Here is a 54,764-nt window from a genome sequence, read left to right on the forward strand (position 1 = left end):
ACGAGCTCCTGCGGCGAGATTTCTCCTTTGCGAACCAAGCCGGCCAGGCCGGTAGCGTCATGTTCCCACAGGGCCCGTTCGACCGACATACTTGCTCCCCCAACTATCGGCAAGCTAGAGCATCGGATGCAAAAGTGGAAACCCGGTTTTGGGAAAATCCGATGCTCAAAAAGGTCGGCTCTTTCTCGTCAATGGAAGCCGACGGCGCTCCCGGTGCACAGGAACGCTTCCGCCGTTGCAATACATTGCAGTGGAATGATCTGGGGCAATTGCCTAATTTGGGCAATTGCTTAATTTGGCAGCCGATGACGCCGCAGGACATCAGCGACCTGATCGTCCGGACTTCGATGAAGGACCGGGCTGCGTTCGATCTGCTCTACCGGCAGACCAGCGCGAAACTTTTCGGCGTCTGCCTTCGTGTATTGAAGGACCGGGGAGAGGCAGAAGAGGCGCTGCAGGAGGTCTTCGTCAAGATATGGACGAAGGCCGACCGTTTCGCCGTCTCGGAGCTAAGCCCGATTTCCTGGCTGGTGGCCATTGCGCGCAATCACGCGATCGATCGGATAAGGGCGCGGCGAGAGCCTGTCGCCTATATCGACGCTGCGCTCGACGTCGCCGATCCGGCGCCGGGACCGGAGGCTGCGGCTGTTGCGGGCGGTGAATCCGGGCGCATCTATCGTTGTCTCGACGAATTGGAAAAGGACCGGGCGGCGGCCGTCCGGGGCGCTTATCTGGACGGCGAAAGCTATGCCGAACTGGCGGCGCGCCATGACGTGCCGCTGAACACGATGCGAACCTGGCTGCGGCGCAGCCTGTTGAAGCTCAGAGAGTGTCTTGAAAGATGACGCTGGCAGAGGATGACGGACCGGAATCTGGGGGCGACGACCTGTTTGCCGCCGAATACGTTCTTGGCGTCCTGGCCGCGGACGAACGCGAGATTGCGTCACGCCGCGTCGACGCGGACGCCGCTTTCGCGCACCTTGTCGATGCCTGGGAGGCGCGTCTTTCGCCGATGGCCGACGCCTATCCGGAGACAGAGCCGCCGATCAGGGTCAAGGAGGCATTGGATCGCCGGCTGTTCGTCGCAGAGCCTCGCGCCGGCCTCTGGTCAAGCCTTGCCTTCTGGCGCGGTCTTGCAGCCGCTTCCGTCGCGGCGTTGGCGATCTATATCGCCGAGCCTTACCTCAACCCGCCGGCCGAGCCGCCGCGGCTCATCGCCTCGCTGGCTGCCGATGGCAGCGACGTCAGATACCTCGCCGTCTATGATGCCGCCCGTCGCGAGGTCGGCCTGTCGCATGTCTCCGGCGAGCGCGCCGCCGGCAAGGATTTCGAGCTTTGGATGATCGAGGGCAAGAATGCGCCGGTCTCTATGGGCGTCATCCCGGCCGGCCAGACCGCGCGTATGACCATCTCCCCGGCCGTGCAGGAAAAACTTGCGCAAGGCGCCGTGCTTGCGGTCAGCCTTGAACCGACCGGCGGTTCGCCGACCGGCCAGCCGACCGGCCCTGTGGTCGCTGCGGGCGATCTGAAGAGCATCTGATCGCCCCTGTCTGCAAATCCCCTGTCTGCCGGTTTTCGAGAAGATTTTAAGACTATCGCCTGTGGGGACTTCATCGTGGAAGCATGCAGGCTGCAAGAGTCCTGCCATGAAAATCATGCTCGCCGTTATAAAAAATAAAATTTTCTCCTGAACGGGCGAAACTCGGGCATTTATCCCCCCGTATCTCCTTGCGTCCCAAAGAGGGAAAGAAATAAACTGAGGAGATAGAAATAATGCGTAAGTTCGCCACCATTTTGCTTGCCGGAACGGTCGCCGTCTCCGCGCTTGCCACCGCCGCCTATGCCGAAAATCCGATGGTCGGCGGCGCCGCCATGTATGCCACCAGGAACATCGTCGAGAACGCCGTCAATTCGAAGGATCACACGACGCTGGTCGCGGCCGTCAAGGCCGGCGGTCTCGTCGACACGCTGCAGAGTGCCGGTCCCTTCACCGTGTTCGCGCCGACCAACGAGGCCTTTGCCGCCCTTCCGGCCGGCACCGTCGATACATTGCTCAAGCCCGAAAACAAGGACAAGCTGGTCAAGATCCTGACCTGCCACGTCATCGGTGCCAAGGCGATGGCCGCCGACGTTGCCAAGATGGCCATGGACGATGGTGGCGCGCACAGGGTCAAGACGGTTGGCGGCTGCGAGGTGTCGCTCAAGGCCGAAAACGGCAAGGTCACCGCGACCGACGAGAACGGCAATGTCGCCAATGTGACCGTCGCCGATGTCGAGCAGTCGAACGGCGTCATCCACGTCATCGACAAGGTTCTCCTGCCGAAGATGTAACGAAGCGGGAGTCGCCAGCGAACATATGGCTGAGGCTCCATGCCCGACTGCGCGGATTTCCGCTTGCGTGACCCGCGCAATCGACAGGCGTACACTCCGCACCGTCCGCTCCAGGCAGGTGCGGAGTGCCCGTTGTCGGGAGCTGGCCGTCACAGGCTTTTGATTTCCATGTGACGGTCGAATTTGGCAAACGGACAGAAGGAGGAATGGTGATGATCCGGCGCGACTTTCTTTGGGGTGGTGCTGCTGTGGCATTGCTGGCAGGCACGGCAGCAGCGCTGCGCATCGGCAGGCCGCAGGACGCACACGCGACCGAAACCTTCGAAGTCACCAAGACCGAGGGCGAGTGGCGCGCCATCCTGTCCGACGCGGCTTTCAACGTGCTGCGCAGGGAAGGCACCGAATATCCCGGCACCAGCCCGCTGCTCAATGAACATCGCAAGGGCATCTTCGCCTGCGCCGGCTGCGACCTGCCGCTCTATTCCTCCGAAACCAAGTTCGATTCCGGCACCGGCTGGCCGAGCTTCTGGCAGGAGATTCCCAACGCCATCGGCATGACCGTGGACAGGTCGCTGGGCATGACCCGGACCGAGGTCCACTGCCGCCGTTGCGGCGGTCATCTCGGCCATGTCTTCGACGACGGCCCGCCGCCGACTGGCCTGCGTCATTGCATCAACGGCGTCGCCTTGACCTTCAAGCCGGCCACGGCCTGACCTAAAGCGCTCGCGTTTGACCGGCCTCACGCGACGCGCTTTAGGTTGTTGTCTTATGCATATCGCAAAACCGCTGCGCACTTTTGCGCGACATGCATGAGAGCGCCGCGTCCTTTGGGGGCGCAAAATTGCGCGGTCAGTGTCCGCCGCCTCCGCCCGCCGGCTCGGCCGGCTTGCGGATGACCATGGTGAAGATCGCCAGCGTGGCGAACAGCGCCGTCAACAGATAGAACACGTCCATGAAGGACAGCAGCGAAGCCTGCTGCTGGACCATGCCGGACAGTTTGGAGATCGCCGCCTTGGAGGCGTCGAGGCCGGCATTCTGCTGGAAGTCGAGCGTCATGTTCTGCAGCCTGGTCTGCGTCTCGGCGCTGCCCCATTGCACATGCTCGGCCAGCCTTGCGTAGTGGAAGGCGCTGCGATCGATCAGCACGGTGTTGATGACGGCAAGGCCGACGGCGCCACCGAGATTGCGGGTGAGGTTGAATAGACCGGATGCATTCTTAAGCCGGTCAGGCGGCAGCGTTCCAAGCGCGATGTTGTTGATCGGCACCATGCACAGCATCATCGAGGCGCCGCGCAGGATCTGCGGTAGCAAAAGCTCCCAGAAATCCCAGTCTGCGGTCAGATAGGTCATCCGCCAGGTGCCGGCAGCGAAGCCGAAGAAGCCGATCATCATCATCAGCCGCGGATCCATCTTGCGCGACAGGATGCCGGAAATCGGCGCTGTGACGAACATCGCCAGGCCGCTGACGAACAGCGCCTCGCCGATCATCAGGGAGTCGTAGCCGCGGATGCGCCCCAGATACACCGGATAGAGATAGGTCAGGCCGTAGAGGCCGATGCCGATGACGAAGGAGAACAGCGAGCCGAAAGCGAAGTTGACGTTGGCGAAGGCCTTCAGGTCGACGATCGGCTCCTCGGCAGTGAAGGCGCGCCAGAAGAACAGCACCGCGCCGGCCGTCATCAGGATGGCGCAGATGAACACGGCCTGGTCCTGAAGCCAGTCGTTGTTGGGACCTTCCTCGAGCACAAATTCCAGCGAGCCGAGGAAAGCCGCCATGCCGGCGAGGCCCCACCAGTCGAACTTGCGGAACAGGCTGAGATTGGGCTTGTCGAAGTCGATCAGCGACCATGCGGCTGCGGTCACCATGATGCCGGGCACCACATTGATCAGGAACAGCCAGTGCCAGGACATGGCATGGCTGATATAGCCGCCGACAGTCGGGCCGATGGTCGGCGCCAGCGTCGCCACCAGGCCGATCATCGGCGACACCATGGCACGGCGCGACGGCGGGAAGATGGTGAACGCGGCAGCGAACACGCTTGGGATCATGCCGCCGCCGATAAAACCCTGGACGGCGCGGTAGACGATCATCTGGTCGATGTTGGTGGCGGTCGCCGCCAGCGCGCTCGCGGCGGTGAAGCCGGCCGCGGAGACGGTGAACAGCACACGCGTCGACAGCATCCGGCTGAGAAAACCGGACAGCGGGATCATGATGACTTCGGCGATGAGATAGGCGGTCTGCACCCACGGAATTTCGTCGGAGCTGGCGCTCAAGCCGGCCTGAATCTCGGCCAGCGAGGCCGAAACGATCTGGATGTCGAGGATCGCCATGAACATGCCGAACACCATCGCCAGGAAGGCGATGATGCGGCGTGTGGGAATGGTATCAGGCGTAGCCGGCCTCGCCGGCGGCGATCCTGCTGTCGAGGTTGCGGTTGCCACGGCATTGCTCCCAAGCGGCCGCTCAGTTCGACGCCGAAGGTGCGGTGCGGCTGTCGACGGCGACGACGACGCTGAGGCCGGCGCGCAGCTTGCCTGTCTTCAGCACATCCGCCGGCACGTCGATGCGAACCGGGACGCGCTGCACGACCTTGGTGAAGTTGCCGGTGGCGTTTTCCGGCGGCAGCAGCGAGAACACCGCGCCGGATGCCGGCGCCAGCGACGAGACGGTGCCTTCGAAATCCTGGCCGTCGATCGCGTCGACCGAAATCCTGACCTTTTCACCAGGCACCAGCCGGGCAAGCTGGGTCTCCTTGAAATTGGCGACGATATAGAGCTTGTCCATCGGCACGATGACGGCGAGCTTCTGTCCGGGGCTGATCAGGTCGCCCTGCTCGACCGAGCGGTTGCCGACGACACCGTCATAGGGCGCGCGCAGCACGGTGAAGGACAGGTCGCGTGCGGCCTTGTCCCTGGCAAGCTGCAGCGACGCCAGCGTGCTTGCCGTCTCCGCGCGCTGCGCTTGGAGCACACCGATATTGGCCTCAGCCGCCGCGATCTGGGCGTCGGCACCGACAAGGGCGGCATTGGCCTGCTCGACCGCGGTCTGGGCATCGTCCAGTTGGGCCTGGGTGCCGACATGTGTCTTGAGCAATTGGGCGGCGCGCGCTTGGACACGCGCCGCATTGGCGGCGGCGGCCTGGTCGGCGGTCTTCTGCGCCTGCGCCTGCTCGAGCGAGGCGCGCGCCGCCTCGGTCTGGGCGTCGATACGATCGAGCGTCTTGCTCAAGGTGGCGATCTGCGCCTCGGCCTGGGCGACCGCTATTTTGTAGTCGCCATTGTCGACGACCAGCAGCGGGTCGCCGGCCTTGACCTGCTGGTTCTCGGTCACCTTGACCTGATCGACATAGCCGGAAATTTTCGGCGAAATGAACGCCATGTCGGCCTGCACATAGGCGTCGTCGGTGGAGATCATGAAACGCCCGTCGGTCCAGTAATCATAGCCATACCAGGCGCCTGCGCCCAGCAAGCCAAGCGCAATGATCGGCAACAGAAAGGAGCGTGCCGAGCGTTTCTTTTTGGCCGGCGCCTCGGCCGGAGGGCTTGTTGCGGGCTCGGTCGGTGGGTTCGGCGCTTCGATTGCCGGCGCAACCTTGGCGTTGGGGAAGGGACGGACTTCGGCGGTTGGGGTCGCGTTCGAGGACATGGCATCTCTCTTGGCATCGCTAGAAACCGGGCATCAGACTGAACCGTTCGGTTCGATGTTGACGTTGACTTAGCGCGGTGAGAGGCCCATATCAAGGATGATCGAACCGATCGGTTCGAATTTTTTTCGAGGTGTGACGTTATGACCGAGCCCGACAAGGACCAGTGCGATCCGCTGGATGGCCTGCGTCGCGGCCGCCCGGCGGCGGGACAGGACCCGGTCAAGCGCAGCCAGATCATCGAGGGCGCACGTCGTGTCTTCATCGACAAGGGCTTCGAAGCGGCGTCGATGAACGACATCACCCGTGAGGCCGGCGTTTCCAAGGGCACGATCTATGTCTACTTCGCCAACAAGGAAGAGCTGTTCGAGGCGCTGATCGAGGAAGAGCGCGGCACGATCTTCAAGAATATGTACGATCTGCTCGACCGCGCCGACGACCTTCGCGAGACGCTGGTGAAGTTCGGCAAGGTGCTGTCCCTCAAGATCACCTCGGCCAAGGTGGTCCAGGCGCAGCGCACCGTGATCGGCGCGTCCGACAGGATGCCCGAACTTGGTGCGCGTTTTTACGAACGCGGCCCGAAACGCGGCCACGACAAGGTCGTTGCTTTTCTCAACGCCGCCATCGAGCGCGGCCTGCTCGAGATCGACGATGTCGATCTTGCCGCCTATCAGTTCACCGAACTGTGCCTGGCGGGTCTTTTCCGTCAGTGCATATTCGCCTACCGCACCAAAGCCCCGAGCCAGGATGAAATCGACCACATCGTCAGGTCGGGCGTCGGCATGTTCCTGAAGGCTTACGGCACCGAAAGGCTTGTCACGGAAGAAAGCACCCAGACGATCGCCCTGGAGGCAAAGTCCTAGAGCATTTTGCAGCCAAGTGGAATCACTTGGCGTCGCAGAAATGCGGCTAAAAACAAATAGATAGAGCGGGATGCCAGTTCAATTTGAACGCATCCCGCTCTAGCCGCCATTGGCCGCTAGCACGATCGCCGCGCGCAATTCCTCGAGTCCCTCGTTCTTTTCCGACGACGTGGCGAGGACGAACGGAAACGCGGCCGGCCGCTTCTTGATCTTCTGCAGTGTCTCTTCGATCAATCGCGGCACGCCGGCCGCCTTGATCTTGTCGGTCTTGGTCAGCACGATCTGATAGGACACCGCCGCCTTGTCGAGCAGCGACAGCACTTCGTCGTCCTTGGCCTTGATGCCGTGGCGGGCGTCGATCAGCACGTAGACGCGCTTCAGCGTGACGCGGCCCTTGAGATAGTCGAAGACGAGTTTCGTCCAGTCGTCGACCTTTTCCTTGGGCGCGGTGGCGTAGCCGTAGCCCGGCATGTCGACCAGCGCCATCGGCGGCAGGTCGGCGCCTTCGCCGGAAAACCCGCCCGGAACGAAATAGTTGAGTTCCTGCGTCCGCCCTGGCGTATTGGACGTGCGCGCCAGTCCCTTCTGATTGACCAGCGCGTTGATCAGCGACGATTTGCCGACATTCGAGCGGCCGGCAAAGGCGATCTCCGGCGGTCCTTCCGGCGGCAGGAACTTCATCGCCGGCACGCCGCGGATAAAGATCCACGGCCGCGTGAACAGCTCGATGCCGATCACGGACTTGTTAAACGCGTTCAAACCGCTGCCTCCAGAACAGAAATATCGGCGCCACGAATGGCATTGAGGTTGCGGCTGATCTTTTCCACCGGCCAATCCCACCACGCCGCCGCCAAAAGCCGCCGGATGGTCCTGTCGTCGAAACGCATCTTCACCACCTTGGCCGCATTGCCGGCGACGATCGCATAGGGCGCCACGTCATGCGTCACCACCGACTTTGCCGCAACGATGGCGCCATCGCCGATCGCCACGCCGGGCAGGATCGCCGCTTCCATGCCGATCCATACATCATTGCCGATCACTGTGTCGCCGCGCAATTCCTTCGACCAGGTCGCCGGATCGAAACCCTCTTCCCAGCCATGACCGAAGATGTTGAACGGATAGGTCGAAAAGCCGGACATGGCATGATTGGCGCCGTTCATGATGAAGCGCGCGCCCTCGGCGATGGCGCAGAACTTGCCGATGATCAGCCGGTCGCCGAGGAATGGATAGTGATGCAGCACGCATCGCTCGGCGAATTTGTCCGGCCCGTCCGGATCGTCATAATAGGTGAAGTCGCCGATCTCGATGTTCGGCGCGGTGACCAGCCCCTTCAGGAAGCCGGCGCGGCTATGCATCGGGATCGGGTGCTTGATGTTGGGGTTGGGTCCGATCATGGTCTGGCTCCATCGACGAAACAACAGGTCAAAATAGTGCGATGCGCCCGGCAGCACCAACCGCGTGCGCAGCGGATCATCCTTACCTGTTCATCGACGCAGCGCTCCTGAAACGACAGCGGAGCTTATAGGTCGCGGCGGCGTCTACCGCCGCGCCGGGGCTTCCTGGATTCGGCAGAAAGGCAGCGCCGGCTATTCCGCCGGCGACGGTTTCTTCCGGAACAGCGCGACCAGATTGTCCCACAATTCGATCTTGGCGCCCTGCCGCTTCATGATCACGCCTTGCTGGATGATCGAAAGCAGATTGTTCCAGGCCCAGTAGATGACGAGGCCGGCCGGAAAACCCGCCATCATGAACGTGAAGACCACCGGCATCCAGGTGAAGATCATGGCCTGCGTCGGGTCCGGCGGCGTCGGGTTCATGCGCATCTGCAGGAACATGGTCAGGCCCATGATCAGCGGCCAAACGCCGATCATCAACATGTCCGGCAGAGCGATCGGAATGAGGCCGAACAGGTTGAAGATCGAGGTCGGATCGGGCGCCGCCAGATCCTGGATCCAGCCGAAGAACGGTGCGTGCCGCATCTCGATGGTGATGTAGAGCACCTTGTAGAGCGCAAAGAAGACCGGGATCTGCAGCGCCACCGGCCAGCAGCCGGCGAGCGGATTGATCTTCTCGGTCTTGTAGAGCTCCATCATCGCCTGTTGCTGCTTCATCTTGTCGTCCGCGTATTTCTCGCGGATCTCGAGCATCTTGGGCTGCACCTTCTTCATGTTCGCCATCGACGCGTAGGACTTGTTGGCGAGCGGATAGAAGGCGGCCTTGACGACGACGGTGGTGGCCAGGATGGCCAGGCCGAAATTGCCGAAGAATTTGTACATCGTGTCGATCAGATAGAACATCGGCTTGGTGATCCAGATGAACCATCCCCAGTCGATCAAACGGTCGAACAGCCTGATGTTGCGGTCTTCCGCATAGGCGTTGACCTTGGCCACTTCCTTGGCGCCGGCGAAGATTTCGCTCTCGACTGTCGCCGACTGACCGGCATCGACGGTGATCGGGTCGGTGAGGAAGTCGGCCTGGTAGCGCGGGCGGCCGTCCTCGAAATAGGCGTAACGCGGCTGGAACTGCTGCTTCTCGGTCGGCACCAGCGTCACCGCCCAGTATTTGTCGGTGATGCCCAGCCAGCCATCGGTCGACTTGCTCGGCGTGAACTGCTTGTCCTCCTCGATCGACGAATATGTGTGTTCCTGCAGGCCTTCCGTGCCGGTGACGCCGATCAGCCCCTCATGCAGCACATAGATGCTGGCAACGGCAGGCTTGTCGAAGCGGGTGACACGGCCGTAATTCGACAGGGTAACGGCGGCCGACCCCGAATTCTGCACCGTGTCCGACACCGTGAACATGTAGTCGCCGTCGACGGAGAAGGTGCGCTTGAAGGTCAGGCCCTTGTCGTTGGTGAAGCTCAGTGTGACCGGGGTCGCCGGCGTCAGCGTCGCATTGCCGTCGACGGTCCACACGGTTTCCGGGCCCGGCACCGTGCCGGTCTTGTCGCTGCCGATAAAGCCGATCTCGGCATAGTAGCCCGTAGGCAGCGCTGCCGGGTTGAGCAGTTCGATCTCGGGCGAGTTCTTGTCGACCGTCAGCCTGTAGTGCTTGAGCTTGAGGTCGTCGAGACGGGCGCCGGCGAGATTGATCGAGCCCTCCAGGCTCGGCGTGTCGATCCTGACGCGCTTCGTCGACGCCAGCGCCTGCTCGCGGCTGGCCAGCGTCGTGCCGTCAGTTCCAGGTGCATTGGGTGCATTGGGAATGGCGCCTTGCTGCGGCACCGGCGTGTCGCTGCCGCCCGGACTGGCGGCTTCGGCCGCCTTCTTCTGCTCCGCTAGCCGCTGCTCTTCGATACGGGCCGCCTCGCGTTGCGCCTCGCTGTGCGGCAGCACGTAAAAATACTGCCAAAGCGACAGGATCAGCACCGACAGCGCGATGGTGATGAAGAAGTTCCGGTTGTTTTCCATCGAAAGCCTTGGCCTATCGTGTTCCGCGCAGTCGGCGTGAGAGTTCGGCCTTCAACTGGCCGAACGGAATGGCAAGCACATCTTCGCGCCCGACGATGACATAGTCATTGCCTGGCTTCATGTCACCCGCGGCATGCGTGCGCACGGCTTCTCTCAGCCGCCGGCGGATGCGGTTGCGGACGACTGCGTTGCCGACCTTCTTGGTGACCGTGTAGCCGACGCGAGGCGCCTCTGCGTCGCTGCGGTCGAGAACCTCGACGAGAAAAAGCCGCCCGCGGCGCTTTTCGCCACGCCGGACGGCCAGGAATTCCGCGCGCTTCAGAAGCCGCTTGGGATGTGCTCCCACTGGCTTGCCGGTTGCGGGCAACGATCTCGTCTTCCGTTCAGGCGCTGAGCCGCTTGCGGCCGCGGTTGCGGCGGGCTGCGACGACGCCACGACCACCCTTGGTGGCCATGCGGGCACGAAAACCGTGCCGGCGTTTGCGGACGAGTTTGGACGGTTGGTAGGTACGCTTCATTTGTTTTAATACCGCGGGGTGCGGCCCTTCTTGATTCTGTCACTCTGTAACAGGAGCTTTGCCCGGCCGGCTTTGGCGCGATCGAAACCGCGCCGGGACGAATGGCCCGAGCGTGAGCGGGCTTATAGAAAGAAGGGTTTTGGAAGTCAATCCGGGGCCGACACCGGCCCCGACATTCCGGCGTCTCGGGCCAACGGCTGGCGTGTGGCCGAGGTCTGGGCGGTCTTATCCCTCATTGGGACGAAGGATGAAATTGGCAAAAAAGCCGCAATAGCCTAATCTTGGCCGATCAAGTGATCGTGAAGAAAAAGCAGCATGAGTGAAATCCCATCCGCGGACGAAAGCACCGATCGGGCGACCGCAGCCGCCCGCAGGGTGCCGTTGTCGCGTGGATTGTCGACAAAGCTCCTGCTGCTCACCATCGTCTTCGTGCTCCTGGCCGAGGTCCTCATCTTTCTGCCCTGGATCGCCAGCTACCGGCTGAGCTGGCTGAAAGAGAGGCTGAGCACCGCCGCGGCCGTCTCGATCGTGCTGGTGCAGGGAGAGCCCGCCTCCCTGTCGCGCGCTGCCCAGAACGATGTGCTGATGGCGATCGGCGCCAAGGCGATCGCCGTGCGCGACGGCGGTGTCTCGCGGCTTCTGGTGGTGGCTGAGATGCCGCCGCACGTCGACGAGCATATCGACATTGCCAATGTCGGCCTGATCGAGGGCATGACCGGCGCCCTGGACACGCTGTTGTTCGGCGGCGAGCGGATGCTGCGCGTTTTCGGGCCGGTCGGCGACAGCGACAAGGAATTCGAGCTGATCATGCCCGACTACAGCCTGCGCAATGCCATGCTCATCTATTCGCGCAACGTCGCCTTCGTCTCGCTGCTGATCTCGCTGTTCACCGCCATGCTGGTCTATGCCGCCATAGACCTGATCATGATCGGCCCGATCCGGACGATGACGCGCTCGATGCTGGCCTTCTCCGAGGCTCCCGACGACCCCGGGCGGATCATCCGCCCTGCTGCCCGCGCCGACGAAATCGGCGTTGCGGAGCGCGAGCTCTCGCAGATGCAGGAGCGGCTGCAAAAGATGCTCTCCGAGCAGAAGCATCTCGCCGACCTTGGCCTCGCGGTATCGAAGATCAACCATGACATGCGCAATATCTTGGCGTCGGCGCAGCTGATGTCGGACCGTCTGCGCCAGGTCAAGGACCCGACCGTGCAGGCCTTCGCGCCAAAACTGCTGCGCGCGCTCGATCGTGCCGTATCCTATTCGGAAGGTGTGCTTGCCTATGGCCGCACCCAGGAGCCGCCGCCCTCGCGCCGCAGGCTCAGGCTGCGCCAGCTGGTCGATGACGTCCACGGCCTGCTCGACACCGAAGGCGGCATAGAATTCGTCAATGCCGTCGAACTGGCTTTCGAGGTCGATGCCGATTCCGATCAGCTTTTTCGCGTGCTCACCAATCTTTGCCGCAACGCCGTCCAGGCGATGGCGGCGGACGCGGAAAGCGCGGTGGTGCGTCGGTTGGAGGTGTCGGCCGAGCGCGTCGGCAGCGTCAGCCGCATCACCGTCACCGACACCGGCCCCGGCCTGCCGCCGAAGGCGCGCGAGAACCTGTTCGCGGCGTTCCGCGGCTCGGCCCGCAGCGGTGGCACCGGCCTTGGCCTGGCCATCGCCCATGAACTGATCCGCGCTCATGGCGGCACGGTGGAGCTCGTCGAAAGCAGAGGCGGCCGCACCACATTCGCGGTCACCATTCCCGACCAGCCGGTCCGGCTCGACCAGGCCCGCAACGGCCTGCGCCGTCCCGCCTGATCCTCGCCCGCCCGGTCCCCGTCAAGGCACAACAGCAAAACTTTTGCCGGATCGGCTTGCTTTTCGGAAATTCAGTCGCTAGGGAACACGTCACATCGCGGCCGGTCGTCAAGGATCGGATCGCGGGCCATTCAAACCATGGCCTGTTGCGCGCCCGTAGCTCAGCTGGATAGAGCACCAGACTACGAATCTGGGGGTCAGGAGTTCGAATCTCTTCGGGCGCGCCAAGTTTTCAACCTATTGAGTTGAAATATTCTTCCGAAGCGTGCACCCGAACAAAAGAGAGAACTGTCTGGGGGCCTGTTTGGCACTATAGGCGACGTCTGTTTCCTAGGTGTGGTCCGCCTTTGAGACTCAGTGCCCGATCCCGCCGCAGACGAACTTGAGGCAGTACACCTTCCGTTCGGATAGACTCCTGACCCGACCGTCCATACAATCCAGTCTGGCCTCCAGGAACAGAGGCATCACATGGTAGGAAAAAGCGTCCAACGCCGGCTTGCAGCGATTCTGAGCGCCGATGTGGTCGGCTACAGCCGACTGATGGAGCTTGATGAAGCAGGAACCCTTGAGCGCTTGCGAAACAATCGCAGCACGCTTGTCCTGCCCGAGATCCAGAAACACGGGGGGCGGGTCGTCAAGCTGATGGGCGACGGTTTGCTCGTAGAGTTCGCGAGCGTCGTTGCGGCTGTGAGTTGCGCCCTGAGTATCCAGCGGGCAACCGCCGAGTGCCAGTCCGATCTGGAGGAATCCCAGCGGATACGCTTCCGGATCGGGGTCAATCTGGGCGATCTGATCGTCGACGGGGACGACCTTTACGGCGAGGGTGTCAACGTGGCTGCCCGGCTCCAGACGTTGGCCAGCCCTGGAAGCGTCGTCGTTTCCCAGACTGTCCGCGACCACATAGCGGGAAGGCTCGCCGTGACGTTCGGGGACTTCGGAGAGCACGTCGTCAAGGACGGCGAACGCCCCATCCGGGTTTTCGGGGTGAGCCTTGTCGAGGCGAGTGGAGCACAAAATCCCAGAGCGGAGCGTTCGAGCGCCAGACCGGTGCGGCCTGCGATTTGCGTCCTGCCTTTCATCAACATGAGCGGCGATGCCGAGCAGGAGTATTTCAGCGATGGCATTACGGAGGACATCATCATCGACCTGTCCAAGGTTTCCACGCTCTCCGTCACCGCCCGAAATACCGCTTTCACTTTCAAGGGCAAAGCCGTCGATGTGGGGCAACTTGCGAGGCAGTTGGAGGTTACTCACGTTGTCGAGGGCAGCGTCCGCAAGGCCGGTGGGCGGGTGCGCATTGCCGCGCAGCTGATTGATGGAGCCAGAGGCGATCATATCTGGGCAGAGCGATACGACCGCGATCTGAACGACATCTTCGCGTTGCAGGATCAGATTGCGCAGGCCATTGTTGCCGCATTGAAGGTCAAGCTGTTGCCGGCTGAGAGGCGGGCGATCGAACACCGCGCGACCAATGATCCCCGCGCCTACCAGTTCTATCTGCTGGGCCGGCATTACCTGCAGCATGGGCCGCGGCAGGTGGAAATAGCTCTCCGATTCTGTCGGCGTGCCGTGGAACTCGACCCCAACTACGCCCAGGCCTGGGCCATGCTCGCGCTTTACCAAGCGGATCGGTATCTCGCTGGAATGTCGCAGGACTCGGGCATGTCAGCCGCTGAGAGGGCCCTTTCGCTGGATCCGACATTGGCCGAGGCCCACGCCGCCAAGGGGCGTATCCTGGGCGAGCTCGGCCGCTACGAGGAGGCTATCGCGGAGCATGAGGAGTCGCTGCGGCTCGATCCGGACTCCTATGACGTCCGCTACTGTTTCGGCCGCACTCACATACGATTCGGTGATCATGAAGCGGCGATTTGGCATTTCGAGCGAGCTGCTGAGCTTCTCGATACGGACTATGTTTCCCCCGGCTTTGTAGCCCAGAGCTGCCGGGCGCTCGGCCGGCATAACGAAAGCCTCACTGCGGCGCGGCAGTCGGTGGAACGCGCCGAAATGGAGATCGCGGTACGCCCCGACAACGCTCATGCGGTGGGGAGCGGCGCTCTCGCATTGGCTTACCTGGGGGAGGTCGAGCGTGCCAGGGAGTGGATTTTCCGCGCGCTCATCGTCGTCGATCCCGACGACACGCTGGAACAGTACAATGTAGCCTGCGCCATGGCTCAAGTCGGGCAGTTGGATGAGGCTTTCGATCTATTGGAATCCTGCATCGGCAGGATACCCGCCCAATTCGTCAATTGGGTCAAGAATGACAACGACCTCGACCCCCTGCACCGCCATCCGCGGTATCAGTCCCTGATCGCAACTGCTGAGGAGAGGTTGAGGGCCGCCGAGGCCGCGCGCAGTTGAGCGTCGACTCGACCGAGAACCGCAGGGCGCTGAGTATTCTTACGTCGCAACAAGCAGATCTGTCGCGCCAGCCTAGCCGTCGTCTTGACAGCCACCGGCGGTCGTGCAATGTTTATTAGATTATTCTTATATATACTGGCCCTCATTGCAGGAGGATTGGATGGCCAAGAAGAGCCGCCGGAGCGGCAGGGTAAATATAACAGTAAAAGTGACGATCGTCCCGGAGGACGAGGCAACCGACGAAGAAAAGAATGATCCCTCCGTTGCTAGGATAGAAATTGGAGGGGAAGATTTTATTATAGTTGCCGGTCGTGCGGACGTTAAGCCGGCTCCCAAGAAGAAATGAGCGAACGGGCGTGCCGAAACGCTCAGCGAACGAGCTGAGATCGCTGCGTTGGCATCTGGCCTGCGATGCCTACTGGCACCGGGAAGAGCAAGACATCGTAATCGCAACGAAAGACACGATATTGAGATTGAATTCGGCGAGCGCCCGCATGCTCGAGGCGCTTGTCGGCATACCGAAGGCCGGCCGCCCTTCGAAGAGCGGTACGTTCCAAGAGAACGAGGTCGAATCGCTGCTGAGGCTTTTGGTGAGCGAGAACATTGTCGTGCCGGGTGGAGACAGAAAAGCGTCGCGCTTGCAGGAAGTTACGTGCATCGGGATGCGCAAATAACTCCCGGATGGTAGCGCGGCATTGATGTGGGGAATTCGGGTTGGCTCGCCGGGAGAAAGCCACGGAAATCGCGCTGGTGAATGTGCCGTATGGTTCGGCTGACGGCGAGCACAGCATGCGGCCACTCGGGCTGAGCTACCTCGGAGCGTTTCTCGCCGACCGGGGCGTACGCGCCAACGGTTTCGACTTCTCCGATTCTTCAATGAATCCGACCGAGATCGTCGAGCGGTATCGGCTTGCGGACTATTCCGTGGTCGGCCTCTCTTTCTACAACATAAACGCCAAGGCCGCTTATCGGCTGGCCGAAGCCGTCAAGGCTCGAAACCCGCACTGCGTGGTTGTGGGCGGCGGCCCGCACGCGAGCGCGGCTCATGCCACGCTTTTCGAAAGGCATCCGGAAATCGACCTCGTCGTGAGAAACGAGGGTGAGGAGACCCTTCTGGAAGTCATCGAGGCACTCCGCTGCAAGCTGCCGCTGAGCGGAATCAGCGGCATTTCCTACATGAGCGGTGGCCGCAGCGTCGTAGCGCCCGACAGAAGCCGCCTGGAAAACCTGGATGACCTGCCGGCTCCTGCCTTCGATTTCCAGTCCGAAACCGAAGAGAACCCGCTGTTCTACTTCGACAGGGTAAGCGGAACGCGAAAGCGTGCGGTGGGCCTGATCTCGAGCAGGAGTTGCCCATACAGCTGCTCGTTCTGCGCGATCATCCTGATCGGCCGGCAATGGCGAAAAGCGAGCGCGGCCAAGGTCGTGTCCGACCTGAAGGAGTTGGAAGCCAGGAATGGGCTCGAATACGGACACATCTACTTTCTGGACGCCAACTTCTTCGTGAGCGCCAAGCGGTCGCTGGAAATAGCGGAATCGCTTCACGGCTATCGAGCGGACATCACCTTCAGCTTTTCCACGAGGGTGAACCAGCTGATCAAGGGCAAGAGCCTGCTTTCCGAACTGCAGAGGCTTGGATTGAGAGCTGTCGAACTGGGTATCGAAAGTGGCAGCAGGGACGCGTTGGAGCGGTTTGCGAAAGACACCACGCCCGAGCAGAACGACGAGGCGCTGCACCTTTTGAAGAGTCGCGGAATACAGCTGATTTTTGATTTTATCATGTTCGATGCGGAAGCAAATCTGAATGACATCAGGCGCAACGTCGACATGATCGAGAGGAACAATCTCGACTACCATGTACCATGGGAGTATATCTTTTCACATATGACGCCGTATCTCGGAACCGACATTCGGCTGCACTATGAAAAGATGATGGGTCATGCTTTCGACGAGGACGAGCTGCCCCATCCGAGCGATCTGTTTCAGGATCCGCAGGTAAAGGCTGTCTTTGACGAGTTGAGCAAGCTTCAGGCTCACGTCCCGAATATAGCGCAGGCGCTGTTCCGCACCGAAGCGCGGGTCAGGGGCTCCGCAAGCTGGGGACGCGACGAGGCGCGGGAAAAGCTGAACGCGGTCACGCTCCGGCGCCTTCCGTTCCTGGTGCTTAGAAATCTTCTCAGCCAGGCCAGACAAGGCGAAACTGTTTCGCTTTCCCGGGCGATACCGCCGTTCACCGACGAAGCTGGCAGTTCATACGATCTCGACGAGTTCCTGCACTGGGCTGCGACTTGAATTCATACCAACGGGCATTGAGATAGGCCGGAACCGCGCTTAATCCTTGGCTAGCCTTGCCGAAACGACGCAGACGCTCCGCTCCGGCGCGCCAATTGGAATATACATCCCAAGCTGGTTAATGGCACAGACCAAATTGCGATGAAGGGCGAAGCAGCGCTGAACTTGTTTGTTGGCCCTGCCGGGCTATCCTCGCCAGCGGAGCGCTTCAATCAGGAGAGCGAACCCGGGGCAGGCAAGACCCTGCCGTTCAATGCGGCGTCGCCTTCCGCCAGTGCGGCGACGGACGGCTCCGCGCGAAGCGGATGATGGCTGACGAAGGTCAGAACGGTATAGGCCACGGCACGCCTCACCGAACTGCTGTTCATCGAGATATTGCGGCGTCACATGGCTCAGCTACACGTCGAGGATGTCGGTTGGCTCGCAGCGCGGAATGATCGCTACACCTGCCGCGCACTCAACGCCCTCCACACCAAACCCTTCGTCCAATGGACGGTTGAAACGCTTGCGCGAGAAGCTGGGCTGTCGCGCTCCGCTCTTGTTCGCCGCTTCCATGAGCTGCTGGGCATGTCGCCCATCCACTATCTGGCGACATGGCGCCTCCACCTTGCCGCCCAAGCGCTGCGAGAGAGTCGCGAGAACATTGCCGCGATCGCTGAGCAGGTGGGCTACGGATCGGAGGAGGCTTTCGGCAGGGCTTTCAAGCGCTGTTTCGGCTCCTCGCCCGCGGCTTGGCGGAAGTCACAAGCCTGAGCGTCTCGTTCGGACATCCGCTTGCGAAGGAGCCAATTTGGGCTCATCCGTTGGCCGGGGAACGGACCCAAATCACCCCACAGACGGGCGCCAAGCTGGCGTAGAGCCTACGTCCGCTCAGGATCGAGAGCCGGCGCCTTGGTAACAGCCTCCGGTGACGCACACATGCGACGTGGCCACCGAGAGCAGCACGTAGCTGGCGATGCCCAGCGTCAGCAGGCAACCGCTGAGCGTGCCGACGCCAATCGGCCTGGCGCGGAGAAACTGGAACGTCAAAAGCAGATTGAGGGCGATCGCGCCGCCCCGCAAGACCAAGTCGAACATGGCCATCCCGGTCATCCGGCCAGTAAGCGCAGTTTCGGCCCGTAAGGCAAAGAAGTCGGAGGCGGGCGCATCCGAGGCGACGTTCAACTGCTTCGTCCGGCATGACCTTCGCGCATCATGAAAGCGACCACGGTACCGGACAGGAAAGTGAGGGCGGCGATCGAGGCAACCGCCCACGCCAGGCCGAAGAAGTCGGCGATCAGTCCCGCCGACAGCGCGCCGATCGCGTAGCCGAGATCGCGCCAGAAGCGGTAGACGCTGAGCGAGCGGGCGCGCCATGAAGGATGCGACGCATCTGACACCGCGGCGATCAGGCTCGGATAGACCATCGCCGTGCCCAGGCCAAGCAGGAGGCTCGCCACCAGCCACCAGCCAAAATTCGAGGTCAGCGCCGTGAGAAAGAGCGCCGACGCTTGCACCCACATGCCGGCGACGATCAGGCCCTTGCGGCCCCAACGGTCGCTGAGCGGTCCCGTCACAACCTGCAGCACACCCCAGGTGACGGGATAGACGGCCTTCAGAATGCCGATGCGCTCCACGCCAAGCCCGCCGGCTGCGAAGAAGAGCGGAAAGATGCCCCAGCTCATGCCGTCATTGAGGTTGTTCACCAAACCGGCCTGCGAAGCGGCAAAGAGGTTGCGATCCCGAAAAGAGGTCAACGCAAAGACCTCGCGGAAGGAAAGGGGTGATGCCTCGCGCGGATGGTTCGCCAGTTCTGCGCGCACATGATCGCGCGTGTCGCGCACGAGCAGGATCGAGAGCACCGTGCCCACCACCGCGTAGCCGACGCCGAGATAGATCGGGATTGGTCGCAGACCGTAGCGGCTGGCGAGATAGCCGGTGAGGAAGGCGGTGATCCCGACTGCGAGGTACCCGGCAAACTCGTTGAGCCCTACGGCGAGGCCACGCCCCTTCGGGCCGACAAGATCGACCTTCATGATGACGGTCATCGACCAAGCGAAGCCCTGGCTGATGCCAAGCAGCACGTTGGCGGCGATGACCCAGTTCCAGTCTGGCGCCCAAATGATCATGAAGGGTACCGGCAGGCCGAACAGCCAGCCGAGAACCAGCACGCGCTTGCGCCCCCATTTGTCGGCGAGCTGTCCGGAAACAAGATTGGCCAGCGACTTGACGACACCGAAGCTGACGATGAAGGAGACGACCAGCGTGGTCGAGGCGAGCCCGAATTCCTCTGAGCCGATCAGCGGCACGACGGTGCGCTCGATTCCGACCATGCCGCCGACGAACGCATTGATGAGCACCAGAAGCGCGAACTGCCGCCAGTTGGCCTTGAGACCCAAGCTCACTGCTGGCGCCGCGATCATTGTCATGCGGCACCGGCATTGAGGGCGCGGGTGCGCGCGGCGTCAGGCGGCGGGGGAATATCCGCCGTCATGGTAGCGACGCCAAGGCTGCTAAGGGATAGAAGGGGCTTCTCGGCCACGGACTTGTCTCCTCGGGGGCCGTGTGATACGCATCATTCAATAATTATGTTGAATGAACTAGCGTGGCTGCTACCCTGATGTCAATCCGCAATCCGAAGCAGGCACTTTACGAGCAGTTCGCGGTTGTCGCGAAGGCTCTGGGCAATCCGCAGAGGCTGGAACTGATCGAGCAACTCGCGCAGGGTCCGCGCAGCGTGGAAGCCTTGGCCGCCAAGCTTGCGCATCCGGTGGCGAATGTCTCGCAGAATCTCCAGGCGATGCGCCGCGCCGGACTCGTGACGTCAGAGCGCGCTGGCAAGTTCGTCAACTACCGGCTCGCAGATGAAAGCGTACTTGCCGCCTTCGCCTCCATTCGAGTCGTTGCCGAGCGGCATTCGGCCGAGGTCGAACGCATCGTGAGGGGCTATTTCGACCGGCGCGACGATATGGAGCCCGTGTCCCGGGAAGAGCTGGCCGCGCGAATGAAAGACGGGCTCGTTACAGTCATCGACGTCCGACCGCCCGATGAGTTTGCGCTCGGACATCTGCCCGGCGCGATCAACGTCCCCCTCGGCCAACTGGAGCAGCGGTTGTCCGACCTCGAGGCGAAGCCCGAGATCGTCGCCTACTGCCGCGGTCCGTGGTGCGTGATGTCATTCGAGGCGGTCGCATTGCTGCGTGAGCACGGCTTCCGCGCACGCCGCATGGAAGATGGCCTGCCCGAATGGCGTGACGCGGGCTTAGCTGTCGAGGCTTGATCGACTTCAACTTCAAAGTCCCCCTCACCCAGTCCTTTTTGCCGTAGCAAGGTTGACTCATCACGTTAGTCCGTGCTAACGCGTTAGTGGTGACTAACGTGAACAACAGCTGGACCGCCCTGGGCGACCCCACCAGGCGCACGATCTTCGAACTCTTGGTCGAGCATCCGCGTTCGGTTACCGAGTTGGCGCGTGCCCTGCCGGTGACCCGGTCGGCGGTCTCGCAGCATCTGAAGGTGTTGAAAGAGGCAGGGCTCGTTGCAGACACGCCGGCTGGCAAGCACCGCATCTACCGCGTCGAACCCGACGGGCTGGCGGCGCTTCGCACAGAGCTCGACCGGTTCTGGATGAAGACGCTCGCTGCCTTCAAGCAAGCTGTCGAACAACCGCGAAAGGAGTGAAAAAATGAACACGCAAGCAGCAGACACCTTGGTAAGGCACTCGATCGTGGTCGAGGCGCCGATCGAGCGCGCCTTCGAGGTCTTCACGGAGGATTTTGGCAAGTTCAAACCCAGGGAGCACAATCTGCTCGCCGTGCCGATCGCCGAGACCGTGTTCGAGCCGCGCGTCGGCGGCCATATTTACGATCGCGGCGCCGACGGCAGCGAGTGCCGGTGGGCGCGCGTGCTGGCTTATGAGCCGCCGCACCGTGTGCTGCTAAGTTGGGACATCAGTCCGCAATGGCGGTTGGAGACCGATCCGAACAAGGCCAGCGAGTGGGAAGTCCGCTTCACTGCCGAGACGGCTAATCGGACCCGCCTGGATCTCGAGCATCGCAAACTGGAGCGCCACGGCGCCGGCTGGGAAAGCGTGCGCGATGGTGTCGCCGCCGATCAAGGCTGGCCGCTCTACCTGCAGCGATACGCCGACCTGTTCGGGCGTCGGGCCTGACGGCCACATCCGCAAGCATCAGATAGAATCCGGCCTCGCGGCCTGCAATCCCGTAAGCTCAGGAGTTATTCGCGGTGGCGACACTGTCGCGAATAACGTCCCTTGCCTACCCGGAGCCCGACAAGCGTAGGCGCAATAATTGCCTGACCAGCATGCCCAACGCCGCTTCGGATGCGGGGACGGCTCCGCGCGAAGCGGATGATGGCTGACGAAGGTCAGAACGGTATAGGCCACAATGGTCACGCATTTGTGAGCTGTATGATAAGCCTATTCGGGATTATGGGTCTAATCTTGAAGCGTGCGTCGTCTTAAGTGTCACTAGTAATAGTCCCTGCAGGGCCGCCGCTCAGGAATAATGCTGATGGAACGCAAGCTCGCGGCAATCATGGCCGCCGATATCGTCGGCTACAGCCTGCTGATGGCTGAAAACGAGGCTTCCACCTACACGAAGCTGCGCGCTGTTTTTGATGAGCTCATTGACCCGACCACTGCCCGCCATGGCGGGCGCATCGTCAAGACGGCGGGAGACGGCTTTCTCGCCATGTTTCCAAGCGTCAACGAAGCGGTCGATGCGGCGCTGGCCATACAGGAAGGCTTCGACAAGGGCCCGTTCGAGCTGCGCATCGGCATCAATCTTGGCGATGTCATCGAAGATGACGGCGACGTATACGGCGACGGCGTCAATGTGGCCGCCCGTCTTGAGGCCATGTGCGATCCGGGGCAGATATTCGTCAGCGGCGCCGTGGTGATGGCGGCCGACCGCAACAGCGCGGACAGGTTCGTCCGCATCGGCCGCAGGCGGGCCAAGAACATTCCCGAACTTCTCAACGTCTACCGCGTAAGGCGCGCGGGCTCTGCGTGGTCGCCATGGCGGCACGTGCCGCAGGTGCTGCGCAGCACCGCTGCCCGCTGGTCTTATGGCGTAGCCGCCATAGCCCTCATCCTCATCGGCACCCAAATCCAGCCGCTCCCCCTGGCAGCCATGGTCAGCCGCATCCCGGGGGTCTTGTCGATGGACCAGGGCCGCGCCGACCCCCGGCCGTCAGTGGCGGTGATGCCTTTTGCCGCGATGAGCGGCAGCGGCGAGCAATCGTATTTCGCGGACGGACTGGCCGAGGATGTGACGACAGCCCTTGCCCGCAATTCAGAGCTGCAGGTAATCGCGCGCGATTCCACCTACGCCGTGCACGGGCAGGGTACGGACGTGCGCAAGCTCGGGGCGAAGCTCGGCGTTGATTATGTGGTTGAAGGCAGCGCCCGCCGTGAAGGCGACCAGCTTCGCGTGTCGGCGCAGCTGATCGACGTAAAGACAGGCGCGCATCTGTGGTCGCGCAGTTTTGACCGGCAGGTCGCCGACGTGTTCACCGTCCAGAGCGAGCTGACCACTGAAATCGTCGCGCAGATCGCGCCCTATATCGGCAGGAGCGAGGCGGCGGCGGCGGCGGAACGCCCGACCGACAATCTGCAGGCCTATGACCTCGTGCTGCAGGCCCGCAACCGCTACCGGCACGGCGCCGATGACCCGCAGGACATTCTGGAGGCGCGGGGCCTCTACCAGCGCGCCCTTGAAATGGACCCGTCCTATGCGGCCGCCCGCGCAGGCCTCGCGCTGACCTTTATCGCCAGCGTGGCGCAGAGCGGTGGCGGCCGGGCAAACGCGCCGGAACTCCATCTTGGGCTTAGCGAAGCCCGGCAGGCGGTCCGTCTCGATCCCAATCTTGGCCTTGGCTATCAGGTCATCAGCTTCGGGCTTGCCCTGCAGGGCGACTATTCAGGCGGCTTGCAGGCCGCACGGCGCGCCGTGGAGCTCAACCCTAATGATCCCGACAGCATGATGGCGCTTGCAAAGGCGCAGGTTCGCTTCGGGCAATATGATGATGCCGTCGCCAACGCAGAGCGGGCCCGCCGCCTTCATCCTATGGCGCCCGAGTACTACGCCTATGTGCACGGGCAGGCGCTCTACGCGGCTGACCGCCGCGATGAGGCTTCCGCCGTCATAGAAGAGTGCCTGATCCGGGCGCCGCGCGATGCAAACTGCCTTCTGATTCAGGCCGCTTTGCAGAGCGGGGGCGGCGAGGTCGAGGCAGCCCAGCAGACGATGGCAAAGCTGGTCGAGGCGCATCCGGCATTCTCGCTGGAAGCAGAGCGCGCTTACCGCCGGTTCGGTGACAGGCCGCTGATGGAAGAGTTCCTGCAGGACCTCGCAAAGGCCAAGGCTCCTGAGTCCGCCTGACAGTTTTTACAGAGCGACTTCCATTCCACGACGCCAACACCGAAAATCGCCGCTGGAACTACGTCCGCCGCTAACGGTGGTAAGAGTCGGTCGGAGCCGGTACGTTGGCGGGTGGAGGAAGTTACGAGCAGCCTATGACCGACGCAGCACGTCCTGCCATTCGAGATGACGGTCGATCTGCGCTTTTGCGAACGGACAAAGCGGAATGATGGCGACCCCTTCGCGCCGGGCATCCTCGACCGCCTGGCGTACCAGTCGCTCGCCGACCTTGCGGCCGCGCAACGCCGCTGGAACTTCGGTATGGTCGATGATGATCAACCCTTCGCCGGCCCGGCTATAGGTCATCTCAGCTTCGATGCCGTCGACGAGCATCCGGTAGCGTCCCTTCGATGCGGTATCCTCCCGCTCGACCTTTTCGACGGTCAAGGGAGAGGCAGGGCCCGGCTGCTCGGCGTCATGCGGCCGCACCTGACCCCGCCGCCCCGGCATGCAGTCCAGTAGGTCGCGGTCCCATCTTCCGAGATCGGCCGCAGCGTCGTAGGTCGAGACGAGAAACTCCATAAGCGCCGCGTCGGGATTTGCAGCCGACTGAACGGCATCGTACGGCAGGATGAATTCCGATAGGCCGTCATGCCAGAACGCGTCCTCGGGCCGGACCGACGCGCCCCTGAAGCCACTCGGCGCCGGATAGGCGTAGGCATAGAACGCGGGGTAATCGATGCCGCCACCGCCGGGCCAGAAACCGGCTGAGGAGACCTCGCGGTCGTAGGCTTCCTGGGCCACATCGTTGGGCAATGAAGGAATGCCGCCGGGATGGAGAGGCGCGCGCCGCCCTGAAAAGCGGGTGACGGCCAGGTCAAAACTGCCCCAGAACAGGTGAACGGGACTAGACTTGCCAAGAAAGGAGGTCCGGAACCGACTGAATACCCTGTCGACCGCCACCGATGCATGATGGAAGCGCTGAACGGCTTCCCGGTTATAGGGCCGGTCGCGATGATCTTCGGTGAACGGCACGGGATTGGGCACCTCGTTCGGATTGCCGTTAAAGGTCGGTGTGCCTCCAAGTTCGGAAATCAACTGCACGAAATTGGCGTGGAACGCCGCGACTGTGGATGGCCCGAGCGCAAACGATGCCTTGCGACCATTGCCGCATGTGCCAACAACCATATGGTTCCGAAGGTCGAAGAGGATCTCGATGCCCGGGCCGTCGGGGATAGGCGAGGAGGTCAGGCCGAGCGGCGTGACATAGAAGGTCGCGTTCCAGGAATGGTTGAGCCACGGGGTATGAGCAAGGCGATATTTCCCGGCGATCTGCAAATAGAGATGCAGGGCCGACCACGTCTCGCGCCAGCCGAGGTAGTCCAGGTGGGGCCACTTGTTGCTCATTGTGCTTTCTCCATTCAGAACATACCGGCACGCGACGCGTCATCTCGTCTGAACCGCCCGGGTCCGTGCACCCAGGCGACCTCGTTCTAGCGCCGGTCAGTCTTAGCGCCGGTCAGTCCGGTACGGAATGTGCTCATCTCGGTCATCGATCGGGAGATCGAAACGTCCCTTGCCCCAGTCCTCGGCGCGCCATTCGGCCTTCGCTTCTTCGATGCGGTCCTTCGAGGAGGCGACGAGTTCCACCAGATATAGCGCGGTCCGCTGAGCGTTGCGCCGCCGCCCGGTTCGATTGCTGGGTTCCAACTCATGCGCGTCATCCTCACTTAGGCCGTCCAGACAGCCTCGCCCTTGCCGATACGAATGCCCGATTTCGACTAATCCGAACCGCGAGCGGGAAGAGCGCTTTCGGCCCAACAAATGCCTAAACTGGCGAGCGACCGTCTGCCCAACTAGTCCTATGATACGTCAAGCTGTGTCGCTGTAAGTGGAACGTGCGGGCAATGTCGTCGAGCTCAGCGGCTCGCATTAGAGCGACCGTCGAACACGGTTCCTTGACAATGCTTTGAACCGTTCGCGTTCTAACGATCAACTCCCCAAAGATCCGGGTTCTGTTTGAAATACTCGATCAGCAACTCGGTGAGCACCCGCACTTTCCGAGTGGGATGCTGACCCGGCGGGCGGACGACATATGCGGCCCCCGGAGGTACCGGATAGCGTGTCATGATAGGGACCAGCGCGCCGGAGGCCACATATTCATGCGTGATGCAATCAGGGAGCCAGGCGATGCCGAGACCTGCCGCCGCCGCGGCAGTGAGTGCCGTGGCGCTATCAGCCTTGAACCTGCCCTGCGGCTGGACCGTAACAATCTTGCTGCCATCCATGAACTGCCAGGCTTCCGTTCCCTGCATGAGGGCCTGATGGGTGACGAGTTCGTCTGGAGACTCGGGTGACCCGTGCGCTTCGATATAGTCTGGGCTCGCGACAAGCTTTCCATGGATCGGCCCGACGCGCTTCGCGATCAGGTTGGAGTCCTGAAGGTAGGCGCCCCGGATCGCGCAATCGAAACCCTCTGCGATGAGATCGACGAAGCGATCGCTGTAGGAAGTATGGATGTGAAGCTTCGGGTGCAGACGCGCCATTTCCGCGAGCACGGGGGCGAAGTGGGTCGCGCCGAAAGTAAGCGGCATGGCAACCCTCAGGCGGCCGCGCAGCTCACCGGTTGGGAGGACGGTTTCCCTGGCCGTGTCGATCTCGGCGCTGGCCCGGGCCGCATGATCCCTGAACGTGATTCCCGCTTCCGTGAGCGCGGCGCCGCGGGTCGTTCGTGCAAGCAACTGGGCGCCAAGCTCCGCTTCAACCCGAAAGAGCCGCCGACTGACGATTGACTTGGAGACGCCGAGCCGGCGCGCTGCGGCCGATACGCCCCCTGCATCGGCCACTGCGACGAATGTCTGCAGATCTTCGATGTCCAATTCGGCGTTCCTCGTTTCGCGACACAGCTTGCCTGACTATGGCACTACCGCATCACCCAAAGGAACAGCAAATTGCGGCAAGGTAACGTCGCTCGGGGGCGCATGTCTCCCCGTGAACCCATTGCCGTCCACAACGGCAGAGAAAGGAAGTCTTGATGACCCCCCGTAACGGCCTTGATTCGCTTCTTCGTCCCGAAGACTCGGTACTCGTTCTGATCGACCACCAGCCTTACCAGCTCACGAACCTGAACAGCCACGACCCGCATATGGCGGTCAACAATGCTACGGGTCTGGCGAAGGCCGCCAAGGCATTTAGCCTACCGACCATCCTCACGAGCGTGCTCGCTGACCGAGGCGGGCTCATTTTTCCGCAGATCACCGACGTCTTCCCCGGCCAGGAGGTGATCGACCGGATGCTTATCAACACCTGGGAAGACCAGAAGGTCGTCGACGCGGTCAAGAAGACCTGCCGCAAGCAGTTGATCATCGCCGGTCTGTTCACGGAGATCTGCGTCGCGATGCCGGCGATCCAGGCTGCCGGCGAAGGATGGGACGTCACGGTCATCACGGACGCCTGCGGCGGCGTGTCGGTTGAAGCCCATGAGGTGGCGATCCAGCGCATGATCGCGGCCGGCTGCAACATGATGACCTGGATGGCGCTCGCGTGCGAATGGCAGCGCGACTACACGAGGGCCGAGACCCTGCCTGTATTGATCGAGCTCCTCAAGGATCACATGGCCGGCAGCGGCATGGCGTACCTGTGGGAGCAGCAGCTGCTCAACACGCCCGTGCCGAGCGAAGGCTGATGCGGACCGGGATGGCGAGCTTTTAGGTGAGCGTCGGGCCGCGGCCCGGGTTGCGCCAATGCCGATAAGCGCTCGAATTTTAGAATGTCGAATACCGACGCGTCGTAGGTGAGGCGACACAGCACTTCAGCAACCATCGGCTCTCGCCGCTTCGGAAAGGCATCAGTTCGCAAACTGTCATCGAGGCAGCCTGTTGAACTCACAGCGAGATTTGATCCGGGATCGCTACCATTGCGCCAGAATTTGGTAATCAGAACGTCAAAAAATCTGGCAGCGGGAGCCTGTTTTGCTCACACCCGAAACTCGGCGGTCCCGATCAGCCGATGAGTCGCCTTGAGTCAGTGCTGCGATAAGCAGAGAACAATCCAATTCCTCAGGGAATGAAAACCTTAGGTCACTCTGAGTCGCCATACGAAGCGATTTCAATCTGGCTGTCTTCGCGGCGCGTTCGGCACGCTCAGCCTCAGCCATCACCTTCGCTGAGCGAGTAATTTGCCTATTTTCCAGCCAACACATCTGTTCGATCCCGCAAAAAATTTCTTCTCGGCCGCTTGCCGTAGTTTCCGGGCGGATTTGCGCGACCACCAAGGCCAGTTCGGATCCGATTCCGCCTTTCCTCTTGCCAGGCCCTTTTTCGCGCCGGTGCACCTTCATGCCCTGACTCAATTGCGCTTGTCGCCCTTCATTGTGATGAAGTCGCCTCGATCGGTGATCGTTGACGCTAAGATTCGCGTTGCCGCCAGGCGCGGGCCGATCGCCTTGGCAATAGCCGTTGGCTTGGCGCGCGGCGCCAAAGCGCGAGTAGCCCGAGCCGTGCAAATCATACTGCTTACGCTCGATGTGGCTGCGCTCTGGCCGGCGCCTATCAGGGGCCATCACCAAGATCGCCGCGGCAAATGACTAGCGGAAGAGATACTTTGATAGCTCTGGATCGCCTCGTCTCCACATAACGTTATCCAGAAAGTAGTGATGCACGTTGATGAATATCAACGCTATGAAGAGGATCAGCGACGAGCCGAACACCTCTTTGTTGTACGGAACCAAAACGGACAACGCGATCGGGACCAGCCAGAAACCGAGAATCCCCAGAATTCCACCAACAATGATAAACCCCAGCACCCGCAGCCTGTACATCGGGCCAAGAACGGACAGGACCTTGAATTCGGATTCTGTAGCAGCATTGTGCTGCTCATCACCTCAGCACTGGCGTCTGGCGCGAGCCGCTTGAGAACATAGACGCCCGAGATGTACAGCCAGGCAGTTGCTGCAGTCCTGTCCTCTCAGATCGCCGGGCCAGCATGGGGCATCAAGGTGACGTAGATCATGAACCCTATCGTGCAGATCGCTGCGAGCGAGATCGGCACGCCAAACGGCACAACGCCTTTGCGGTCCAGGTGCTGAACGTAGAGGCGGAAAGCGCCTGCGGGCAGCATGAACGGATTTTTGACGATCAACGCTGTGGCGAGGGCGAAAACCAGCAGCAGTACGGAGAACACAAGGAGGCCGCTGCCGCCGATCAGCAACGGCACCACCGCCATCAGCTTGACGTCGCCGGCCCCGACCTTGCGCAAAGCCCAGAACGGAAACAGCGCAACGAACAATAAAAGGCCGGCGATTGCGCTCAGGCCCATGTCCCACCACGACCCGGATTGCACCGACAGGAGCTGCAGCGAGCCCAAACCTAGGCAAAGCAGCAGCAGCACATTCTGGTTGGATATCTTCTGGGTGGTGAAGTCGAGCCACGCGATCCTTGCCAGCAAAGGAATGGCTAGTCCCTTCAGCAGCAGCGATGCGGCGAGCAACATGCTGTCGCCTTACCGTTCGAGATTCTTCACGCTGGACGACAGGAGCTTCAGATTGTTAGCCACGGTCGGATCGTTGGGTGCGAGCTCGTAAGCCTTGAGGAAACTGCTGCGTGCGTCCTGCAGCTTGCCGCGCAGCAGGTAGGAATAGCCGACATTGTTGTAATATTCGGGCGTCCCGCCGACCAGCCGGAAGGCCTGGCGATAGGCGTGGTCGGAGAGGTCGAAGCGGCGGATGCGATCGCTGGAGGCGGCCAGGCCCATCCAGGCACCACCATCATTAGGCGCCAGCTGCGTCGCCTTGTAGAACAGGGCGCCGGCATTGCCGTAGTTTTCCGCACGGAACTGGTTCTTGGCTTCGGCGACTGCCTGGTCAGAGGCATAATATTCGACGTCGCTGACCGTCTTCAGCCCGTCGAAGGCATCGCCAAACGCTGTCACATCACCTTTCGAGGGCTCGTTGGTGCGGACGACGCCGCTATCAGCCGTCTGACAGCCGGAAAGCACGATAAGCAGCAAACCGGCTACGGCCGCGAGGCGCATTGGCCCTGTCATTTCGTCCCCCAAAAGAGTTCTCTCCGACTCTCTATTCCGACCAAAGCACAGACGTGCCTAGAAGAAAACACCCATCATGCGAATGATCACTGGCAACATGATGATCATCATCACAACCGGGAAGATGCACAGTCCCAACGGAATCATCATTTTGACCGGCAGCGAATTGGCACGCTCTTCGGCACTCAGAATTCTCTGGCTGCGCATCTCGTCACTATAGACGCGCAAAGCGTCGGTCAGGCTGGTGCCGAGTTCTTCCGATTGCCGAAACAGCACAGCCAGCGCCCGCGCCTCGTCAAGACCGATTCGGTCAGCGAGTTCGCGCAACGCCTCCCGTAGCGGCTTGCCGGCACGCAACTGCAAATTCATGATCGTAAGCTGGATGCCGAGCCATTTATGGGTACCAGCCAGTTCGGCGCTGACGCGCTCGACTGCAGCTTCCAGGCTCATGCCTGCGTCGGCACAGGTTATCATCATATCCATGAAATCGGGAAAACCGCGGCGGTAGACCTGCTTTTGTCCTTTCTCGAAGCGATCGAGCATGACGCTTGGAATCACGAGGCAGGCGAGCCCGAATAGGGCGGAGCCGACAAAGGCTATCAAACTGGGGAGTTGCGGTGGGAGCACCCACGACAAGAGCGCATAGGCGGCCAGAAAACCGACACAGACCGCAGCCAGCCGCGACAAGGTATAAATGAGCGGAGCGCTCGGTTGATAAAAACCGGCGCGGAAGAGTTTCGCCTCCAAGGCGCTGGGCTCGTCCCGCTCCTTTTCTATCGATCGAAAATACGCATCGACCGGCCGCTGCGCTGCGATTTTGGCAAGCTGTTCCTGTCCAACGAGCGAACGGCGATCCGTAATACCCTCGGCCATCAGGCTTTGTGAGACCAGCTTCCGCGTCTGCAGCGCCGGCACGAAGATGAGCGCGCCGAACAGAAAAAGCGCCGCTGCCGCCAGAAAGACAGCGACGGAGACCAGAGTGCTGAGATCCTGAATAGCCGAAAACAATATTATGGCTCGCTTCTGTTAGAAATCGAAATTGACCATGCGATACATGATGAAGTCCCCCAAAAGCGCCCATAGCCCGGACATCAAGAACACTGGCGTAATCAATGGGCTGTTCCATACCCCGCCGTAATAACTCGGGGACAACACGAGCAGGAGCCCGAACATCACCAGTGGAAAAAGGGAGATGATCCAGGCCGATACCCGGCCCTCGGCCGAAAGCGCCCTGATCTTCAACCTGAGTTTCTGCCTTTCGCGCAGCACTGACGAAAGATTTGACAGGATCCCGGTCAGATTGCCGCCGGTCTTTGCCTGGATCGACAGCGATACCGAAACCAGATGAAGGCCCTCGAAGCCGACACGCTGCGAAAGTTTTCGCACCGCCTGTTCCATGCTCAGTCCAAAGGTGATCTCGTCGGACACGATGCCGAATTCGGTACCGAGTGGGTCGGGCATTTCGCGGGCGACGAGACCAACCGCTACCGAAGCCGGATGTCCGGCGCGCAGTGAACGAACGATCATGTCGAGCGCATCTGGGAGTTGCTTGGCGAATTTCTGGATTCGCTTGTTGCGAGCGCGCCGGAGAACGAGAAGCGGCAGCACAAATCCGACCAACACAAAAACGATGGACGACACCAAAGTCGAGAAACCCATAAGGAACGACAGCAGCGACGCCAATGCCAACCCCGTCAGGAGGAACTTCGCGGCGAACGTCAGCGGGTTTCCGGTGATACCGGACTGGGTATAGAGCCTGTTCAGCCCTATCATGCCAAAAAGAAAGTCGCCCGAACCCGTCAGCCCGCGCTCGCGCAGCAGCCCTTGCAAGGTCTGTTCGGCCGGAACGTCGTCAGCAAGCCGCCTCAGCCGATGGTTGATCGCGCCAATCCGTGCCCGGCTCTTGGCAAAGGAAAGATACATGGCCTCGCCGGCGAGAATAACCGATGCCGCCGCGAGCACGTAAATAAAGTAGAGCAACGTCTGGCCGGTCGGCATCAGAGCGGCACCTGCGGATTGAAGGCATCCTTGGCGAATTGGTGGCCCAGCGTTGCTGCCTCCGGCGCAAAGCGGGGGCGGATGCCGGTGGCGCGAAAATCGCCGATAATCTTGCCTTCGGGCGTCACCTCCCGGCGAACAAAATGGTAAATTTCCTGAAGCTGGACGACATTGCCTTCCATGCCGGTCAGTTCGGAGATGGAAACGACACGCCTGCCACCGTCCGCAAGACGCTGCGTCTGCACGATAATGTCGATGGCCGACGCAATCTGCGCCCGAATGGACTCATGGGTCATCGGCATGCCGGCCATGCCGACCATCTGTTCCAGCCGCGATATTGCATCGCGCGGCGTGTTGGCGTGAATGGTGGTCATAGAACCTTCATGGCCGGTGTTCATCGCCTGCAGCATGTCGAAGGCTTCCTCGCCGCGCACCTCGCCGACGATGATGCGGTCCGGCCGCATGCGCAGCGCATTCTTGAGCAGCTCGCGCTGACGTACCTCGCCCTTGCCCTCGACATTGGGCGGCCGCGTCTCCAGCCGGCCGACATGCGGTTGCTGCAGTTGCAGTTCCGCCGCGTCCTCGATGGTGATCAGGCGCTCCCGGGACGGGATGTAGCTTGAAAGCGCGTTGAGCAAGGTCGTCTTGCCGCTGCCGGTGCCGCCCGAAACCAAGATCGACTTGCGCGCCTGCACGGCAATGCGCAGCAGGTCAATCATCGGCTGCCGGATCGAATTAAACACCATCAGTCGTTCGAGCGAGTAGGGATTCTTCGAGAATTTGCGGATCGACACCAGCGGCCCATCGACCGAGATCGGCCGCACCGCGATATTGACGCGCGAGCCGTCTTCCAGGCGCGCATCGACCATCGGCGCCGATTCATCGACGCGCCTGCCGATGGCAGAAACGATCTTGTTGATGACGCGCAGCAGATGCGCCTCGTCGCGGAAGCGGATCGCCGTCTCCTCGATCATGCCGCGCCGCTCGATGAAGACCCGCTTGTGGGTATTGATCAATATGTCGGTGATCGAGTCGTCCTTGAGCAATGGTTCGATCGGCCCAAGGCCGAGCATCTCGTCGGCGGTCTCACTGGTCAGCCGGTCAAGCTCACGCGCATTCAGCGGCACCGAACGAGCGCGCACGAACTGGCGCACGATCGGCCGGATCTCATTCAGGATCTCATCCTTCGACGCCGTTTCAAGCGCTGCAAGATTGAACCGGTCGATTAGATGACGGTGGAGCTCGACCTTGAGCGTCAGGAAATCGTCGCCACTCGATTCGATATCGGCTGCAGGGGAAAGCGCCGGCGCAACAGGCAATACCGCAATCGGCTCAAGCTTTGGCTCGATCCGCGGTTCGCTTGGCCCTTTTGTGAATCGACCCAGCATGACGCTTTTTCCCCGTTTAATCCCCACCGCGAAACTAAGCGTTAACCACGCGTGGCACAAGCGCCAGCCGCCCACCATCCAATTTAATACTTCAGACATAGTTAAGATCAAGGATCAGAAAACGCGACGTTTATTTGGTCAGCGGCGCTGTCTTTAGGGAGAACGAGGGCTCGTTTTCAATGCCAAGTGCCTTTCTAACCACAAAGGTGTCATGGAGCCGCCCTAAGGCCTTAGATATAAACGAATATACACCATCGCTAATACCGCCCCACTTTCGCCATAGCCACGGCCGAATTGTGAACGAATGGTTAAGAGGGGTTGAAAAACGAGCTGAATCAATGTTTTGGTTCGCCCGAGATCGGCAATATTCTTGCTCCACAATGTATAGGAAAGTTAAGAAACCCTTAATCCTGTTTGACTCTGATTTTCGCCGGGACTTAGATCGAGATGACGGGGGATGCTTGGGTATGGATTTCATCCTTGGCTCGTCTCGTCGGGTTTGAACCTCCAGAAAGGGAGAAATTGGCATGAAGAAGCTCATGACGATGACCCGGCAGTTCCGCGACGACGAAAACGGCGCTGCCATGGTCGAATATTCCATCCTGATCGGCATCATCGCGGTCGCCGCAATCGGATTCATCATCGGTATCGGCGGCTGGGTCACGGGCCGCTTCACGGGCCTCTGCACCGCAATGCAGGCCTCCGGCGTCGGAACCTGCGCTACCGGTGCCGGTACTTGATCGTTTAATCAGCATCAGGCCCGGATTTATTCGATCCGGGCCTGAATCCAATCGCGGCGGGCGAATTCCCGCCTTTGGGGTTTGGGGTCTGGGGTTATGCGCGCCAATACACTCATCATGATTGTTCTCGCCAGTGTGTTCGGCGTCCTGGCGGTGGTGCTTGCTAATATCTGGCTGGCCAATCAGCGCAGCGCCATGGCGCAGACTACTGGCGTCCAAGGCGATACGGTCGTGGTGGCCGCAGTGGCGCTGAAATTCGGCGACACCCTATCGGCCGACAAACTGCGCGAGATCGCATGGCCAGCCGGCGCGGTTCCGGCCGGCGCTTTCAAGACGGCGAAAGAGGCGCTGGCTGGCGAAGGCACGAGGCAGGCGCTGCAGGCGATCGGCGCTAATGAGCCCGTTCTCGCCACCAAGATTACCGGCCCCGGCCAGCGCGCCACGCTTTCCGCAGTGCTCGGCGAAGGCATGAAGGCCGTTTCCATTCGCGTCAACGACGTGCTAGGCGTCGCCGGGTTCGTCTTCCCCGGCGACCGCGTCGACGTGCTTTTGACGCGAACGGCGCGTGGTGATGGCGGGGCCGATAGAAGTTTTGTCGACGTGCTGTTGCAGAGCATGAAGGTGCTTGCAGTCGACCAGGTTGCCGACGAAAGCACTGAAAGCCCGACGGTGGTGAAGTCGGTGACGCTCGAGGCCAACACCAGGGACGCGCAGAAGCTTACGCTGGCCGCCGGCGCCGGCCAGTTGTCGCTAGCGCTTCGCCAGGCAGCCGCCAGCGAGGGCGAAACGACAGAACGCGTCACGCTTTCCGACCTGACCGGCGACACGCCGGCCGACGTCGCCGCCAGGCAGGCCGAACTCGCCAAACAGGCTGCAGCCGACGCCGAGGCCGCGGCCGAACGCAAGCGCGCGGACGACAAGATCAATGGGCTGACCCAGGCCGTGGAACGGGTGGGAAGCAGGCTCGACCTGTTGAGCAAGGCAAAACCCGCTCCGGCAGTGGCCTCAGCGCCCCAGGTGCAAGAGGTGGTTAAGGAAGTCATCAAATATGTGCAGCCGGAACCGCCGGCGCGTGCGACAATCGGCGTCTTCAGGGGTGTAAAACTCGAATCTTACGACGTGCCGCGACAAAAATAACGCTAGGGTATTGCCGAACGAATCGGCAAGGGGGATAGTCTAGATGCGAATGTTCCGGGGACCACTGGCGGCTGCCGCGCTGGCCTGTTCGGTGATGCTATTGCCGATCGATCTTGCTGCTCATGCAGCCGACCGCAAGATCGATGTATCGAACCCCAGCGTCCACCGCGTTTTCCTGCCCATGTCGCAGTCGGTGACGATCCAGGTGAACGCCACGCTGGGCGACATCGTCGTGGGCGACGAGAAGATCGCCGACGCCCAGCCGATGACCGACCGCACGCTCTATGTCATCGGCAAGAGCGCCGGCACCACCACCGTCAACCTCTTTTCAGAAGACAAGCGCTCGCTTGGCGTGATCCAGATCGAAGTCGGCGTCGACGTGAGCGACATGGCGCAAGCGATCCGGCAGGTCGCGCCCAATTCGCGCATCGATATCGGTTCGATCAACGGCAAGGTCAGGCTTGGCGGCCATGTCAAGGACGGCGCCACGCTGGCGGCGATCATGGAGGTCGCCCAGCAATATGGCCCCGACGCGATCATAAACGCAGTGACCGTCGACGACAGCCAGCAAGTAAACCTCGAAGTGCGGGTGCTGGAGGCCAAGCGCAATGCCGGCCGTGATCTTGGCGTCTCGATCAGGAGCACCAATGGCAGCGGCACGACCCGCACCGGGACGGGGATTGCCGCCGTCGATGAAGACAATGTGGTGCTGGGGCCGGGCGGTCTGCTTACCGGCCTTCTTTCGAACACCAACCCGTTCGCGGCGCTGATCACCCGCGTCATCGACAGCAACATCAAGGTCGACCTGATCATCGAGGCGCTCGAGGCCAAGGGCGTGGTGCGCACCCTTGCCGAACCCAACCTCACCACGCTTTCCGGTGAGGTTGCCAGCTTCAATGCCGGCGGCGAAGTACCTATCCGCGTCGACGACGGTGATGGCGAGATCAGCATCGAATACAAGCAGTTCGGCGTCAATCTGCTGTTCACGCCGGTCGTGCTCGCCAACGACAAGATCAACATCAGGTTGGCTCCGGAAGTCAGCGACCTCACCGGCTTCACCACCGCCGGTGACCCCATCTTCACCAACCGCAAGCTGTCTACCGTCGTCGAGTTGCGCGACGGCCAGAGCTTCGCGGTCGGCGGTCTTTTGTCCAGCAAGAACACCAAGATCCAGAGGCAGGTGCCGTGGCTCGGCCAGGTCCCGATCGTCGGGACGCTGTTCCGGAATTCAAGCAACCAGAAGGAAGAGACCGAACTGGTCGTGATCGTGACGCCGCGTATTGTGCGGCCGGTAAAGCCCGGGGAACAACTGGCGACGCCGTTCGACAAGACACGGCCGGCCAACGACCCGGAACTCTTCATACTCGGTCAGCTCGAAGTGACCAAGGACATGGTTCGCAAATATGAACTGGGCGAAGGCGTCGTCGGCCCCTATGGCCACATGCTCGACCTGAAATCCAAGGACAAGATGATCTATGTCAAGAAATAGCGCCTTGATCCTGCTTTTGTGCGCCGGCGGGCTGACGGGGTGCGCCGCCGACTACCTGAACAATTACGAAACAGTGACACTGGCTGCCGGCGACACGCAGAAATACAATTCGCTGCTGCAGACGGTCGATCCGCTCAATCCGGCGTCGAGAAACACGGCGATCGAAGGCGACGGCGCGCGCGCTGCCGCTGTTGCCCAGAGTTACAAATTTCCACCACCGCCACCGCCGCCGCCGGCCATAACGGTCAATGTCGGCAACACCGGGGTTGAATAGAAGGGTGCGGGTTCAACGTCAGGCAAAGCGACTGGCGTCAGGGGAGCTAACGGTAAGGCCATGCTGCGGATTGTTCGCGCGTTCTGGCACGATCAGAGGGGAATAGCGCTGATACTGGTCAGCATCACGCTGCCGGCAGTCATCGGCTTTTCCCTGCTGGCGATCGATATGAGCCGGGTCAACAACCTCCACAACGATCTTCAGAAGGGGGCGGATGCGTTTGCGCTCGCGGCGGCAGCGGAACTGGACGGAAGCAGCGGTTCCTGGGCGCGGGCTGAACGCGCCATGGCGACGCTCGTAGACAATGAAAGCAACTTCTCCACGGCAGGCCGGTTCACTCTGACCTCCGGTCAGCCGGGAGGCACGCAGCGCTGCAACAATGCTGGCAACATTTCCTGGTGCTTCCTCAAAGCGATCCCTGCCAACGACGGAACCAAGATTACAGCCGCTAATCAGGCCAACTATCTTGCAGATGCCAACCAGGCTGTCGGTGAGGCGGAAACACGGTTCATCCAGGTGACAGTCGCTCCCCAAGGGTTTGCCGCGATCTTTCCCGCCTCATTTGTGACATCCGGCGCCAGCAACAGCTTCAATGTCGGGGCAGTCGCGGTAGCGGGCTTCACCTCCGGCGTCTGCGATTTCACACCGGTCTTCATGTGCAACCCCTATGAGATGGTGAACGGGACAAACAATGCCGGCGGCTACACGCTTGAGCAGGCCGTTTCCAATCCGGCCGTCCGTCGCAGGCTGATCGAACTGCGGAAGGTCGGAAATGGGGCTGCGGCCGGTCCGGGCAACTTCGGCTTCCTCGAGCCTCCGCCAAATGTGGGAAATGGTGCCCAAGCGCTGGCTCAGACGATTGCAACGTCGACGCCGATCGGCTGCTACAATTCCGCGAACGTAACGACGAAGACCGGTCAGAATGCCGGCCCGGTTCAAGATGCGTTCAACGTTCGTTTCGGGATTGGAGCTAACGGCAATCACTTCAACAGCCCAGCTTACGGTCCCGCCGCCAATGTCCGAAAAGGGGCAATACGGACCACAGGCAGCGCCAATCAATGCGCTGCCATGAACCAGCTTTCGTTCACCGAAGCTGGAACAATGGGCCTTCCGCGCGATGCGACAACGCCGTATATGGGCGGCAGGATGGGCGACGGAGATTGGAACTTCTCCGGCTATTGGAGCACCAACTTCGGTTCAGCTAGCTATCCATCGTCATGGGATACGACCAAGCCGACGCGCTATGAGGTCTACCGCTACGAAATATCGGCGGGCTTGGTGGGCACCGCGTCGACCGGTGGAGAGACCGGAACGCCGTCGGCAGCTTGCCAACCGCCCGTCACGACAGTTGATCGTCGGTTGATCTATGGCGCGATCCTGAACTGCAATGCTCTCGAAGCTGCGGGCAACGGCCTGTCCGGCCACAGCACCAATCTTCCGGTCGAAGCCTTCGGCAGCTTCTTCCTCACTGAACCGGTTGCGTCGCCATCGGAGGACGCTTCGGTGATGGTCGAAGTGGTCGACGTAACCGGCGGTGCCGGCCAGGGTACGCTCGACAATTTCCTTCGCGACGAAGCCCAGCTTTATCGGTGATGGTGATGATCGGAGCGCTGTACCATCATCTCCACAGATTTCGACGCGAGCAGCGCGGCACGGCTCTCGTCGAAATGGCGCTGATCGCGCCACTGATGCTGGTCTTGTCGGCAGGCGTGTTCGAGTTCGGCAATCTGATCCACAAAAAGCTACTGATGGAGGCCGGCCTGTCGGATGCGGCGCGCTTTGCCGCGCGCTGCAACAGCCAGTTATACACTAAGGCCGGGCTCGCGGCGATCAATTGCGCCGATATCGCTGCCAACATCGCCGTCTTCGGCAATCCGGCAGGCACGGGGAGTGCGCGGGTCAGCGGCTGGCAGAAAGCGGGGGGGACATCCAATAACGCGACGGTGACTATTGCCGCCCCCGCATCCTGCCACGATGCTGTGCAAGCTGGCGTCACCCAGTATCGCTCCACCGCGGCACAAGTCTGCATCGTCCGAGCGGTCGGCAACTACCCATATAGCGGCGTCGGCATGCTGTCGCTGCTCAGCATCGGTACGATTACCCTGAACAGCTTTCACGAGGAGCGGTTGATCCGGTTCTGATCATGATCAGGCGTTTCGCAAAATCGGAGGACGGCGCGACGATGGTGGACATGGCCATCGTATCGACACTGCTGTTTACCCTTGTCCTCGGCTTCGTCGATTTCGGTTACGCCCTCTATCAGTGGAACGCCGCCACCAAAGCCGTGCAACTCGGCGCACGACTGGCCTCGATTTCCGATCCGGTTGCCACCGCGCTAGCTACAGCCGCACCGACGACCACGCCGGGCGCTCCGGTCATCGCCGCGGCCTACGGACCATTCACTTGCACTTATACTGCTGGCACTGGGGCCTGCAGTAATGGCGGGACATTCAATGCCGCCAATTTCAGCCGCATCTTTCGGGGCGACACTGCAAACACCAATGACGACGCCTGTCCGATAATCACCCCTGCCCAGCAACCCAGCACGCGGCATGGAATGTGTCATTTCTTTCCTGGCTTGCGGCGCGACAATGTTGTCATCGCGTACTCCGCCACCGGCTTGGGCTACCAGACTCGGTTGGGCGGACCGGTGCCGACAATCACCGTCAGCCTTCAGAACCGGACCTTCCAGTTCTTCTTCCTGGGCGGCCTGCTAGGATTCGGAAACCTCACCATGCCCTCGATGCTCAGCACGGTCACGGGCGAAGACCTGAAGAGTATATCCCCATGAATGCCATCAACACCAAGGTTCTGCCGACCAAACGAAAGCAGGTGGCCCTATTCTCATCGGATCCGCAGTTCAAGCGCGAGGTGGCGACGCGGCTCGACGCGCTGGCCATCTACGATGTCAGGATTTCCGACACGGCCGACTTTCTCAACGGTCCGCCCGCTGAGACGCGCCCGGGCATCGTCATCCTCGACCTGGCCAACGGCGAGCTGCTCGGCGAGCCCGGCATTGTCGCGGCGCGCGCCTTGTGGGCGACCGTGCCGCTGATCGCGGTCTCCGACGAATTGACCTCTGAAAAGACGCGTATCCTGGTTCGCATGAACGCCTCGGACTGGCTGCACAAGCCGCTCGGCGCCAAGGAACTGCTCAACGCGGTCACCTTCCACGACACCGGCAACCAGGGCACCAAGAGCCGAATCATCACTTTCATCAGCGCCAGCGGCGGCGCCGGCGCCACGACGCTCGCTCTGTCGGCGGCGGAATTCCTGGCGTCGAAATCCACCGAACGCGCGGCTTCGACGTGCCTCGTCGACCTCGATTTCCAGAGCGCCAATTGCGGCGCCTATCTCAACCTGTTCAACCAGTTCGACCTGGCCGGCATCATCGGCCAGCCGGAAAGGCTCGATGTCGAACTGATGGACGTCATCAAGCTCTCTCGTCCGTCCAGCCTGACCCTCTATTCATTCGAGAGGCCGCAGCTGCCGTTTGAGCCGCAGGGCGCCGATTTCGTGTTCCGGTTGCTCGACCTCGTCGCCTACCGCTTCGACGACATCATCATCGACCTGCCGAATATCGAAACCCCCTGGCAGAATTCCGTGCTTTCGACGAGCGACGAGATCTTCATCGTCTTCGAGCTCAACGTCGCCTCGCTGCGGCAAGGCAAGCGGCTCTACACGAAGATCCGCGAGCTGCGCGGCAATTCGGTGAGCATCACCCTGGTCGCCAACAAGCATAAGCGCAAATGGTTCGGCAACCACTTTTCGCGCAGCGAACTCGAGAAGATCTTCAAGGCGCCGCACATCAAGTCGGTCGGCCTGGACAATGCGCTGCTGACCGACGCGCTGAACCGGGCCATCCTGCCTTCCGAAGTGGATGGGCGGGCACGTTTCAACAAGGACCTGAAGCGGATGTTCAAAGAGCGGCTCGATGACGCTGCACGGTAGATTTCGCACCGTCCCGAGACTCGCCGGCGCCTGCATCATCGGCCTTGCCTTGGGGATGCCGGCCTGGGAATTCGCCCATGCCCGATCCGCGCTGTCGGACCGGCCGCCGCTGCCGGCAATGGGCCCCAGCCTGCGCAAGGCGGTTGCTCTCCAAACCGTGGAACGGGCCGGCACGATCATCATCCGCAAGGACGAGAAGGCGCTCTATCTGGTGACCCGGCAGGGCCAGGCGCTGCGCTACCAGATCAGCGTCGGACGCGACGGCTTTGGCTGGACCGGCATCGTCAAGGTCGGGGCGAAAACGGAATGGCCGGAATGGCGCCCGCCCAGGGAAATGCGCGCCCGCCAGCCGGAGCTGCCGGAAATGGTGCCCGCCGGTCCCTATAATCCACTCGGCGCCAGGGCACTCTATCTGCTGCGGGATGGGCGCGACACGCTCTACCGCATCCACGGCACCAACGATCCCAAGGGCATCGGCTTCGACGGAACATCGGGATGTTTCCGTCTTACCAACACTGATGTGATCGATCTTTTCAAGCGCGTCTCGGTCGGCGCAAAGGTGGTGGTCCAATGACGATGATCAGCGACCTGGATATGCCGGCAATCGACATTGGGCCGGCAACCCACACTGAAGAGCAAGCTCCAGCGTGGAAACCGAGCAATGCAAGGATGATCGGCGTTGTCGCCGTCGGCGCCTTACTGATCACGGCGGTGAACATAACCGCCGCGGTCTATTTCTACCGCGGCATCAACGATCTGCGCCTTGTCGAACGGCGGCTGGAACAGCTCGGATCGTTCGAGCAACGGATCGCAGCCCGGCTCGATGCGGTCAACAACGGCTTTCAAAGCCGGTTCGAAAAACTGGACAGTCAACTGCAGGGCAGCTTCAACGAAGTCAAAGGCAGCATTGCCCGGCTTGAACAGGAGCTGCCCCTGGACAGTGACGACGACATGTCGAGCATTGCGGAGCCTTCCGTGGTCACGACCAGCACCATGGCGGAAGCAGCCACCGATCTCGATGAAGCGACCGAACCCAGTATCGTCGATGTGCCGCGCCCGCTCAAAAGGAAGATCGCCGCGGCGCCCCCTCCCCCGAACGCCTCCTACCAGCGCATAGTGCAGCCTGACGGCAAGGTCCATTACAAGAAAATCAACTAGTTCCTCTCTACAGAGGATTTGGTTCTTAGCCTGAAAGGGACTGTCGACGGTCCCTGTCGGCCGGCCTTCAGCCGCCAATCTCCAACCCAACGTCTGCGATCAGCCCAAACACCTCAACTTCGTCATCCCAGGGTCTGCGCCGCGTCGCTTCGCTCCTTGCTCCGCCCTGGGATGACGAAGTTGGCACGGCTGTGCCCCGGGGTCCTAGAGATCCCGCTGCAGAGCAATAAGCCGTACGGCGAGCGCTTCGGAACGCTGTCGCGCTTCGCTGAGAAACGTAAAATGACAGTAGGCGCAGGCTGCAGTGCCGAGACCCAGCACCAGGCTGTTCTGCCATGTGAAATCGAGCACCAGCGAGAATGGATGGCCGCTGGGCGCGGTGAACGCCGCTATCGTGCTCGCTGTTTCAGAATGGCTGCTGGAAGCGATCATCAGCCCGGCGAAGAGCAGAGCAGCGTGGTTGACAAGGAAGAACGCGGCCGACTTTCTCGTCCGGCAAGCCATCCAGCAGAGGATCGATGCGGCGATCAGGATAGCGGCATCAAGGACCATTGAACCGCTGAGATAGAGGTCGACCTGCTGCCAGAACATCGTGGCCAAAGGGCGCAACTCAAGCCAGATCCGCCACAGGGCAGGGCTGGCCGGATAGGTTCCGAGCAGGAACGTCGCTGCTCGTTCCCCTGCCAGAATGAGAAGAATGAGAGCCGGGAAGGCAAAAAGCAGTAGCGGCTTGCGCGTCATGTTCCCTCGCCAATCGACAAGCAGAATAGACTGCAAAGATTGCGCGAGGCTTAAGGAAAGCGCCGCGAACAGCATTGATCACAGGCGCAGGCGCTTGCCGCAACCGCAGCGAGCGCCCGTTTTATGTGCCATTTTTGCTACATTCCCGAAACTTATGGCCCGAATTCGGTTCTTAGCCGGCCCTAGATCAACAAACACTCACGTATTCGAAGAATCTGTCGGATAATTTGTCAAAGCTTCGGTGAGAAGGCTTGGCCATAAAAAGTACCGGGCAGAAGCGTGGGTGGGGTAGAAACGAATACGATAATCAAAGTGGCCATTGGCAAGCGCCTTGGCCTCCTGATCACATTTGCGATTTCGACGATCGAACGGGATGGCGAGGCTTATCCGATCATCCCGGGCGTGATCTGCTCTGTCGACATCAAGACCAGACGCAAGACGATCCTGAGTTCCCTTTTGAAGCCGATCAACAAGGCGCGTCAGGAGGCCATGAGTGAGCGCTAGCGCCACCTCTCCCTCCACCAATACCGATCAGCGACTCCTGCCGCTCGCCAAGGAGGATTTTGGCCTGGAATTTCGAGTTGTGGCGCGTGGCGGAACACGCCGCGGGATCCGTCTGGAGCGGGCTTTTTGGATATCGCTGAAGCAGATGGCTGAGAGCCGGAAGTGCACGATCGGCATGCTCATAGATGAGATAGCCGGAGTTCAGGCACAGAGTGGCAATCTGACATCGGCGATCCGGGTAGCCTGCATACGCGGACAGGCGAAGGAAAACGTGACGTTGAGTAAGCTCGCGTCAATAACGACAATCAACGCCATACTGGTTGCCTGCCCCTCGCCTGCATTTGCCTTGACGTCATCGAAGAAGATCCTGACTTTCAATGTTCCGTTCCAGCAATTGGTGAAGCGCCAACTGCCTTCCGGACCAAAGGACGATGCGCGGCACGACCTCAAGCTGGCGTTGGACCTCAATGTCGCCGACATTTTTGCGCGCCTCGACATCAACGGTGAAACGCCGGTCACCAGCGGATTTGTCCTCGGCACGGGCGAACGTCGGTACCGTGGTCAATTGAACGTCGTGCGGGCGCCGGTGATCGAGCCGGAGCTGCTGATGGCGTTCGTCTTCGGCTGACCGGTTCCGGCGGTACTGAACGGTCAATCCTGGCCGAAGACGCTTCGCACTGCATTGCCTCAACCCGAGAAGCGGAGCGCATCGACGAGCAGGGCGAAAGCCGGCGACGCTTGGCGACGGCTTGGATAGTAGAGGTGATATCCCGGCCAGGGCGGTGACCACTCATCCAGTACCCGCATCAGGCGGCCGCTTTCCAGATGACGCTCCGCGACATCCTCCGGCACATAGGCGAGGCCGAAACCAGCCAGCGCCGCCTCGAGAATCTCGAGGGTGCCATTGAGGACAATCTGGCCGTCCACCCGCACCTTCAGCTCGCGACCATCGCGCTCGAAATCCCAGGCCCAAAGCCCGCCATTGATGGAAAAGCGCTGGTTGATGCAAACGTGGTCGGTCAGCTCCTGCGGCGTCGTTGGCGGCGGCCGCCTGGCGAAATACGACTTCGTCCCGACGACGGCGAAGCGGATGTCCGGTCCGACGCGCACCGCGATCATGTCTTTTGCAACACGCTCTCCCATTCGCACGCCCGCGTCGAACCGTTCGGCAGCAATATCCGTCAGTGCGTTGTCGAGGAAGACCTCGACGGTGACGTCGGGATAGTCCGGCAGGAGCTTCGCCAGCTTCGGCCAGATGACGGCGTTGAACGCGTGATCGCTTGCCGTGAGGCGAATGGTGCCGGCGGGCTTCTCCCGCAATTCGCTCAACGCCTCGACCTCGGCCTCGATCTCCTCAAAGCGCGGGCCGATATTGCGCAGCAGCCGCTCGCCGGCCTCTGTAGGTGAAACGCTGCGGGTCGTTCTCGTCAGCAGCCGAATGCCCAGCCGCTCTTCCAGATCGCGGACCGTGTGGCTGAGCGTGGACTGCGAAATTCCGAGCTGCGCAGCGGCGCGCGTGAAGCTGCCCTCCCGCGCAACCGCCAGAAAGGCCAGAAGCATATCGGTTCGTCCGCGCTGCATTTATGGCTCCGCCCCATAAGTTTGTGCGGATTATACGGACTAATCGAGCGAACTGCACACACTCAATCGATCGCGATTGCCGAGAGCACCGCAAATTTCCCGGACGGTGGCGCGAACCCGTCTGAGCAATGACGATGAAGGAAGAACCGGCGGCAGTTCATTCGCGTCGCTGCTATTCATGGCCCCGACCGATAGGTCCTATCGGGGAGCGGGCGCTAATCAAGGCGCCTCAAGCGCCCTAAGCTTTTAGCGTCGCACACGCACCCAGCGTGTCTTCGGGCCGGGGCCATCCATATCTTGGGCCGCGAATTTGGCGGATCATCACGAAAGCGACAATCGACATGTCTGATAGCCAAAGAACTTCGACAGCCAGTTCGGACATAACGCGCCGGGAGCTCATGCAAGCGGCTGCTGTGACTGGCGGTGCTCTTTTAGGAGAACAATTCGTGCCCGGAGCTATATCTCCGGCGCTGGCACAGGCTGCCGGCGCCGCGACGGCGCCGCTCGATGTGTCGCTGCGCATCAACGGGACGGAGCACCGGCTTTCGCTCGACCCGCGCACGACGCTGCTGGATGCGCTGCGCGAGCACCTGCATCTGACGGGCTCGAAGAAGGGCTGCGGCCTCGGCCAATGCGGCGCCTGCACGGTGTTGATGGATGGCATGCGCGTGAAGGCGTGCCTCTCGCTCGCGGCGCTCGCTCAGGGCCGCGAAATCAAAACCATCGAAGGATTGGCGCAGGGCGATGAGCTCCACCCGTTGCAGGCGTCCTTCATCGAGCGCGATGCCTTCCAGTGCGGCTATTGCACGTCGGGGCAGATCATGGCCGGCGTCGCCTGCATCAGCGAAGGCCATGCCGGGTCGCCGCAGGAGATCCGCGAATGGATGAGCGGCAATCTGTGCCGTTGCGGCGCCTACGACCATATCGTCGCGGCCATCCAGGACGCGGCTGCCGTGTCCAACTCGACGCAGGAGGGCTGAGCCATGCATCCCTTTGTGCTCGAACGTCCGCGGGATCTCTCTGCCGCACTCAGCTTCGGCCCTCAAGCCGGCCGCAATGATGCGCCGGTCGAATACATCGCCGGCGGCACCGACATGGTGCAGCTTCTGCAGGAGAATGTCCGCCGACCGGATCGGCTTGTGAGCCTCGCGGGAGTTCTCGACGACGGCATCGAGATCGGTCCGCAAGGCCTGAGGCTTGGCGCCGCCGCCACGATGGCGGAGGTGGCCGCCCATCAAGCTGTGGTCGAGCAGTTCCCTCTGATATCCCAGGCGCTGCTGAATTCGGCGAGCCCGCAGGTCCGCAACCAGGCGACCATGGGCGGCAATCTGCTTCAGCGCACACGCTGTCCCTACTTTCGCGATGTCGGCTACGAGGCATGCAACAAGCGCGTGCCTGGCTCCGGCTGCGCCGCATTGGACGGCGAGAACCGCTGGCACGCAGTGCTCGGCACGAGCGACAACTGTATCGCCGTTCACCCGTCGGACCTCGCGGTTGCCCTGGTGGCGCTCGATGCGTCGGTCGAGCTCCGAGGAGCTGGCGGTGACCGTTCCGTGCCGCTCTCCGATCTCCATCGCCTTCCCCGCGATACGCCGCACCTCGAAACCGTCCTGAAACCGGGCGAAGTGATCACCGCGATCACGGTCCCGGCCAGGGCGGCAGGACTGCGGTCTCACTATCTCAAAGTACGCGATCGCGCCTCCTTCGAGTTCGCCGTGGTCTCGGCCGCAGTCGCAATCGAGACGGACGGCGCTCGCATCCGGCAGGCCCGCGTAGCGCTCGGCGGCGTTGGAACGAAACCCTGGCGCCTGTCGAACGTCGAGACCGCTCTCGCCGGCGCCGACTTCGAGCCAGCGGTGCTCCGCCAGGCGGCGGCGCTCGCAGCAGACGGCACACGGGGTCGCGGCCACAACGGTTTCAAGATCGAACTCATGCAGCGCGCCATCGTGCGTGCGGTCGAAATCGCGGGAGCACGCGCATGACTGCTGCCTTGATCGGAAAATCCGTCAGCCGCGTCGATGGCCGCCTGAAAGTTACCGGCGCCGCGACCTATGCCGCCGAGTTTGAGGTACCCAACCTCGCCCATGCCGCCGTCGTCAGGAGCATTGTCGCGAACGGCCGCATTGCATCCATCGACACGGCGGAGGCCGAACGGGCGCCCGGCGTAATCGCGGTTGTGACGCACACCAACGCGCCCAGGCTCGCCTACCAGCCGCATAAGGGCCTCCCGGACGCAGCCGTTGGCGAGCGCCTGCATGTGCTGCAGGACGACCGAGTGACTCACCAGGGCCAGCCGATCGCGCTGGTGGTCGCCGAGACGCTTGAACAGGCGGTTTACGCGGCGGAGGTCGTGCGGGTTACCTACCGGCACGAAGCGGCGGCCACTGACATGGAAAGCGTCGATCCAGTTCTGCCTACCGGGAAACCGGCGGAGTGGGAGATACGGCGAGGCGAACCCGACAGCGCCTTCGAACAAGCGGAATTCCGGGTCGACCAGACCTATGTGATCCCGCGCGAGAACCACAATCCGATAGAGATGTTCGCCACCATTGCCTCATGGCAGGGCGACAGCCTGACCCTGTGGGACAAGACACAATGGGTGCACAACGTCGCCGAGGAGATCGCCGCCGTGTTCGGCATCGCTGCCGAGAACGTCCGTGTCATCTCGCCCTTCGTCGGCGGCGCGTTTGGTTCGGCGCTGCGCTGCTGGCCGCATGTCACGCTCGCCGCGCTGGGCGCCCGTGTAGCCGGACGGCCAGTCAAGCTGGTGCTGTCGCGGCGCGAAATGTATTACGGCGTTGGCTACCGTCCTCACACGGTGCAGCGGGCCGCGCTTGGCGCCTCCCGTGACGGCCAGCTCCAGGCCATCCGGCACGAGGGCCACCAGGAGACCTCGACCTACGAGGAGTTCACCGAGGCGCTGCTCAGCGCGACCCGGTTCCTGCACTCCTGCCCGAACGTCCACACGCGACATCGCATCGCGCCGATGAACGTCCACACGCCGACCTACATGCGCGCGCCCGGTGAGGCGAGCGGCATGTATGCGCTCGAATCGGCCATGGACGAGTTGGCGGTCGCGCTGAACATGGATCCCGTCGAACTGCGGTTGCGCAACGAGTCGGACCGGGACGAATTCAAGGACCTCCCGTTCTCGAGCCGTTCGACCAGGGAATGCTACCGGGCCGCCGCCGAGCGTTTCGGGTGGGCACAAAGGAACGCCGCGCCGCGCTCCATGCGCGACGGGCGCTCGCTGATTGGCTGGGGCATGGCCAGCGCCACCTATCCGATGAACTATGCACCCGCCTCGGCCATGGCCCGGCTCTTGCCGGACGGCACTGCCGAAGTGATGAGCGCAGCGAGTGACATGGGACCCGGCACATGGACATCGATGACGCAGGTCGCGGCGGACACGCTGGGCCTGCCGATCGAGCGGGTCAAGTTCACACTTGGCGACACCCGCCTGCCGCGCGCCCCTATCCACGGCGGTTCCATGACCATGGCGAGCGTCGGCAGTGCGGTGCAGGCGGCTTGCCGCAAGGCGCGCGACGACGCGCTGGCACGCGCCGGCTCCAACGATCTTGAAGAGGCCATGGAGCGTCTCGGCCAAGTCATCGAGGCAACGGCCGACGTCGCTCCCGGAGATGAGACGAAGCGGTTTTCCATGCACGCCTTTGGCGCCGTGTTCGTGGAGGTTGCCGTCGATCCCGATCTCGGCGAGACGCGCGTGCGGCGCATGGTCGGCGCCTATGGCGCCGGCCGCGTCGTCAACCCGAAGATCGCGCGCAGCCAGTGCATCGGCGGCATGATCGGCGGCATCGGCATGGCCCTCATGGAGCACTCGGTTGTCGACCCCCGCAACGGGCGCGTCACCAATGCCAATCTCGCCGAATACGCCGTGCCGGTGCACGCCGACGCGCCGCCGGTCATGGACGTGATCTTCGTCGACGAGCACGACCCGCACGTGAACCCGCTCGGCGTGAAGGGCCTCGGCGAGATCGCGCTGGTCGGCGTCGCGCCAGCGATCGCCAATGCCATTTTCCACGCTACCGGAAAGCGCGTCCGCGAACTGCCGATCACGCCGGACAAGCTGCTCTGATCCACCTCGTCGAAAACGGAGGGGCTTGAGACATGATCATCACCCGCAGAGACGTCCTCGCCGCGGCAAGCTCTTTCGCTGCCTTGGCTGCAGCAGGCCAGGTTGGCGCAGCTTCTGTTCAAGGAAGGAATGAGACAATGAAGATCACGCGAGTTGGATCACAGCCGTCCGGCCCCGGGCCGGCCGATTCCTTTACCGGAGCCGTGCGCATCGATCCGCTCTTCCAGGCGCCCGAGCCGGCGCGCGTCGGTGGCGCCAGCGTCACGTTCGAGCCTGGCGCCCGCACCGCGTGGCACACGCACCCACTCGGCCAGACGCTGATCGTCACGGCCGGTCTCGGCTGGGTCCAACGCGAAGGCGCGCCAGTCGAAGAAATCCGGCCAGGTGACGTCGTCTGGATTCCGCCTGGCGTGAAGCATTGGCACGGCGCGTCTGCGACGACGGCGATGACGCATCTCGCTATCCAGGAATCCCTTCATGGCAAGCCGGTCGAATGGCTGGAGAAAGTCAGCGACGAACAATACCGCAGCTGAACGCTGGCGGCACCCGGCGTCAGCACCTCTTCCCTTCTCCCCTTGTGGGAGAAGGTGGCCGAGCGAAGCTCGGTCGGATGAGGGGTGTTCCAGCTTGGCACCGCCGCACTCCGTCCAACACCCCTCAACCGTCTTGGCGCTGCGCGCCAATCCACCTTCTCCCACAAGGGGAGAAGGGAAGATCACGCCTCGAGCCAGACCTATCGTGTCGGCATCGATCCACGCAATGAACGCTTGACCTCAAGTTAACTTGAGCTTGTAGCATTGGCTTGCACGGATGGAAGGAGCATCGGCAATGCTGACGAATATGGATTTCCACGGTTTTCGCGTGGCGGTCACGGGTGGCACGTCCGGCCTCGGGCTGGCGCTTGTGCGGCAGCTCGCCGCGCACGGTGCGAGCGTCGCCTTCGTCGCACGCACTGCCGCGGACGTCGAGCGCATCGCTGACGAGACGGGCGCACACGGCATTGTCGGCGACCTCGGTAAGAAGCACGACATCTACCCGATCGCGTTGCAGGTCACCGCGAGCCTCGGCGGGCTCGACGTTCTGATCAATAATGCATCGAGCCTCGGGCCGGTCCCCCTTGCGCTGCTTGCCGACACCGAGTGCGAGGATCTGGAAAAAGCGCTTGCGGTCAATCTCGTCGGCGCGTTTCGCCTGACCAAAGCGCTGTTCGGTGCGCTTGCCACGTCGGCGCGCGAGGGCCGTGGCGCGCTGGTGATCAACATCTCCAGCGACGCGGCGATGAACGCCTATCCCGGCTGGGGTGCGTATGGTGCGAGCAAGGCCGCTCTTGCCCATCTGACGGCGATCTGGGACGAGGAGGCGAAAGACGATGGCATAAGGTTCCTCGCGCTCGACCCCGGCGATATGGACACCCCGCTGCACGCGCTGGCGCTTCCTGACGCCGATCCGGCCACCTTGAAGCACCCCGATCTGGCAGCTGCCGAGATCATCGAAAAGCTGCTTGACGCGTTGCCGGCTGGCGCAGCACTTCGCGCCGGGGCACGTGGATGATTGCCGCCGACCGTCCGGATCGGCGCTCCGCCAGGCTGTTGGTGGTCATGGCGGACGGCGCGATGACCGACCTGCCGCGCGCTGACCTGGCGAAGCTGTTCGAGCCCGGCGACCTGGTCGTCGCCAATGACGCCGCGACCTTGCCTGCCAGCTTGCACGGCACGCATGTCCCCAGCAGTGAAGCGATCGAGATCCGCCTGGCGGGCTGGCTGTCACTTGCCGATCCAACGCGATTCGTGGCGATTGCCTTCGGTGCGGGCGATCACCGCACGCGCACCGAAGATCGGCTGCCGCCGCCTCCACTGTCACCGGGCAATCGCCTTCGGCTCGGCCCGCTTGAAGCCGTTGTGGAGCGCCTTCTCGACCATCCCCGCCTTCTCGAGCTGCGCTTCTTGGGCAACCGCGCAGCTGTGCTTGCAGGACTGGCGCAGCACGGCCGGCCGATCCAATACGCGCATGTTCCCGAGCCGTTGGCACTTTGGGATGTTTGGACGAAGATTGCCGCCCGGCCGGTTGCGTTCGAGACGCCATCGGCAGGCTTTGCGCTCGACTGGCGCACGCTTCAAAGCTGGCGGCGGCACGACGTCGGCTTCGCAACACTCACGCATGCCACGGGCATTTCCTCCACCGGGGATCGCGCGCTCGACTCGCGCCTTCCCTTCGACGAGCCATACCGCATCCCCGAGCACACCACGGCGCAGGTCGCGCGGGCGAAGCTGCGCGGCAGCCGCATCATCGCGGTCGGCACGAGCGTCGTGCGCGCGCTTGAGGCGGCGGCCAATCCCGATGGCAGCGTGCGTGCAGGAAATGGCATTGCGACGGGCCGCGTCGCGCGGGACACGCCGCTTCGCGTGGTCGATACGATTCTCACAGGCGTCCACCAGCCGGGCGAAAGCCATTTCGAGCTCCTGCGCGCCTTTGCCGACGATGCTCTGCTCGCCAGCGCCTCCGCAGCCTTCGCCGCGCACCGATACCGCACGCATGAATTCGGCGATTCCATGCTGCTCATCGGCAACCGCTGGATTGGTCGCACGACCCAAACCGTGCGCGAGACGCAGCCTCTACTCTATAGGCGATCCGAGATCTTGGTTTTCCAGGGCTTCCGGAAAACCATGTTTTAACAGGTAATTGATTTAGAATAACTATTTTGACCTTAGTAGCTACGAATCGAGGGTCAGGAGTTCGCATCTCTTCGGGCGCGCCAATCGGCAGTACATTCCAAAATCGTGTCGCGACGTCCAGTTCTGACCCAACGGCGACTTTTGTCTGGACCGTCGGTAGGTCTCGTCAGGGTGGAAACCGGAGTACGGCCAGAGAACTGTCCTTCCAGAAGCGACGCGGGATCAAGGGACGTCGCCTGGCCGGACGTAACGCGCAGGAGAGGGCATCTTTGCAACCGCGACGATCACTCCGGCACGCCGGAGATGTCCAGCGCCTCGACGTAACTCTCGGCGAACACCTTGTCTCGCCACGGGTTGATCTGTCTCTGCAGGGTGAGCGTGTAGGTCGGGAACGCCTCCATCAGCCGCCGCGCCGCCGCCTGCGCCTCATCCAGCCGGTTGAGTTTGACCAGCGCCATGATCACCACCCGGTGCGAGGAGCCGTAGTTCGGCATCTCGTGCAGCGCGCGCTCTCCCCATGCCAGCGCTTCTTCGTAGCGCTCGAGCATCAGGTAGCTCATCCCGATGCCGGAGAGCGCGATGCCCTTCTCGGGGTCGACCGGGCTCAGCCGCATTGCCCTGTGAAAATGCTCGATCGCGACGAGCGGGCGGCTGGAATGTGCGTTCACCCAGCCGCTGCCCGTATGGCCTTGCGTCGAATTGGGGTTGAGTAGCAGGGACCGTTCGATCGTGCCCAGCGCCATCTCGTAGTCCTTCGCGCTGTAGGCGATCACCTGCGCGGCGAAGCGTAGGCTCGTGGGGTCGTCGCGCGCTTCAGCCAATACCTCGCGCGCCATGCGCGCGGCGACTCGGATATCGTCGGAGTCGTGCCAGCACTGGCTCACCGATAGGCTGCGGATATAGGCGCCGAGGCCTTCGCCAAGTTGAAGCTGGGGTCGATGCTGAGCGCCTCGTTGGTGAGCCGGCGCACGTCGGCAAAGCCTTCGCGCGTCATGCTGTAGAAGCGCGGCAGCGCGCGAAGGTAGAGGTCGTAGGCGCTGATGTAGTCGGTCGGCTTCATGCGCGCCTGCTTGATCTCCTGCAGCCGGATGCTCGGCTCGACGGCGCCGACGACGCTCTCGGTCACCTTGTCCTGCAGGTCGAAGATGTCGCTCACGTCCCCCTCGAAGCGGTCGGCCCAGACATGGTGTCCGCTGATCGCGTCCACCAACTGCCCACTGATGCGCACCCGCGATCCTGCTCTGCGGATGCTGCCTTCGAGCACGTAGCGGACGCCCAGCTCGCGTCCGACCTGGCGCAGGTCCACCGCCCGGCCCTTGTAGGTGAAGGACGAATTGCGGGCGATCACGAAGAAGGAGTTCACCCGGCTCAATCCCGTGATGATGTCCTCCACCAGCCCGTCGGCGAAGTATTCCTGGTCGGGGTCGCCGCTCATGTTGGTGAAAGGCAGAACCGCGATCGAGGGTTTCTCGGGCAGGGGAGGCAGTGCAGCCACCGAGGCGCTGGCGTCGGTCTCGACGCGGTAGGCGCGCACAGGCCGCTCGATGTTCTTGAGGCGCAGGTCGCCGAGCGGCGTGAAGCCGCAGTCGAGCTTGCCCTGAAGGTGGTCGTAGGCGGTGCCCGAGACGACCACGGTGCCGGGATCGGCGATGCTTTCGAGGCGGGCGGCGATGTTGACCCCGTCGCCGTAGAGGTCGCCGTCCTCCTCGCAGACCACGTCGCCGAGATTGACGCCGATGCGGAAGCGAATCCGCTCTTCCTCGGGCGTCTCCGCCTCGTGTTCTGCCAGGGCCTGCTGGATCGCCATCGCCGAGGTCACCGCGTAAACGACGCTCGCGAACTCGCACAGCATGCCGTCGCCGGTGAGCTTGACGATCCGACCCTGGTGCTCGGAGACCAGCGGTTCGAGGAGGTCCTTGCGGTAGATCTTCAGCCGCTCGAGCGTGCCGCGCTCGTCGCGCTCCGTCAGGCGCGAATAGCCGACCACGTCGCAAGCCAGGATCGCTGCGAGGCGGCGCTGCGTGGTCATTGCATCGCTCAGCCAAGCGCCTGCACGCGGGCCGCCCCGCGTCCATGTCCTGCCAACTTCCGGACGCCCTGTGTGCATGGTATCCATCTCTCCCAGTCGCCGCCCGTCGCCGGTACAGAACGGAGAACGCAGCTGACCTTGCCTTTACGAGACTTCGCTATCCCGCTTGCGAGGCGTGGAGCGTTCCAGTCGCCGCGCTAACAGCCAACCGACGACACGCCCACGCAGCCTCTGGGACGCTGACCACTCTCCCAGAAGGCCGGAAATATTTCCTGCTCTGTGTAACCGGTTGACGCCACCGTGGCGGGTGCTTTGTCACCGCGATGTAACAGCGAGATGCCCTACGAACGCCGGCATCACACCAGACGTTCGCGCTTAGAGGTGCTGAGGTCGGCACGTGGCGCAAAGCCGATCCTCCGCTCCGAGAAGTGATCTTAGAAATCAATGGGCGCAGCAATGACATAGCGGTGCCCAGTTTCATCCTCTCCGACGCGCCATTTGCAGCCGATAGTCGGTGACCGCAAACGGCAGCACATTTTTTTGTTTCTGGCAGATCAGCGGCGATCGGCGGATGGGAAAGCGCCAGCACATTTTCATGGCTGTCATAATCCTGTTCCGCCGTCGCAACGCCTGGTGATGTCTGATGGATCCACCCTTTGCTCAACTCACCCGCAAGGCGAGCTTGCCGACGTAGTGGGTGGCAAGCGCTCGGTGCGCATCGACAACCCTGTCGAACGGGAATGTACGGGCGACATGGACGTCGAACGGGCCAGAGTCGATCAGGCGGTTAAGCTTGTCGGTCGCGTCCTGGCTGCGGGCGCCGTTGTAGCGAACGAGCTCCACGCCGGGCCGGACAGTTGGATCGGGCATCGCGCCGTGCGGGCAGGCGACCCGACCGCCGTCGCGCATTGACGTCAGCGCGCGGTCGGCCGCCTCACCGCCTACGGTGGCAAGGGCAGCGTCGAGGCCACCGGCGGCGAATTCACGAGCGGCCGCCACCACGTCGTCCTTGCGCCCGTTGACGACGGCGTCGGCGCCCAGCCGCTGCGATGGCGCCACGCCGTCATCGCCCGAAGCCACCGCCAATACGCGGGCGCCCAATCGTTTTGCGAGTTGGATGGCCATGTGACCGATACCGCCGCTGGCGCCGAAGATCATTATTGTATCGCCCTGCTTTAGGCCGACCTCTTCCAGGCCGCTGAGCGCGGTCAACGCATCCCAGCCCATGACGCCCGCTTGCTCGATCGTGAGCTTGGCGGGGATGAGCGAAACGTTGTCCGCATCCGTCACTGCGTAGGTGGCGTAGGTTCCACCCTTGGGAACTGGCATGGATGCAGCGTACACCCGGTCGCCTTCCTTGAAGCGGCTAACTTGGCCGCCAAC

General features: G+C 62.1%; 58 protein-coding genes, 1 tRNA gene and 2 pseudogenes (2 of these 61 only partly in view). 35 read left to right on the forward strand and 26 right to left on the reverse strand.

Annotated features, from left to right (window positions below; genetic code table 11):
• Positions 1-89: the 5' end (the start) of an amidase gene (locus tag AC0L2K_RS10685; protein WP_023801579.1), read on the reverse strand. The gene continues 1,435 nt to the left of window position 1, outside the view; only the first 89 of its 1,524 coding nucleotides appear in the window; it begins with the start codon at positions 87-89; the stop codon falls past the left edge of the window.
• Positions 90-305: 216 nt separating this feature from the next.
• Here AC0L2K_RS10685 and AC0L2K_RS10690 point away from each other — a divergent pair, with 216 nt between their 5' ends.
• From AC0L2K_RS10690 to msrB, 4 genes are all read left to right on the forward strand, one after another.
• On the forward strand, positions 306-845 hold the full coding sequence (locus tag AC0L2K_RS10690; RefSeq protein ID WP_128175774.1) for a sigma-70 family RNA polymerase sigma factor: 540 nt from the start codon (positions 306-308) through the stop codon (positions 843-845).
• Positions 842-1,540 carry an anti-sigma factor gene (locus AC0L2K_RS10695; protein ID WP_473531314.1) on the forward strand — a complete coding sequence of 233 codons (699 nt, stop codon included), beginning with the start codon at positions 842-844 and terminating at the stop codon, positions 1,538-1,540. The genes AC0L2K_RS10690 and AC0L2K_RS10695 overlap by 4 nt, the downstream gene beginning before the upstream one ends.
• A gap of 233 nt (positions 1,541-1,773) precedes the next feature.
• A complete protein-coding gene (locus tag AC0L2K_RS10700; protein WP_473531315.1) occupies positions 1,774-2,331 on the forward strand; it encodes a fasciclin domain-containing protein in 558 nt (185 codons plus the stop codon).
• Between the two features lie 212 nt (positions 2,332-2,543).
• On the forward strand, positions 2,544-3,044 hold the full coding sequence (gene msrB / locus AC0L2K_RS10705) for a peptide-methionine (R)-S-oxide reductase MsrB (protein ID WP_473531316.1): 501 nt from the start codon (positions 2,544-2,546) through the stop codon (positions 3,042-3,044).
• Between the two features lie 136 nt (positions 3,045-3,180).
• Here the strand turns inward: msrB and AC0L2K_RS10710 are convergent, their stop codons facing one another.
• A complete protein-coding gene (locus tag AC0L2K_RS10710; RefSeq protein ID WP_473531430.1) occupies positions 3,181-4,713 on the reverse strand; it encodes a DHA2 family efflux MFS transporter permease subunit in 1,533 nt (510 codons plus the stop codon).
• Between the two features lie 82 nt (positions 4,714-4,795).
• Positions 4,796-5,977, reverse strand: a complete 1,182-nt coding sequence (locus tag AC0L2K_RS10715) for an HlyD family secretion protein (RefSeq protein WP_128175782.1) — start codon at positions 5,975-5,977, stop codon at positions 4,796-4,798.
• Between the two features lie 141 nt (positions 5,978-6,118).
• On the opposite strand from AC0L2K_RS10715, the gene AC0L2K_RS10720 reads away from it, so the two are divergent.
• Complete coding sequence (locus AC0L2K_RS10720) at positions 6,119-6,838, forward strand: TetR/AcrR family transcriptional regulator (RefSeq protein WP_287173293.1); 720 nt, start codon at positions 6,119-6,121, stop codon at positions 6,836-6,838.
• Between the two features lie 99 nt (positions 6,839-6,937).
• On the opposite strand, the gene yihA is transcribed toward AC0L2K_RS10720, so the two are convergent.
• The 5 genes from yihA to rpmH all read right to left on the reverse strand — a co-directional run bounded on the left by yihA (position 6,938) and on the right by rpmH (position 10,766).
• Complete coding sequence (gene yihA / locus AC0L2K_RS10725; RefSeq protein ID WP_287173296.1) at positions 6,938-7,597, reverse strand: ribosome biogenesis GTP-binding protein YihA/YsxC; 660 nt, start codon at positions 7,595-7,597, stop codon at positions 6,938-6,940.
• Positions 7,594-8,232 carry a CatB-related O-acetyltransferase gene (locus AC0L2K_RS10730; protein WP_473531317.1) on the reverse strand — a complete coding sequence of 213 codons (639 nt, stop codon included), beginning with the start codon at positions 8,230-8,232 and terminating at the stop codon, positions 7,594-7,596. Before AC0L2K_RS10730 ends, yihA begins: the two co-directional genes overlap by 4 nt.
• Before the next feature lie 192 nt (positions 8,233-8,424).
• Entirely contained in the window at positions 8,425-10,248 is a 1,824-nt protein-coding gene (yidC, locus tag AC0L2K_RS10735; protein WP_023801589.1) for a membrane protein insertase YidC, read from the reverse strand.
• Between the two features lie 13 nt (positions 10,249-10,261).
• Positions 10,262-10,615 carry a ribonuclease P protein component gene (rnpA, locus tag AC0L2K_RS10740; RefSeq protein WP_023801590.1) on the reverse strand — a complete coding sequence of 118 codons (354 nt, stop codon included), beginning with the start codon at positions 10,613-10,615 and terminating at the stop codon, positions 10,262-10,264.
• Between the two features lie 16 nt (positions 10,616-10,631).
• Positions 10,632-10,766, reverse strand: coding sequence for a 50S ribosomal protein L34 (gene rpmH / locus AC0L2K_RS10745; RefSeq protein ID WP_008833937.1), 135 nt, complete (start codon positions 10,764-10,766; stop codon positions 10,632-10,634).
• A gap of 315 nt (positions 10,767-11,081) precedes the next feature.
• Here rpmH and AC0L2K_RS10750 point away from each other — a divergent pair, with 315 nt between their 5' ends.
• The 6 genes from AC0L2K_RS10750 (at position 11,082) to AC0L2K_RS10775 (ending at position 17,219) form a co-directional block, all read left to right on the forward strand.
• Entirely contained in the window at positions 11,082-12,569 is a 1,488-nt protein-coding gene (locus AC0L2K_RS10750) for an ATP-binding protein (RefSeq protein WP_128244644.1), read from the forward strand.
• Positions 12,570-12,719: 150 nt separating this feature from the next.
• Positions 12,720-12,796 (forward strand) — tRNA-Arg (locus tag AC0L2K_RS10755).
• A 241-nt stretch (positions 12,797-13,037) separates the two neighbouring features.
• A complete protein-coding gene (locus AC0L2K_RS10760; RefSeq protein WP_473531318.1) occupies positions 13,038-14,927 on the forward strand; it encodes a tetratricopeptide repeat protein in 1,890 nt (629 codons plus the stop codon).
• Positions 14,928-15,087: 160 nt separating this feature from the next.
• The gene (locus tag AC0L2K_RS10765; RefSeq protein WP_473531319.1) at positions 15,088-15,273 is read left to right on the forward strand and encodes a hypothetical protein; all 186 of its coding nucleotides are present in this window, start codon (positions 15,088-15,090) and stop codon (positions 15,271-15,273) included.
• A gap of 148 nt (positions 15,274-15,421) precedes the next feature.
• Positions 15,422-15,601: a hypothetical protein gene (locus AC0L2K_RS10770; RefSeq protein WP_473531320.1), complete on the forward strand. Its 180-nt coding sequence runs from the start codon at positions 15,422-15,424 to the stop codon at positions 15,599-15,601.
• Between the two features lie 40 nt (positions 15,602-15,641).
• Positions 15,642-17,219: a B12-binding domain-containing radical SAM protein gene (locus AC0L2K_RS10775; protein ID WP_473531321.1), complete on the forward strand. Its 1,578-nt coding sequence runs from the start codon at positions 15,642-15,644 to the stop codon at positions 17,217-17,219.
• Positions 17,220-17,431: 212 nt separating this feature from the next.
• On the opposite strand, the gene AC0L2K_RS10780 is transcribed toward AC0L2K_RS10775, so the two are convergent.
• On the reverse strand, positions 17,432-17,587 hold the full coding sequence (locus AC0L2K_RS10780) for a hypothetical protein (protein ID WP_473531322.1): 156 nt from the start codon (positions 17,585-17,587) through the stop codon (positions 17,432-17,434).
• 19 nt (positions 17,588-17,606) lie between these two features.
• On the opposite strand from AC0L2K_RS10780, the gene AC0L2K_RS10785 reads away from it, so the two are divergent.
• The gene (locus AC0L2K_RS10785; RefSeq protein WP_473531323.1) at positions 17,607-17,972 is read left to right on the forward strand and encodes a helix-turn-helix transcriptional regulator; all 366 of its coding nucleotides are present in this window, start codon (positions 17,607-17,609) and stop codon (positions 17,970-17,972) included.
• Positions 17,973-18,089: 117 nt separating this feature from the next.
• Here AC0L2K_RS10785 and AC0L2K_RS10790 read toward each other — a convergent pair whose 3' ends face one another.
• Together AC0L2K_RS10790 and AC0L2K_RS10795 are read right to left on the reverse strand one after the other, a co-directional pair.
• Positions 18,090-18,383, reverse strand: a complete 294-nt coding sequence (locus AC0L2K_RS10790; protein WP_473531324.1) for a hypothetical protein — start codon at positions 18,381-18,383, stop codon at positions 18,090-18,092.
• Positions 18,380-19,627 carry an MFS transporter gene (locus AC0L2K_RS10795; RefSeq protein ID WP_473531325.1) on the reverse strand — a complete coding sequence of 416 codons (1,248 nt, stop codon included), beginning with the start codon at positions 19,625-19,627 and terminating at the stop codon, positions 18,380-18,382. The genes AC0L2K_RS10790 and AC0L2K_RS10795 overlap by 4 nt, the downstream gene beginning before the upstream one ends.
• A gap of 191 nt (positions 19,628-19,818) precedes the next feature.
• Between AC0L2K_RS10795 and AC0L2K_RS10800 the strand changes: the two genes are divergently transcribed.
• From AC0L2K_RS10800 to AC0L2K_RS10815, 4 genes are all read left to right on the forward strand, one after another.
• Complete coding sequence (locus AC0L2K_RS10800; protein WP_473531431.1) at positions 19,819-20,478, forward strand: ArsR/SmtB family transcription factor; 660 nt, start codon at positions 19,819-19,821, stop codon at positions 20,476-20,478.
• An 89-nt stretch (positions 20,479-20,567) separates the two neighbouring features.
• Positions 20,568-20,879, forward strand: a complete 312-nt coding sequence (locus tag AC0L2K_RS10805; protein ID WP_236378022.1) for an ArsR/SmtB family transcription factor — start codon at positions 20,568-20,570, stop codon at positions 20,877-20,879.
• 4 nt (positions 20,880-20,883) lie between these two features.
• Positions 20,884-21,369 (forward strand): SRPBCC family protein, encoded by a 486-nt coding sequence (locus AC0L2K_RS10810; protein WP_023796993.1) that lies wholly within the window; start codon positions 20,884-20,886, stop codon positions 21,367-21,369.
• Between the two features lie 361 nt (positions 21,370-21,730).
• Complete coding sequence (locus AC0L2K_RS10815) at positions 21,731-23,602, forward strand: tetratricopeptide repeat protein (RefSeq protein ID WP_473531326.1); 1,872 nt, start codon at positions 21,731-21,733, stop codon at positions 23,600-23,602.
• Between the two features lie 132 nt (positions 23,603-23,734).
• On the opposite strand, the gene AC0L2K_RS10820 is transcribed toward AC0L2K_RS10815, so the two are convergent.
• From AC0L2K_RS10820 to AC0L2K_RS10830, 3 genes and pseudogenes are all read right to left on the reverse strand, one after another.
• Positions 23,735-24,988, reverse strand: coding sequence for a DUF5996 family protein (locus AC0L2K_RS10820; protein ID WP_473531327.1), 1,254 nt, complete (start codon positions 24,986-24,988; stop codon positions 23,735-23,737).
• Positions 24,989-25,090: 102 nt separating this feature from the next.
• Positions 25,091-25,266, reverse strand: a pseudogene (locus tag AC0L2K_RS10825) (pirin-like C-terminal cupin domain-containing protein); the annotation flags it as partial.
• A 300-nt stretch (positions 25,267-25,566) separates the two neighbouring features.
• Positions 25,567-26,460, reverse strand: a complete 894-nt coding sequence (locus AC0L2K_RS10830; protein WP_473531328.1) for a LysR family transcriptional regulator — start codon at positions 26,458-26,460, stop codon at positions 25,567-25,569.
• A 155-nt stretch (positions 26,461-26,615) separates the two neighbouring features.
• Between AC0L2K_RS10830 and AC0L2K_RS10835 the strand changes: the two genes are divergently transcribed.
• Entirely contained in the window at positions 26,616-27,266 is a 651-nt protein-coding gene (locus AC0L2K_RS10835) for a hydrolase (protein WP_473531329.1), read from the forward strand.
• A gap of 258 nt (positions 27,267-27,524) precedes the next feature.
• Here the strand turns inward: AC0L2K_RS10835 and AC0L2K_RS10840 are convergent, their stop codons facing one another.
• The 6 genes from AC0L2K_RS10840 to AC0L2K_RS10865 all read right to left on the reverse strand — a co-directional run bounded on the left by AC0L2K_RS10840 (position 27,525) and on the right by AC0L2K_RS10865 (position 33,009).
• Positions 27,525-28,142: a hypothetical protein gene (locus AC0L2K_RS10840; protein WP_473531330.1), complete on the reverse strand. Its 618-nt coding sequence runs from the start codon at positions 28,140-28,142 to the stop codon at positions 27,525-27,527.
• Positions 28,143-28,546: 404 nt separating this feature from the next.
• Entirely contained in the window at positions 28,547-29,071 is a 525-nt protein-coding gene (locus AC0L2K_RS10845) for a prepilin peptidase (RefSeq protein ID WP_287238377.1), read from the reverse strand.
• A 9-nt stretch (positions 29,072-29,080) separates the two neighbouring features.
• Complete coding sequence (locus tag AC0L2K_RS10850; RefSeq protein ID WP_473531331.1) at positions 29,081-29,623, reverse strand: tetratricopeptide repeat protein; 543 nt, start codon at positions 29,621-29,623, stop codon at positions 29,081-29,083.
• Positions 29,624-29,680: 57 nt separating this feature from the next.
• Positions 29,681-30,631 (reverse strand): type II secretion system F family protein, encoded by a 951-nt coding sequence (locus AC0L2K_RS10855; protein WP_473531332.1) that lies wholly within the window; start codon positions 30,629-30,631, stop codon positions 29,681-29,683.
• 18 nt (positions 30,632-30,649) lie between these two features.
• Positions 30,650-31,621, reverse strand: coding sequence for a type II secretion system F family protein (locus tag AC0L2K_RS10860; RefSeq protein ID WP_473531333.1), 972 nt, complete (start codon positions 31,619-31,621; stop codon positions 30,650-30,652).
• Complete coding sequence (locus AC0L2K_RS10865) at positions 31,621-33,009, reverse strand: CpaF family protein (protein ID WP_473531334.1); 1,389 nt, start codon at positions 33,007-33,009, stop codon at positions 31,621-31,623. Before AC0L2K_RS10865 ends, AC0L2K_RS10860 begins: the two co-directional genes overlap by 1 nt.
• Positions 33,010-33,536: 527 nt before the next feature.
• Between AC0L2K_RS10865 and AC0L2K_RS10870 the strand changes: the two genes are divergently transcribed.
• The 10 genes from AC0L2K_RS10870 (at position 33,537) to AC0L2K_RS10915 (ending at position 41,758) form a co-directional block, all read left to right on the forward strand.
• The gene (locus tag AC0L2K_RS10870) at positions 33,537-33,749 is read left to right on the forward strand and encodes a Flp family type IVb pilin (RefSeq protein ID WP_473531335.1); all 213 of its coding nucleotides are present in this window, start codon (positions 33,537-33,539) and stop codon (positions 33,747-33,749) included.
• A 96-nt stretch (positions 33,750-33,845) separates the two neighbouring features.
• The gene (gene cpaB, locus AC0L2K_RS10875) at positions 33,846-34,886 is read left to right on the forward strand and encodes a Flp pilus assembly protein CpaB (protein ID WP_473531336.1); all 1,041 of its coding nucleotides are present in this window, start codon (positions 33,846-33,848) and stop codon (positions 34,884-34,886) included.
• 43 nt (positions 34,887-34,929) lie between these two features.
• Positions 34,930-36,375 (forward strand): type II and III secretion system protein family protein, encoded by a 1,446-nt coding sequence (locus tag AC0L2K_RS10880; RefSeq protein ID WP_473531337.1) that lies wholly within the window; start codon positions 34,930-34,932, stop codon positions 36,373-36,375.
• A complete protein-coding gene (locus tag AC0L2K_RS10885) occupies positions 36,362-36,649 on the forward strand; it encodes a hypothetical protein (protein ID WP_292576756.1) in 288 nt (95 codons plus the stop codon). The genes AC0L2K_RS10880 and AC0L2K_RS10885 overlap by 14 nt, the downstream gene beginning before the upstream one ends.
• A gap of 60 nt (positions 36,650-36,709) precedes the next feature.
• On the forward strand, positions 36,710-38,242 hold the full coding sequence (locus AC0L2K_RS10890) for a TadE/TadG family type IV pilus assembly protein (RefSeq protein ID WP_473531338.1): 1,533 nt from the start codon (positions 36,710-36,712) through the stop codon (positions 38,240-38,242).
• A gap of 5 nt (positions 38,243-38,247) precedes the next feature.
• Complete coding sequence (locus AC0L2K_RS10895; RefSeq protein ID WP_473531339.1) at positions 38,248-38,790, forward strand: TadE/TadG family type IV pilus assembly protein; 543 nt, start codon at positions 38,248-38,250, stop codon at positions 38,788-38,790.
• A gap of 2 nt (positions 38,791-38,792) precedes the next feature.
• Complete coding sequence (locus tag AC0L2K_RS10900; RefSeq protein WP_473531340.1) at positions 38,793-39,440, forward strand: TadE/TadG family type IV pilus assembly protein; 648 nt, start codon at positions 38,793-38,795, stop codon at positions 39,438-39,440.
• Positions 39,437-40,600: a CpaE/TadZ family protein gene (locus AC0L2K_RS10905; protein WP_473531341.1), complete on the forward strand. Its 1,164-nt coding sequence runs from the start codon at positions 39,437-39,439 to the stop codon at positions 40,598-40,600. The genes AC0L2K_RS10900 and AC0L2K_RS10905 overlap by 4 nt, the downstream gene beginning before the upstream one ends.
• Complete coding sequence (locus tag AC0L2K_RS10910) at positions 40,584-41,174, forward strand: L,D-transpeptidase (RefSeq protein ID WP_473531342.1); 591 nt, start codon at positions 40,584-40,586, stop codon at positions 41,172-41,174. The genes AC0L2K_RS10905 and AC0L2K_RS10910 overlap by 17 nt, the downstream gene beginning before the upstream one ends.
• Positions 41,171-41,758 carry a hypothetical protein gene (locus AC0L2K_RS10915; protein WP_473531343.1) on the forward strand — a complete coding sequence of 196 codons (588 nt, stop codon included), beginning with the start codon at positions 41,171-41,173 and terminating at the stop codon, positions 41,756-41,758. The genes AC0L2K_RS10910 and AC0L2K_RS10915 overlap by 4 nt, the downstream gene beginning before the upstream one ends.
• A 204-nt stretch (positions 41,759-41,962) precedes the next feature.
• On the opposite strand, the gene AC0L2K_RS10920 is transcribed toward AC0L2K_RS10915, so the two are convergent.
• On the reverse strand, positions 41,963-42,574 hold the full coding sequence (locus AC0L2K_RS10920; protein ID WP_473531344.1) for a hypothetical protein: 612 nt from the start codon (positions 42,572-42,574) through the stop codon (positions 41,963-41,965).
• A 282-nt stretch (positions 42,575-42,856) separates the two neighbouring features.
• On the opposite strand from AC0L2K_RS10920, the pseudogene AC0L2K_RS10925 reads away from it, so the two are divergent.
• Positions 42,857-43,003 (forward strand): annotated as a pseudogene (locus AC0L2K_RS10925) (HlyD family type I secretion periplasmic adaptor subunit); the annotation flags it as partial.
• Positions 42,993-43,631 carry a ribbon-helix-helix domain-containing protein gene (locus AC0L2K_RS10930; protein ID WP_027152091.1) on the forward strand — a complete coding sequence of 213 codons (639 nt, stop codon included), beginning with the start codon at positions 42,993-42,995 and terminating at the stop codon, positions 43,629-43,631. The pseudogene AC0L2K_RS10925 and the gene AC0L2K_RS10930, both read left to right, overlap by 11 nt.
• Before the next feature lie 59 nt (positions 43,632-43,690).
• Here AC0L2K_RS10930 and AC0L2K_RS10935 read toward each other — a convergent pair whose 3' ends face one another.
• A complete protein-coding gene (locus AC0L2K_RS10935; RefSeq protein WP_287051231.1) occupies positions 43,691-44,584 on the reverse strand; it encodes a LysR family transcriptional regulator in 894 nt (297 codons plus the stop codon).
• Positions 44,585-44,925: 341 nt separating this feature from the next.
• On the opposite strand from AC0L2K_RS10935, the gene AC0L2K_RS10940 reads away from it, so the two are divergent.
• The 6 genes from AC0L2K_RS10940 (at position 44,926) to AC0L2K_RS10965 (ending at position 51,352) form a co-directional block, all read left to right on the forward strand.
• Positions 44,926-45,564 carry a (2Fe-2S)-binding protein gene (locus tag AC0L2K_RS10940; protein ID WP_027152089.1) on the forward strand — a complete coding sequence of 213 codons (639 nt, stop codon included), beginning with the start codon at positions 44,926-44,928 and terminating at the stop codon, positions 45,562-45,564.
• A gap of 3 nt (positions 45,565-45,567) precedes the next feature.
• Positions 45,568-46,566 carry an FAD binding domain-containing protein gene (locus tag AC0L2K_RS10945; RefSeq protein WP_473531345.1) on the forward strand — a complete coding sequence of 333 codons (999 nt, stop codon included), beginning with the start codon at positions 45,568-45,570 and terminating at the stop codon, positions 46,564-46,566.
• A complete protein-coding gene (locus AC0L2K_RS10950; protein WP_473531346.1) occupies positions 46,563-48,680 on the forward strand; it encodes a xanthine dehydrogenase family protein molybdopterin-binding subunit in 2,118 nt (705 codons plus the stop codon). The genes AC0L2K_RS10945 and AC0L2K_RS10950 overlap by 4 nt, the downstream gene beginning before the upstream one ends.
• Positions 48,681-48,817: 137 nt before the next feature.
• The gene (locus AC0L2K_RS10955) at positions 48,818-49,213 is read left to right on the forward strand and encodes a (R)-mandelonitrile lyase (protein ID WP_287238409.1); all 396 of its coding nucleotides are present in this window, start codon (positions 48,818-48,820) and stop codon (positions 49,211-49,213) included.
• A gap of 295 nt (positions 49,214-49,508) precedes the next feature.
• Positions 49,509-50,231 (forward strand): SDR family NAD(P)-dependent oxidoreductase, encoded by a 723-nt coding sequence (locus AC0L2K_RS10960; RefSeq protein WP_473531347.1) that lies wholly within the window; start codon positions 49,509-49,511, stop codon positions 50,229-50,231.
• Complete coding sequence (locus AC0L2K_RS10965; RefSeq protein WP_473531348.1) at positions 50,228-51,352, forward strand: S-adenosylmethionine:tRNA ribosyltransferase-isomerase; 1,125 nt, start codon at positions 50,228-50,230, stop codon at positions 51,350-51,352. Before AC0L2K_RS10960 ends, AC0L2K_RS10965 begins: the two co-directional genes overlap by 4 nt.
• A gap of 284 nt (positions 51,353-51,636) precedes the next feature.
• Here AC0L2K_RS10965 and AC0L2K_RS10970 read toward each other — a convergent pair whose 3' ends face one another.
• From AC0L2K_RS10970 to AC0L2K_RS10985, 4 genes are all read right to left on the reverse strand, one after another.
• Positions 51,637-52,236, reverse strand: a complete 600-nt coding sequence (locus AC0L2K_RS10970) for a tetratricopeptide repeat protein (protein ID WP_473531349.1) — start codon at positions 52,234-52,236, stop codon at positions 51,637-51,639.
• Entirely contained in the window at positions 52,233-53,381 is a 1,149-nt protein-coding gene (locus tag AC0L2K_RS10975) for an adenylate/guanylate cyclase domain-containing protein (protein WP_473531350.1), read from the reverse strand. The genes AC0L2K_RS10970 and AC0L2K_RS10975 overlap by 4 nt, the downstream gene beginning before the upstream one ends.
• 477 nt (positions 53,382-53,858) lie before the next feature.
• The gene (locus AC0L2K_RS10980) at positions 53,859-53,987 is read right to left on the reverse strand and encodes a hypothetical protein (protein ID WP_473531351.1); all 129 of its coding nucleotides are present in this window, start codon (positions 53,985-53,987) and stop codon (positions 53,859-53,861) included.
• 54 nt (positions 53,988-54,041) lie between these two features.
• Positions 54,042-54,764 carry the 3' portion of a quinone oxidoreductase family protein gene (locus tag AC0L2K_RS10985; protein WP_473531352.1) on the reverse strand. Its footprint extends 249 nt past the window's final position, so 723 of the gene's 972 nt are visible here — the last part of the coding sequence; its start codon lies beyond the right edge, outside the window; it ends in the stop codon at positions 54,042-54,044.

The organism is Mesorhizobium sp. WSM4817 (genome assembly GCF_055811135.1).

Bases quoted from the DNA above. Each gene is read 5' to 3' on its own strand.
- AC0L2K_RS10910 (WP_473531342.1), top strand. From the start codon at position 40,584: ATGACGCTGCACGGTAGATTTCGCACCGTCCCGAGACTCGCCGGCGCC.
- AC0L2K_RS10715 (WP_128175782.1), bottom strand. From the start codon at position 5,977: ATGTCCTCGAACGCGACCCCAACCGCCGAAGTCCGTCCCTTCCCCAAC.
- AC0L2K_RS10965 (WP_473531348.1), top strand. From the start codon at position 50,228: ATGATTGCCGCCGACCGTCCGGATCGGCGCTCCGCCAGGCTGTTGGTG.
- AC0L2K_RS10950 (WP_473531346.1), top strand. From the start codon at position 46,563: ATGACTGCTGCCTTGATCGGAAAATCCGTCAGCCGCGTCGATGGCCGC.
- AC0L2K_RS10765 (WP_473531319.1), top strand. From the start codon at position 15,088: ATGGCCAAGAAGAGCCGCCGGAGCGGCAGGGTAAATATAACAGTAAAA.
- AC0L2K_RS10895 (WP_473531339.1), top strand. From the start codon at position 38,248: ATGATCGGAGCGCTGTACCATCATCTCCACAGATTTCGACGCGAGCAG.
- AC0L2K_RS10865 (WP_473531334.1), bottom strand. From the start codon at position 33,009: ATGCTGGGTCGATTCACAAAAGGGCCAAGCGAACCGCGGATCGAGCCA.
- msrB (WP_473531316.1), top strand. From the start codon at position 2,544: ATGATCCGGCGCGACTTTCTTTGGGGTGGTGCTGCTGTGGCATTGCTG.
- AC0L2K_RS10700 (WP_473531315.1), top strand. From the start codon at position 1,774: ATGCGTAAGTTCGCCACCATTTTGCTTGCCGGAACGGTCGCCGTCTCC.
- AC0L2K_RS10690 (WP_128175774.1), top strand. From the start codon at position 306: ATGACGCCGCAGGACATCAGCGACCTGATCGTCCGGACTTCGATGAAG.
- AC0L2K_RS10905 (WP_473531341.1), top strand. From the start codon at position 39,437: ATGAATGCCATCAACACCAAGGTTCTGCCGACCAAACGAAAGCAGGTG.
- AC0L2K_RS10915 (WP_473531343.1), top strand. From the start codon at position 41,171: ATGACGATGATCAGCGACCTGGATATGCCGGCAATCGACATTGGGCCG.
- AC0L2K_RS10795 (WP_473531325.1), bottom strand. From the start codon at position 19,627: ATGACAATGATCGCGGCGCCAGCAGTGAGCTTGGGTCTCAAGGCCAAC.
- AC0L2K_RS10730 (WP_473531317.1), bottom strand. From the start codon at position 8,232: ATGATCGGACCCAACCCCAACATCAAGCACCCGATCCCGATGCATAGC.
- AC0L2K_RS10785 (WP_473531323.1), top strand. From the start codon at position 17,607: ATGGCTCAGCTACACGTCGAGGATGTCGGTTGGCTCGCAGCGCGGAAT.
- AC0L2K_RS10835 (WP_473531329.1), top strand. From the start codon at position 26,616: ATGACCCCCCGTAACGGCCTTGATTCGCTTCTTCGTCCCGAAGACTCG.
- AC0L2K_RS10980 (WP_473531351.1), bottom strand. From the start codon at position 53,987: ATGACAGCCATGAAAATGTGCTGGCGCTTTCCCATCCGCCGATCGCCG.
- cpaB (WP_473531336.1), top strand. From the start codon at position 33,846: ATGCGCGCCAATACACTCATCATGATTGTTCTCGCCAGTGTGTTCGGC.
- AC0L2K_RS10770 (WP_473531320.1), top strand. From the start codon at position 15,422: ATGCTCGAGGCGCTTGTCGGCATACCGAAGGCCGGCCGCCCTTCGAAG.
- AC0L2K_RS10900 (WP_473531340.1), top strand. From the start codon at position 38,793: ATGATCAGGCGTTTCGCAAAATCGGAGGACGGCGCGACGATGGTGGAC.
- AC0L2K_RS10750 (WP_128244644.1), top strand. From the start codon at position 11,082: ATGAGTGAAATCCCATCCGCGGACGAAAGCACCGATCGGGCGACCGCA.
- AC0L2K_RS10940 (WP_027152089.1), top strand. From the start codon at position 44,926: ATGTCTGATAGCCAAAGAACTTCGACAGCCAGTTCGGACATAACGCGC.
- AC0L2K_RS10955 (WP_287238409.1), top strand. From the start codon at position 48,818: ATGAAGATCACGCGAGTTGGATCACAGCCGTCCGGCCCCGGGCCGGCC.
- AC0L2K_RS10860 (WP_473531333.1), bottom strand. From the start codon at position 31,621: ATGCCGACCGGCCAGACGTTGCTCTACTTTATTTACGTGCTCGCGGCG.
- AC0L2K_RS10810 (WP_023796993.1), top strand. From the start codon at position 20,884: ATGAACACGCAAGCAGCAGACACCTTGGTAAGGCACTCGATCGTGGTC.
- AC0L2K_RS10760 (WP_473531318.1), top strand. From the start codon at position 13,038: ATGGTAGGAAAAAGCGTCCAACGCCGGCTTGCAGCGATTCTGAGCGCC.
- AC0L2K_RS10880 (WP_473531337.1), top strand. From the start codon at position 34,930: ATGCGAATGTTCCGGGGACCACTGGCGGCTGCCGCGCTGGCCTGTTCG.
- AC0L2K_RS10945 (WP_473531345.1), top strand. From the start codon at position 45,568: ATGCATCCCTTTGTGCTCGAACGTCCGCGGGATCTCTCTGCCGCACTC.
- AC0L2K_RS10920 (WP_473531344.1), bottom strand. From the start codon at position 42,574: ATGCTGTTCGCGGCGCTTTCCTTAAGCCTCGCGCAATCTTTGCAGTCT.
- AC0L2K_RS10870 (WP_473531335.1), top strand. From the start codon at position 33,537: ATGAAGAAGCTCATGACGATGACCCGGCAGTTCCGCGACGACGAAAAC.
- AC0L2K_RS10885 (WP_292576756.1), top strand. From the start codon at position 36,362: ATGTCAAGAAATAGCGCCTTGATCCTGCTTTTGTGCGCCGGCGGGCTG.
- AC0L2K_RS10695 (WP_473531314.1), top strand. From the start codon at position 842: ATGACGCTGGCAGAGGATGACGGACCGGAATCTGGGGGCGACGACCTG.
- AC0L2K_RS10890 (WP_473531338.1), top strand. From the start codon at position 36,710: ATGCTGCGGATTGTTCGCGCGTTCTGGCACGATCAGAGGGGAATAGCG.
- yidC (WP_023801589.1), bottom strand. From the start codon at position 10,248: ATGGAAAACAACCGGAACTTCTTCATCACCATCGCGCTGTCGGTGCTG.
- AC0L2K_RS10935 (WP_287051231.1), bottom strand. From the start codon at position 44,584: ATGCAGCGCGGACGAACCGATATGCTTCTGGCCTTTCTGGCGGTTGCG.
- AC0L2K_RS10780 (WP_473531322.1), bottom strand. From the start codon at position 17,587: ATGAACAGCAGTTCGGTGAGGCGTGCCGTGGCCTATACCGTTCTGACC.
- AC0L2K_RS10845 (WP_287238377.1), bottom strand. From the start codon at position 29,071: ATGTTGCTCGCCGCATCGCTGCTGCTGAAGGGACTAGCCATTCCTTTG.
- AC0L2K_RS10820 (WP_473531327.1), bottom strand. From the start codon at position 24,988: ATGAGCAACAAGTGGCCCCACCTGGACTACCTCGGCTGGCGCGAGACG.
- rpmH (WP_008833937.1), bottom strand. From the start codon at position 10,766: ATGAAGCGTACCTACCAACCGTCCAAACTCGTCCGCAAACGCCGGCAC.
- AC0L2K_RS10975 (WP_473531350.1), bottom strand. From the start codon at position 53,381: ATGACCACGCAGCGCCGCCTCGCAGCGATCCTGGCTTGCGACGTGGTC.
- AC0L2K_RS10720 (WP_287173293.1), top strand. From the start codon at position 6,119: ATGACCGAGCCCGACAAGGACCAGTGCGATCCGCTGGATGGCCTGCGT.
- AC0L2K_RS10840 (WP_473531330.1), bottom strand. From the start codon at position 28,142: ATGGCCCCTGATAGGCGCCGGCCAGAGCGCAGCCACATCGAGCGTAAG.
- AC0L2K_RS10800 (WP_473531431.1), top strand. From the start codon at position 19,819: ATGTCAATCCGCAATCCGAAGCAGGCACTTTACGAGCAGTTCGCGGTT.
- AC0L2K_RS10850 (WP_473531331.1), bottom strand. From the start codon at position 29,623: ATGACAGGGCCAATGCGCCTCGCGGCCGTAGCCGGTTTGCTGCTTATC.
- AC0L2K_RS10815 (WP_473531326.1), top strand. From the start codon at position 21,731: ATGGAACGCAAGCTCGCGGCAATCATGGCCGCCGATATCGTCGGCTAC.
- AC0L2K_RS10960 (WP_473531347.1), top strand. From the start codon at position 49,509: ATGCTGACGAATATGGATTTCCACGGTTTTCGCGTGGCGGTCACGGGT.